Annotated in this window: 47 protein-coding genes (2 of these 47 running past the window's edge); 17 read left to right on the top strand and 30 right to left on the bottom strand. The window is 68.9% G+C overall.

Features of this window, described 5'->3' with window-relative positions:
* The 8 genes from OPU70_RS10135 to OPU70_RS10100 all read right to left on the bottom strand — a co-directional run.
* Positions 1 to 836, bottom strand: partial view of a type VII secretion protein EccC gene (locus OPU70_RS10135; protein ID WP_042542243.1) — the beginning only. Its footprint begins 3,139 nt before the window's first position; the window shows 836 of its 3,975 coding nt (coding positions 1–836); its start codon is at positions 834 to 836; its stop codon lies off the left edge, out of view.
* Positions 833 to 2,077 carry an FHA domain-containing protein gene (locus tag OPU70_RS10130; RefSeq protein WP_498557674.1) on the bottom strand — a complete coding sequence of 415 codons (1,245 nt, stop codon included), beginning with the start codon at positions 2,075 to 2,077 and terminating at the stop codon, positions 833 to 835. Before OPU70_RS10130 ends, OPU70_RS10135 begins: the two co-directional genes overlap by 4 nt.
* On the bottom strand, positions 2,074 to 3,438 hold the full coding sequence (locus OPU70_RS10125) for a hypothetical protein (protein ID WP_042542241.1): 1,365 nt from the start codon (positions 3,436 to 3,438) through the stop codon (positions 2,074 to 2,076). The genes OPU70_RS10130 and OPU70_RS10125 overlap by 4 nt, the downstream gene beginning before the upstream one ends.
* A 115-nt stretch (positions 3,439 to 3,553) precedes the next feature.
* On the bottom strand, positions 3,554 to 5,038 hold the full coding sequence (locus OPU70_RS10120) for a WXG100 family type VII secretion target (protein ID WP_498557673.1): 1,485 nt from the start codon (positions 5,036 to 5,038) through the stop codon (positions 3,554 to 3,556).
* Positions 5,031 to 6,401: a S8 family peptidase gene (locus tag OPU70_RS10115; RefSeq protein ID WP_498557672.1), complete on the bottom strand. Its 1,371-nt coding sequence runs from the start codon at positions 6,399 to 6,401 to the stop codon at positions 5,031 to 5,033. The genes OPU70_RS10120 and OPU70_RS10115 overlap by 8 nt, the downstream gene beginning before the upstream one ends.
* Positions 6,401 to 6,790, bottom strand: coding sequence for a hypothetical protein (locus OPU70_RS10110; protein WP_455904188.1), 390 nt, complete (start codon positions 6,788 to 6,790; stop codon positions 6,401 to 6,403). Before OPU70_RS10110 ends, OPU70_RS10115 begins: the two co-directional genes overlap by 1 nt.
* Before the next feature lie 126 nt (positions 6,791 to 6,916).
* Positions 6,917 to 7,198 (bottom strand): WXG100 family type VII secretion target, encoded by a 282-nt coding sequence (locus OPU70_RS10105; protein WP_079113895.1) that lies wholly within the window; start codon positions 7,196 to 7,198, stop codon positions 6,917 to 6,919.
* A gap of 41 nt (positions 7,199 to 7,239) precedes the next feature.
* Positions 7,240 to 7,554, bottom strand: coding sequence for a WXG100 family type VII secretion target (locus OPU70_RS10100; protein ID WP_042542236.1), 315 nt, complete (start codon positions 7,552 to 7,554; stop codon positions 7,240 to 7,242).
* Between the two features lie 288 nt (positions 7,555 to 7,842).
* Here OPU70_RS10100 and eccD point away from each other — a divergent pair, with 288 nt between their 5' ends.
* The 7 genes from eccD (at position 7,843) to OPU70_RS10065 (ending at position 14,277) form a co-directional block, all read left to right on the top strand.
* The gene (gene eccD / locus OPU70_RS10095; protein WP_475433659.1) at positions 7,843 to 9,174 is read left to right on the top strand and encodes a type VII secretion integral membrane protein EccD; all 1,332 of its coding nucleotides are present in this window, start codon (positions 7,843 to 7,845) and stop codon (positions 9,172 to 9,174) included.
* Between the two features lie 3 nt (positions 9,175 to 9,177).
* On the top strand, positions 9,178 to 10,530 hold the full coding sequence (eccB, locus tag OPU70_RS10090; RefSeq protein WP_042542234.1) for a type VII secretion protein EccB: 1,353 nt from the start codon (positions 9,178 to 9,180) through the stop codon (positions 10,528 to 10,530).
* Complete coding sequence (locus OPU70_RS10085; RefSeq protein ID WP_498557671.1) at positions 10,530 to 11,873, top strand: S8 family serine peptidase; 1,344 nt, start codon at positions 10,530 to 10,532, stop codon at positions 11,871 to 11,873. The genes eccB and OPU70_RS10085 overlap by 1 nt, the downstream gene beginning before the upstream one ends.
* Before the next feature lie 91 nt (positions 11,874 to 11,964).
* Positions 11,965 to 12,690 (top strand): hypothetical protein, encoded by a 726-nt coding sequence (locus OPU70_RS10080; protein ID WP_079112182.1) that lies wholly within the window; start codon positions 11,965 to 11,967, stop codon positions 12,688 to 12,690.
* A 4-nt stretch (positions 12,691 to 12,694) separates the two neighbouring features.
* Positions 12,695 to 13,018: a hypothetical protein gene (locus OPU70_RS10075; protein ID WP_042542232.1), complete on the top strand. Its 324-nt coding sequence runs from the start codon at positions 12,695 to 12,697 to the stop codon at positions 13,016 to 13,018.
* Between the two features lie 49 nt (positions 13,019 to 13,067).
* Complete coding sequence (locus tag OPU70_RS10070) at positions 13,068 to 13,781, top strand: hypothetical protein (protein WP_042542231.1); 714 nt, start codon at positions 13,068 to 13,070, stop codon at positions 13,779 to 13,781.
* Between the two features lie 28 nt (positions 13,782 to 13,809).
* Positions 13,810 to 14,277 carry a hypothetical protein gene (locus OPU70_RS10065; protein ID WP_042542230.1) on the top strand — a complete coding sequence of 156 codons (468 nt, stop codon included), beginning with the start codon at positions 13,810 to 13,812 and terminating at the stop codon, positions 14,275 to 14,277.
* Positions 14,278 to 14,303: 26 nt separating this feature from the next.
* On the opposite strand, the gene OPU70_RS10060 is transcribed toward OPU70_RS10065, so the two are convergent.
* The 11 genes from OPU70_RS10060 to OPU70_RS10010 form a co-directional block, all read right to left on the bottom strand.
* Positions 14,304 to 15,101 (bottom strand): hypothetical protein, encoded by a 798-nt coding sequence (locus OPU70_RS10060; RefSeq protein WP_498557670.1) that lies wholly within the window; start codon positions 15,099 to 15,101, stop codon positions 14,304 to 14,306.
* Positions 15,098 to 15,928, bottom strand: coding sequence for a PP2C family protein-serine/threonine phosphatase (locus OPU70_RS10055; protein WP_042542228.1), 831 nt, complete (start codon positions 15,926 to 15,928; stop codon positions 15,098 to 15,100). The genes OPU70_RS10060 and OPU70_RS10055 overlap by 4 nt, the downstream gene beginning before the upstream one ends.
* Complete coding sequence (locus OPU70_RS10050; RefSeq protein WP_498557669.1) at positions 15,925 to 17,823, bottom strand: DUF5684 domain-containing protein; 1,899 nt, start codon at positions 17,821 to 17,823, stop codon at positions 15,925 to 15,927. Before OPU70_RS10050 ends, OPU70_RS10055 begins: the two co-directional genes overlap by 4 nt.
* Positions 17,820 to 20,372 carry a transglutaminase domain-containing protein gene (locus tag OPU70_RS10045; protein ID WP_498557668.1) on the bottom strand — a complete coding sequence of 851 codons (2,553 nt, stop codon included), beginning with the start codon at positions 20,370 to 20,372 and terminating at the stop codon, positions 17,820 to 17,822. Before OPU70_RS10045 ends, OPU70_RS10050 begins: the two co-directional genes overlap by 4 nt.
* Positions 20,369 to 21,739 carry a DUF58 domain-containing protein gene (locus OPU70_RS10040; RefSeq protein ID WP_498557667.1) on the bottom strand — a complete coding sequence of 457 codons (1,371 nt, stop codon included), beginning with the start codon at positions 21,737 to 21,739 and terminating at the stop codon, positions 20,369 to 20,371. Before OPU70_RS10040 ends, OPU70_RS10045 begins: the two co-directional genes overlap by 4 nt.
* A complete protein-coding gene (locus tag OPU70_RS10035; protein ID WP_042542259.1) occupies positions 21,736 to 22,701 on the bottom strand; it encodes an AAA family ATPase in 966 nt (321 codons plus the stop codon). The genes OPU70_RS10040 and OPU70_RS10035 overlap by 4 nt, the downstream gene beginning before the upstream one ends.
* A gap of 99 nt (positions 22,702 to 22,800) precedes the next feature.
* Positions 22,801 to 28,791 carry an Ig-like domain-containing protein gene (locus OPU70_RS10030; RefSeq protein WP_498557666.1) on the bottom strand — a complete coding sequence of 1,997 codons (5,991 nt, stop codon included), beginning with the start codon at positions 28,789 to 28,791 and terminating at the stop codon, positions 22,801 to 22,803.
* Positions 28,791 to 29,921, bottom strand: a complete 1,131-nt coding sequence (locus OPU70_RS10025; protein ID WP_228385641.1) for a serine/threonine-protein kinase — start codon at positions 29,919 to 29,921, stop codon at positions 28,791 to 28,793. Before OPU70_RS10025 ends, OPU70_RS10030 begins: the two co-directional genes overlap by 1 nt.
* A 133-nt stretch (positions 29,922 to 30,054) precedes the next feature.
* Complete coding sequence (locus OPU70_RS10020; protein WP_498557665.1) at positions 30,055 to 30,621, bottom strand: DNA-3-methyladenine glycosylase I; 567 nt, start codon at positions 30,619 to 30,621, stop codon at positions 30,055 to 30,057.
* A 64-nt stretch (positions 30,622 to 30,685) separates the two neighbouring features.
* The gene (locus OPU70_RS10015) at positions 30,686 to 31,375 is read right to left on the bottom strand and encodes a GntR family transcriptional regulator (RefSeq protein WP_052493029.1); all 690 of its coding nucleotides are present in this window, start codon (positions 31,373 to 31,375) and stop codon (positions 30,686 to 30,688) included.
* Positions 31,376 to 31,762: 387 nt separating this feature from the next.
* Positions 31,763 to 33,454: an HNH endonuclease signature motif containing protein gene (locus tag OPU70_RS10010; RefSeq protein WP_498557664.1), complete on the bottom strand. Its 1,692-nt coding sequence runs from the start codon at positions 33,452 to 33,454 to the stop codon at positions 31,763 to 31,765.
* Positions 33,455 to 33,554: 100 nt separating this feature from the next.
* Between OPU70_RS10010 and OPU70_RS10005 the strand changes: the two genes are divergently transcribed.
* Positions 33,555 to 34,193 carry a hypothetical protein gene (locus OPU70_RS10005; RefSeq protein ID WP_498557663.1) on the top strand — a complete coding sequence of 213 codons (639 nt, stop codon included), beginning with the start codon at positions 33,555 to 33,557 and terminating at the stop codon, positions 34,191 to 34,193.
* A gap of 24 nt (positions 34,194 to 34,217) precedes the next feature.
* On the opposite strand, the gene OPU70_RS10000 is transcribed toward OPU70_RS10005, so the two are convergent.
* Entirely contained in the window at positions 34,218 to 35,264 is a 1,047-nt protein-coding gene (locus OPU70_RS10000) for an NAD(P)-dependent alcohol dehydrogenase (RefSeq protein WP_042537918.1), read from the bottom strand.
* Positions 35,265 to 35,390: 126 nt separating this feature from the next.
* Here OPU70_RS10000 and OPU70_RS09995 point away from each other — a divergent pair, with 126 nt between their 5' ends.
* Positions 35,391 to 36,446 (top strand): hypothetical protein, encoded by a 1,056-nt coding sequence (locus tag OPU70_RS09995; protein WP_498557662.1) that lies wholly within the window; start codon positions 35,391 to 35,393, stop codon positions 36,444 to 36,446.
* Positions 36,447 to 36,539: 93 nt separating this feature from the next.
* Here OPU70_RS09995 and OPU70_RS09990 read toward each other — a convergent pair whose 3' ends face one another.
* The 7 genes from OPU70_RS09990 to OPU70_RS09960 all read right to left on the bottom strand — a co-directional run bounded on the left by OPU70_RS09990 (position 36,540) and on the right by OPU70_RS09960 (position 44,460).
* Entirely contained in the window at positions 36,540 to 38,609 is a 2,070-nt protein-coding gene (locus OPU70_RS09990) for an acyl-CoA dehydrogenase family protein (RefSeq protein WP_498557661.1), read from the bottom strand.
* A gap of 150 nt (positions 38,610 to 38,759) precedes the next feature.
* The gene (locus tag OPU70_RS09985) at positions 38,760 to 39,512 is read right to left on the bottom strand and encodes an HTTM domain-containing protein (RefSeq protein WP_498557660.1); all 753 of its coding nucleotides are present in this window, start codon (positions 39,510 to 39,512) and stop codon (positions 38,760 to 38,762) included.
* Between the two features lie 24 nt (positions 39,513 to 39,536).
* Positions 39,537 to 40,001: a hypothetical protein gene (locus OPU70_RS09980; protein ID WP_376708811.1), complete on the bottom strand. Its 465-nt coding sequence runs from the start codon at positions 39,999 to 40,001 to the stop codon at positions 39,537 to 39,539.
* A complete protein-coding gene (locus OPU70_RS09975) occupies positions 39,998 to 40,813 on the bottom strand; it encodes a DUF5819 family protein (RefSeq protein WP_042537925.1) in 816 nt (271 codons plus the stop codon). Before OPU70_RS09975 ends, OPU70_RS09980 begins: the two co-directional genes overlap by 4 nt.
* A 74-nt stretch (positions 40,814 to 40,887) precedes the next feature.
* The gene (locus OPU70_RS09970; RefSeq protein ID WP_042537928.1) at positions 40,888 to 41,256 is read right to left on the bottom strand and encodes a hypothetical protein; all 369 of its coding nucleotides are present in this window, start codon (positions 41,254 to 41,256) and stop codon (positions 40,888 to 40,890) included.
* Between the two features lie 142 nt (positions 41,257 to 41,398).
* Entirely contained in the window at positions 41,399 to 43,159 is a 1,761-nt protein-coding gene (locus OPU70_RS09965; RefSeq protein ID WP_498557659.1) for a glycoside hydrolase family 3 protein, read from the bottom strand.
* A 2-nt stretch (positions 43,160 to 43,161) separates the two neighbouring features.
* Complete coding sequence (locus OPU70_RS09960; protein ID WP_042537930.1) at positions 43,162 to 44,460, bottom strand: MFS transporter; 1,299 nt, start codon at positions 44,458 to 44,460, stop codon at positions 43,162 to 43,164.
* Positions 44,461 to 44,594: 134 nt separating this feature from the next.
* Between OPU70_RS09960 and OPU70_RS09955 the strand changes: the two genes are divergently transcribed.
* Positions 44,595 to 45,878 (top strand): TetR/AcrR family transcriptional regulator, encoded by a 1,284-nt coding sequence (locus tag OPU70_RS09955; RefSeq protein WP_498557658.1) that lies wholly within the window; start codon positions 44,595 to 44,597, stop codon positions 45,876 to 45,878.
* 35 nt (positions 45,879 to 45,913) lie between these two features.
* On the opposite strand, the gene recQ is transcribed toward OPU70_RS09955, so the two are convergent.
* The gene (recQ, locus tag OPU70_RS09950) at positions 45,914 to 47,989 is read right to left on the bottom strand and encodes a DNA helicase RecQ (protein ID WP_498557657.1); all 2,076 of its coding nucleotides are present in this window, start codon (positions 47,987 to 47,989) and stop codon (positions 45,914 to 45,916) included.
* Between the two features lie 91 nt (positions 47,990 to 48,080).
* Here recQ and OPU70_RS09945 point away from each other — a divergent pair, with 91 nt between their 5' ends.
* Positions 48,081 to 48,398: a GNAT family N-acetyltransferase gene (locus OPU70_RS09945; protein WP_498557656.1), complete on the top strand. Its 318-nt coding sequence runs from the start codon at positions 48,081 to 48,083 to the stop codon at positions 48,396 to 48,398.
* An 84-nt stretch (positions 48,399 to 48,482) separates the two neighbouring features.
* Here OPU70_RS09945 and OPU70_RS09940 read toward each other — a convergent pair whose 3' ends face one another.
* Positions 48,483 to 48,860 carry a hypothetical protein gene (locus OPU70_RS09940; protein WP_042537935.1) on the bottom strand — a complete coding sequence of 126 codons (378 nt, stop codon included), beginning with the start codon at positions 48,858 to 48,860 and terminating at the stop codon, positions 48,483 to 48,485.
* A 64-nt stretch (positions 48,861 to 48,924) separates the two neighbouring features.
* Here OPU70_RS09940 and OPU70_RS09935 point away from each other — a divergent pair, with 64 nt between their 5' ends.
* Complete coding sequence (locus OPU70_RS09935; protein ID WP_498557655.1) at positions 48,925 to 49,887, top strand: pirin family protein; 963 nt, start codon at positions 48,925 to 48,927, stop codon at positions 49,885 to 49,887.
* A 59-nt stretch (positions 49,888 to 49,946) separates the two neighbouring features.
* On the opposite strand, the gene OPU70_RS09930 is transcribed toward OPU70_RS09935, so the two are convergent.
* A complete protein-coding gene (locus OPU70_RS09930; protein ID WP_498557654.1) occupies positions 49,947 to 52,979 on the bottom strand; it encodes a S8 family peptidase in 3,033 nt (1,010 codons plus the stop codon).
* 166 nt (positions 52,980 to 53,145) lie between these two features.
* On the opposite strand from OPU70_RS09930, the gene OPU70_RS09925 reads away from it, so the two are divergent.
* The 5 genes from OPU70_RS09925 to OPU70_RS09905 form a co-directional block, all read left to right on the top strand.
* Entirely contained in the window at positions 53,146 to 53,688 is a 543-nt protein-coding gene (locus tag OPU70_RS09925; RefSeq protein WP_042537937.1) for an ECF transporter S component, read from the top strand.
* Between the two features lie 91 nt (positions 53,689 to 53,779).
* The gene (locus OPU70_RS09920) at positions 53,780 to 55,567 is read left to right on the top strand and encodes an ABC transporter ATP-binding protein (RefSeq protein WP_498557653.1); all 1,788 of its coding nucleotides are present in this window, start codon (positions 53,780 to 53,782) and stop codon (positions 55,565 to 55,567) included.
* Complete coding sequence (locus OPU70_RS09915; protein WP_475433628.1) at positions 55,564 to 56,382, top strand: energy-coupling factor transporter transmembrane component T; 819 nt, start codon at positions 55,564 to 55,566, stop codon at positions 56,380 to 56,382. The genes OPU70_RS09920 and OPU70_RS09915 overlap by 4 nt, the downstream gene beginning before the upstream one ends.
* 11 nt (positions 56,383 to 56,393) lie before the next feature.
* The gene (locus OPU70_RS09910; RefSeq protein ID WP_498557652.1) at positions 56,394 to 57,269 is read left to right on the top strand and encodes a siderophore-interacting protein; all 876 of its coding nucleotides are present in this window, start codon (positions 56,394 to 56,396) and stop codon (positions 57,267 to 57,269) included.
* A gap of 110 nt (positions 57,270 to 57,379) precedes the next feature.
* Positions 57,380 to 57,671, top strand: the 5' portion of a protein-coding gene (locus OPU70_RS09905; RefSeq protein ID WP_056375490.1) for an ECF transporter S component. It continues 284 nt past the right edge of the window; only the first 292 of its 576 coding nucleotides appear in the window; the start codon lies at positions 57,380 to 57,382; the stop codon falls past the right edge of the window.

The raw sequence follows: 57,671 nt of genomic DNA, 5'->3' as shown, positions 1-57,671 counted from the left end.
AGCTGAGAGCCGATCATGCGTGCGGCGCCGAGACCGTCCCTGACCGTGCGCGAATGCGTGTGCGGCATCCACTTGGCCCATTCCCACTGGGGCAGCACGGCCGCGTCAGCGGCGATCACGATCTGCACCGTGTCTGGGTCGTGCATGGTCGCGAGGTGCAGCAGCATGGCGCGCGCGAGGCCGCGGGATTCGGTCTCGTCTCCCGTGATCTCGACACGGGCGTAGTCGCGCAGCGTGATGCCGAGCGAGAGGTTCTTCTGGATCTCGTGCGTCAGCATGAAGCGATGCGCGGCCGATGCGGCGACCGGGTCGAGCTGCGCGAGCGGGGGCAGCTCGGGCGCCTCGAGCGAGATGCACAGCGGCTGGTCGCTCGTGCCGACGCGCACGGAGAGGAAATCGGGGTCGTTCACGCCGCGCTCCCACACCCTCGTGCGCTCTTCGGCGATGTAGGGCAGGGCCGAAGGCGCAGGAAGGTGCCAGTTCGCCGCGCGGCGCTGCTGCCGCGCCGCGACCCGCACTGTCTGGCGCAGCTCGGTCAAGTACGCGAGGTACTCCCGACGCTCGCCGAGAGTCGCAGCCTGACGCTGCGATCGCTGACGCCAGCCGTTCACCGCGACGAACCCGAGCGACGACAGCAGGAACATGCCGCCGGTGAGCAGACCCGTCACCGACTGGTTCGACATCGTGACCATGACGATCGCACCCACACTGCCCAGCATCGGCAGCAGGGATCCGAGGATCCCCATGCCGCCGTCATTGGGCTGAAGCTCAGGGGGCGCCTGAACGGGGAGCTTTCCGGAGGGGACGCGGGGCGGCGCGAGACGGGGTCCTGTCATGCTCTCTCTCCGGCGCTGCTGTCCGTGGCCAGCAGGAGGCTGATGGTGAAGCTGCGGTTGCCGATCCTGACGCGATCCGCGTCGTCGAGCAGGACGCGCTCACCGGCGACGAGCTCGGTCGTCTGCCCGTCGTCGGATCGGATGTCGGAGCCGTTGGTGGATCCGAAATCGGTGACCCAGGTGCGGCCGCGCGAGTGCTCGAGGCGCAGGTGCGTCTTCGACACCGAAGAGTCGGGGTCGGTCACGATCACGAGTCGGTCGTCGTGCACACTCGCCACAGGTGCGCGTCCGAGGTTCGCCGCGAGCGGCAGCCCGAGCTGCACGCGCTGCCCGGTGTCGAAGATCAGGAGCAGCGCTCCGGACTCGGATGCCTGGGCGGCGGGATCCGACTGCTGTGCTGCGGCCGGTGCGACGGTGAAGAGCGGCCTGTCGTCGCTCTGTGCCACGGGTGCGGGCGTCTCGGTGCGGTGCGAGGCCGCGCGAGAGTCGGTCGGCTCGGAGTCCTCGTCGATGACGGACGGGTGTGCGCCCAGAGGCACGACCTGCGGAGGGGCCAGAGGGGCGGCGGCCTCGGCGACGGAGACCTTCTGCTGTGCGTCCGCGGCGGCACGAGGCGGGACCGAGACCACGACGGTGCCGGCGACGCGATCGGCCCAGGACTGACGGCGACCACCGCGATCCCACGCGCTCGACGCGACGACGACCCAGCTGCCGACCGCCACCAGGAAACCGGCGCCGGTGATGATCGCGCGCACGAACTGGCGCCCGACGCCCGGCGAGTAGGGCCGGTCGCCGCGGGCGGCGCGCAGACGCAGCACGGCGTTGCCGAGGGTGAGTCCGGTGCGCGCTTCGAGCACGCAGAGGAAGATCGCGAGCTCGGCGGCCGTGAGCCCTGCGAGCAGCATGCTGCGGGTGGTGATGAGCACGATCGCCGCGCTGAGGATCACTGCCGCGGCATCGAGTGTGAAGGCAGCGATCCGCGCTCCGGTCCCCGCCGGCGCGCCGACGAAAGCCGGGCCGAGCCCGTCAGAGGGGCGTCTCGTCCTGGCGCGTGTCGAGACGATCGGCGTCGGTGCGGGAGGCGTGGATCCCGACCGCAGCGGTGCGCCGTCGACTCCGGGCGGAGCCGCGATCAACGCCGGCGGCAGCGCGGGGATCTCACCAGGCTGGCCGGGTCCCGGATGCACGGGTGGGATGGTGCCACCGCCCGGCCAGGGCTGTGGTTCGCCGTTCCCGATCATCCCGCCATCATTCCACGAAGGAGGGACAGCGCATTCGCGTAGAGGAGCGCCGCGGGGAGGGCGAGCGCGACGGCGAGCCATTCGAAGGCGTCTCCGAAGCGCGACCAGACGAGCGAGCTCGCGCCGCGCGAGATGGGGATGATGACCGCGACCGCGGTGAGACCGACAGCGAACAGCACAAGGGCACCGAGCACCTGGAAGCCGTCGCCCATCGCGGCGGATGCCTGCAGACCGGCGACCAGGAACACGACGGCGGCGGCCGCACGGGGAAGCCAGCGGAGGATGCGCGAGGTCGTGTGCCGGGGTGTCAGCAGCAGCGCGAGGCCGACGCAGACGAGAAGTGCGATGCCTCCGGAGATCACGAAGGGGTCGTCCGGCCACGGACGCAGGAACGCGAGGGGGGTCATCAGCGCGGCGACGATGCTGAGCACGGCGGTTCCGGCGATGAGTCGTGCCGAGGAATCGTCGACGACGGCGATGATGCGCTCGGGTCGCAGGAGACCGACGGACTCGGGGATGGCTCCGCGGACCGTCCAGCGACTGGTCATGAAGTGCTTGTAGTCGATGAAGTACCCCTCAGGGAGGTTCACCAGGCTGCTCGGCAGAGCGCGCAGTCCGAGCGGCACGAGTCCGAGCGAGATGGCGGCGGCCTCGGCCGGTCCCCAGCGCAGCAGCAACGCGAGCCCCCAGACCGCGGCGACGCCGACGAGGAGCACGGTCGCGGTTCCGGCGGCCGCCCGCATCGGACGCGCTCGGGCAGAGACGGCGATGACCGCCGTGGTGATTCCGGCGGCGAGAAGACCTGCGGCGGCGGAGAGGTGCGCGCTCGCGTCGAGTTCCGCCGGGATCAGGAGAGCGCCCGCGGCGAACGAGAGGAGGACCGGGGCGAGGACCCCGAGGATGCCGCGCACCCCTGCCGCCGAATCCCGGCGCGACCATGCGACCGCTCCGCTGACGGCACCGACCACGAGGAAGAGACCGATCAGGAGTCTGAGCAGCGGATCTCCGGCCCCCTGTGCGAAGACGGCGACGAGCAGCAGCCCGCTGACCGCGAGCATCCACCATCGAGCACCGTGGTCTGCGCGTGACGCCCGTTCGTTCGTCACCGCAGGTCGGGCCTGCGGCGCCAGCGCCGTGCGGTCGATGAGCGCATAGAGACCGCCATCGACGAGGTCTTCGCACTCGGTGTCCCCGGGGATCTCGAACCCGCCGGGACCGATCGTCACGAATCGATCAGCCGTGGACAGTCCGCTGAGGATGAGTGCGTCGTCGAGGGTCTCGTCGAACGGAAGCGAGAGATCGAATCGACGATCCTCGCTCTGAAGAACGATCCGACGCCGCTCTACCGTTTCGACTGACATACCTGAACCCTATCGACCGTGTGCGGCTCTCGCCGCGGCCCATCCGACCACTGATCACCCTGATGCCGAGGGCGTGCACGGCATCCGCCGCCCACGCTCTCCGCCGCCCCGTGGATCAGTCTGTGTGCTCGTCACGGGAGCCGGCCTGCGCGCTCTTCGCACGCGGACCACGCTCCTCTTCATCTTCGAGCTTGGGGGCGATCGGGCCTCCGAGTCCGGAGCGCTTCGCCTTGTCCTCCTCATCGGCTCCGCCGGCGCCCATCATGCCCATGCCGGGGCGACCACCGGCCGCACCGGACGAACCGGCACCGGCCGAGCCCGACGCAGAACCGGGGCCGCCCACGCCACCCACGCCACCCACACCACCGACGCCACCGACGCCACCGCGAGCAGTGCCGCCCGCGGCCGTTCCGCCGGCAGCGCCGGACGCGGAGTTGCCGAGGAGCCCGCCGCCCGACTTGAGCCCTGCGCCGGATGCCGAGCCGCCGATTCCTCCCATGCTGCCGACACTGGCGATCTTCGAGCTGGCGGCGATCGCCGCAGCTCCCGCACCGCCTCCGACGACGCCACCCAGGCCGCCACCGCCACCGCCACCGGGCAGGAACGCCCCAGGAAGCGAACCGCCCGGAGACGCACCAGAACCAGGGCCGCCGGCCCCGCCGGGGTAACCGCCACCACCCGTGCCGATGGGCGCCCCGGGGAGCACCCCGCCGCCGGGGTGATCGACCGAAGGGTCGCCGTCTCCGCTGCCCGAGCCGTCGGGGTCGACGCCTTCCACCCCACCGGGATAGGTCGGCTCCCAGCCGCCGGGATACGTCGGCTCGCCACCGCCGGGGTACGTCGGCTCCCAGCCGCCGGGATACGTCGGCTCCCAGCCGCCGGGGTTGAGGCCGCCGCTTCCGCCCCCGCCGCCGGGGTGGGTCGGGAACGTCGGCGTCGAGGGCTGCTGCCCGCCGCCGCCGGCCCCGGGACCCGAAGGCGACAACCCTCCTCCGGGATAGGTGATCTGCGGACCATCGATGCCCGTCCCTGGGTCGACCGGCTTCTCAGGCGGGGTGGGTACTGCGACGCGCGGATCGAAATCCGCCAACGTCGAGGATGCTTTTGTGAGCGACTTCGCCGACGGCGAGAGGTCCCGCTCGATCTGCTCGACGATCTTCTTCGCTTCCTCCTCACGCTGGTTGCCGAGGAACCCGCCGATCACATCGAGGGCCTTGTCGGCGGCGAGCGGGCCGAGCACCGGATGCACGACGACCGATCCCACCTTGGCCGCGTTCGCCCAGAACGGATCGACGGTGGCTGACGGGAGCTCCGCGGCCGCGGCGTTGCGGCGGTAGGTGTTCGCGTGTTCGATCGTTTCGGTGAGATGCCCCACGTACGTCTCGATCATCCGGAAGTTCTGCTGCAGCCGAGCCAGCGCGCTCCGCGCAGCCTCTGCCGAGCTTCCCTCCCACGCCGCCGACTCGAGCACAGTGCCCAATGCGCGGTCCAGCGTCGTGAGTGCCGTCCGCAACGACGCCGCCTTCGGAATCCGCCAGTCCTCGAGCCCCCGGATCCGTTCGAGCTCGGTCTCGTAGGGCCCTGCCCCTTGACTACTCACGATGGTCTCCCCCTTGTTGTGTCGTCTGTCGCCGAGACGATCTCGTCAGGACCACGGCGAGCACCACGCCGCCGATGACGAGAATCGCGATCACGACTCCCCCGCCGACCAGGAACGGCATCGCGTCGACGCCCTCCGACGACGCCCCGCCGGCCGGATCGCTCGTCGGCTGCGAGGTGGCTTCCGCCTCGAGCAACCGGGCTTCCTCGTCCACGGTGGCCTGATTGGGAAGAGCGTCCTCGTTCTCCGCGTCGAAGAGCGGATTCACATCCGGATACTTGGTCGGGTCGACCGCGAGCATCCCCGTGAGCGAGATCGCTCCGTACCCACCGCTGTTGTCCCACTTCGGCTCGTGTTCGCCCTTTGTGCCCGTGTTGTGGATCAGGCTCTGGATGAGCTGATTCGAGGTGGCATCCGGATATTTCTGCTTCACCACAGCCAGGAAGCCCGCGGCGATCGGGGCAGCGAACGACGTGCCTGACCGCAACTGCTGTGCGTCCCAGGAATCAGTGGTCCCCTGCGCGATGACGTCGAGTCCGGGCGATGCGATGATCACGTCGTCGCTCAGATTGGGCGACGGCTCTGCGAGCGCCGGGTCGTACGTCGAGTACTGGATCTGCCCGTCAGGACCGAACGCCTGAACCGCGATCACCCCGTTGTAGCTCGACGGCCAGTCGCCCACTCCGCCGACGTTCGGGAGAGAGCCGAGCACGACCACACCGGCCGCGTGCGCCTTGGCCACCGCATACGACGCGTCGACGAGACCGCCCAGCGAGACGGAGATGATGTCGGCGCCGTCGTCAACGGCGTCCGAGATCGCCTGGGCCAGGCCCGACGCGAGGTTCCTCTCTTCCCGGGTGTCGCCGTCGCCGATCAACTCGCCGTTCTCCTGAAGGCATGTGGAATCGACGTCGTTGCCCTGGGGCGCCGTCGACGTGACCATCGAGTTGTAATAGAGCACCTTCGCTCCGGGCGCCACGCCCTTGATCGGCGTCCCACCGACGGCTTCACCCGTGCCCAGGATCATCGATGCGACATTCGTGCCATGGTTCGCAGCGATGTAATCGGACGACACCGCGTCGTACCTCTCACCGGAGGCATCGAAGCAGTACGACTCCTCGCGCACCTCGAGGTCAGCCCCTCGGAGGCCCGGCGCGTCAGGATTCACCTGCGTGTCGACCACAGCGATCGTGACTCCGGACCCGTCGAAACCCGCATCGATCGCCGCCTGCACCTTGCCTCGAGTGAAATACCAGAGCCCGCCTTCCGACGCGTCTGTGGCGGCGGCAGCCGGGACCGCGACCACGATGCTCAGCGCGACCACGCCGATCACTGCAGCGATCGACCGCCGCACTCGGGTCATCAGTAGTCCATCTCCTCAGGCTCCTCGGCGGCGGCATCCGTCTGCCCGCCGACCGGCGTCTGCTGCCCGGCCGGCGTCTGCTGGCCGGCGGAGTCGAGCAGGGTCAGGATCAGTTTCGCCTCATCCGCGAGCGCGGCATCCTGCTCTGCGATCTCCGTGACCGCCTGTCGGATCGCCTGGTTGGCGTCGTTGAGAGCGGCGATGGAGTTCTCCGTGACGGCACCCATGCCCTGGGCGACCTGAGTGACGGCCACCCGGAACTCGGCGGTGGCCTTCGATGACCCGCCCTCAGACACGGCCACCTCGGATGCGGCAGGGAACTGCTGCATGTCGCGCTCGATGCGCTTCAGCTCGGCGAAGATCTGCTCGAAGTCGAATGCGATGGCCATCGACAACCCCTCCCTGTTGACTACGGCGATTCCCGTGACATCTGCTGCGCCCTCCGACTCGATCGCCGAACAGCACAGCAGACGGCGCGGGCCCGGCGCATCTCTGCGTCGGGCCCGCGCCGGAGATCAGGCTCCGAAGCGCCCGGCGGCCGACTTGTCGGTCTGGACGTACTGGCCCGAGATCTCCTCGGTCTTGCCCGCGATCTGCGTGAGAAGCTGCTGCATCTCACTCAGCGAACGGTTCCACTTGGCCTGAGCCTGGTCGTAGGCCTGCTGCGCGGAACCATCCCACGCCGCACGCAGCTTGCCGACCTCGGACTCGAGACGGTCGAGCTCTGAACGGATACCCTGCGACCCGCTGCGGATCTGCGCTGCCAGAGCGTTGACCTGCTCCGGGCGAACTGACATCGACTGCATCATGTTCTCCTTGAAATCTCTGTGGTCGTCGCTCAGGAACCCATCATCGAGCCGAGGCCCGAGATGGTCTGCTGGTGAGCTTCTTCGGTTGCGGCCTGGTCGCGCTCGGTGCCTGCGAGGGCATCCTCGAGCGTCACGAGGACCTCGTTCAGCTGACGAGCCTGCTCGTCCCAGCGGGACATCAGCGTCGTGAACGATGCGGCAGCCGCACCCGTCCAGAAGCCGCGCAGCTGCTCGATCTCGCTGCGGACCTTCTTGGTCTGCTGGTCGATCCCGGACTTGGTCTCCCGCACCGCCTGGGCTCCGCGGCGCAGAGCCCCTTCTTCTGCGGAGATGACATCAGCCATAACTCACTCCCTCCGGTCCTCACGGACACACGTGCGGGGGAGCGCATCCCTGTGTTGGGACGACTTCGAAACAACCCCCCACGATTCGTTTCAGGAGCCAGGCTAGATCACATCGGCGGGATGCGCCATAACACCAGCTGTATCCGCACAGCATTCGTGCGTTCGATGGAGAAATCGTCCCGCCTCGCGACTACGCGTTGCCGCACGCCTCAACTAGGGTGAAAGGCGGAATGCGCAGCCACGGGTCTCCTCCCGCTCGGTTGCACACCATGGAGGGGGCATCGTTCCATGACTCAGAGCGCAACGGCAGGCACCGTGCTGCGGCTTTCCGTCGTCAGCGACGACCGCCGGCTTGACGTCGGCGTGCCATCGCAGATCCCGCTCGTCGAGATCATCCCCGGCTTCGCTCGGAGTCTCGGCGTGCTCGACCCGACGCTCACCCATGGCGGCTACTCGCTGCAGCGAGCCGACGGCACACCCCTCGACCCCGCACGCGGAGCCGCAGCGCAGGGCGTGCACGACGGGGAGCTGCTGACGCTCGTGCGGGGCGGCCTGATGCAGGAGCCGCGTGTGTACGACGACGTCGTCGAAGCGGTGATCGACGCCACGGCCGAGCAGCACGGCTCCTGGACGCCGGCAGACAGTTCGCGCACTGCCCTCTTCGTCAGCCTCACCTTCCTCGCCCTCTGCGCGCTCCTGCTCGTCGCGACCCCGCCCACCTCCCTTCTGCCCGCGATCATCGCGGCGTCGGGGGCGATCGTGCTCAGCGTCGCGGCCGCCGTGCTCATGCGCCTCCGTCAGCCCGAAGCCGGGCACGCGCTCGGACTCACCGCCGCGGCCTACGGCGGACTCGCGGGCTACCTCGCCGTTCCGGTGCAGAGCATCTGGGGCTGGCCGCTCGCCGCGATGGGACTGGGCCTCGTCATCGTCGGCGGCCTCGGCCTCGCCGTGACCCAGGAGAAGCCCGAGATCCATCTCGTGCCCATCGCACTCGGCGCCTCGATCGGCATCACCGCGACCACGGCCGCGATCTTCGGCGACGCGCTCGCGCCGTACGCGATCATGCTCGCGACCACCGCGCTGCTCGCGAACGGCATCCCGTGGCTCGCGCTCAGCTCCACGCGCATCCGGGTCATCTCGCCGCAGAGCGATGCCGACATGTTCGCGGCGCCGGAGCCGATCGACGCGGACGAGGTCAAGCGTCGCGCAGCGGCAGGGACGCGCACCCTGATCGCACTCCGTGCAGCGCTGGGCCTCGCGGCCCTGACGGCGACGCCGTTGGTCGCCGCGAGCGGCGTCTTCGGCGCCCTGCTGTGCGTGCTCGCGTTCGTCGGGATGATGTTCCAGTCTCGGCAGATCTACGCCCGCCTCGGCGTGCTCGTGCTGATGGCGATCGGCGCGATCGGCCTCGCCGTCACCGGTGTCACGGTGGCACTGGCCCTGCCCGACGTCCGCACCTGGATGCTCCTCATCCTCGTCGTCGCCACCGTGATCCTGGTCGGGCTCACGCTGCTGACGCCGAAGGCGCGTCTGCGGCTCACGAGGCTCGGCGACACGGTCGAGGTCATCGCCCTCGCGCTGCTGCTGCCGCTCGGCGTCACGACGGCCGGGCTCGTCTGACCCATGGCGACCAAGAAGGATCTGATCGAGGCCCAGGGCTTCAGCAGGCGACGACTGCTCTCGGCGTTCACCGGTGGAGCACCCGGGGGCAAGGAGCTCGACCCCGCGAAGCCGCTGCGCGCGGTCGTCGCCGGAGTCGCGCTCACGATCGGCGTCATCCTCGTCGGGGTGTTCTGGGGGATCATGCAGCCTGGACTCCCGGGCGACTGGCAGAACAACCGTCTGATCGTCGCCACCGACACCGGGGCCCGCTACGTCTCGGTCGAGGGAACGCTGTACCCGGTCATCAACACGGCGAGCGCGCGCCTGCTGATCCCTGCCGGCGAGTTCAAGGTCGTGCGCACGGATCAGGCCGCACTCGACGGCATCCCGGTCGGCCCCTCGATCGGTATCCTCGGCGCACCGGACGACCTGCCGGCCCCGAGCGCCCTGATCAACTCGTCGTGGACGGCCTGCATCGACGACACCGCTGGTGCGTCTGTCTCGCTGTCGAGCACGCCGATCGCCGAGATCTCCACCGGGACCGGCGCCGTCGTCCAGCGCGGCGACGAGCTGTTCGTGATCGCCGACGGTCTCCGATACGCCGTTCCGTCGGACGACGCCAACGCCGTGCTCCGCGCCGTCGGACTCGGCACCGCCGACATCCTCGAGGTCGACGGGCGTTGGCTCAATCTCTTCGAGTCGGGCGAGGATCTCGAGCCGATTAGTCTCAACGCGATGGGAGCATCGGTTCCCGGCACCGATCTGACGGCGGGGACGATCGTGCACACGCAGGGCAGCCCCGCGGAGGAGCGCTATGTGGCGCTCGCGACCGGCGAGATCGCTCGCCTCAGCCCGCTCGCCTACCAGCTCTACCTTCTCGGCAGCGGGCAGGAGGCCGGCGCCGAGCAGGAGGTGTCTCCCGCGGAGATCGCAGACGTGGAGACACGTCCGTTCATCGGCGGTGAGGACTGGCCGACTCTCCCGCTGACGACGCTCGCTGCGGGCGAGACACCGTGCGCGATGGTCACCGATGATGCTCGCACCGTGCTCGGAGCGACCACGACCGAGCTGCCGGAAGAGCGCTCCGGCGTCGACGTCTCGGTCGGCGGCGGCGCCCTCGTCGAAGTGAGCGGAGCGTCTGACGACGCGGCGGGCCTGGCCGTGCTCATCGACGAATCAGGCACCGCGTTCGCGATCCCCGGTGCCGCCGCGGAACAGAGCGCGGAGGACGCGGCGAGCGGCCCCATCGCTCAGCTCGGCTACTCCCCCGACGACGTCGGGCGTGTGTCCGACGCGTGGATCGAGTTCTTCGCCGCCGGCCCTGCGCTGACCTCCGAAGCCGCCAGAGAGTCGCCCGGCTCAGGGACGAAGTGATGCGTCGACGCAGAACCGCCCTTCCCGCCCTCCTGGTGGGCGCGATCGCGCTCGGCGCCGTCTTGACGAGTGCGCCGGCATCGGCTGCCATGCTCGGCTCGACCGTGCCCGCAGCGACTGCCGGAGAGGCCTGCACCCCGGGCACCGTGGTGTTCACACCCGAGGCCCCACCGGCCCTCGCTCTGCTCGGCGCCGAAGACGCCAACCGCGTCGCCACAGGCAGAGGAGTCGTCGTCGCCGTCGTCGACTCTGGCATCGATGCGGGAAATCCGCATCTCGCCGGAGTCGTGATCGGCGGTGTGGATCTCGTCGGCGACGGCGAGCGCGCCGATGGTCTGAGTGACACCACCGGGCACGGCACCGCGATCGCCGGCCAGATCGCGGCACAGCCGGTCGACGGTTCCGGGCTCGTCGGGCTCGCGCCGGACGCCCGTCTGCTCTCGGTGCGGGTCTTCCGCAGCAACCAGCAGCAGGACAAGGACAAGGGCTTCGGACCGACGTCGCAGCGCATCGCGGACGGCATCCACTGGGCGGCCGACAACGGCGCCGACATCATCAACGTCTCGATCTCGCAGGAGACCGACTCCCCCGACCTCCGTGCGGCGGTGGAGCACGCGTCAGCCGTCGGAGCCCTGGTCGTGGCGAGCGGCGGCAACAGGGCATCGGACCCCGATGCGAAAGACGGCGCTCGCTACCCCGCAGGGTACGAGCAGGTGCTCGGGGTCAGCGCCGCCGATGCCAGCGGCCGCGCGAACGATGCATCGATCCACGGCCCGCAGATCGGCGTGACGGCTCCCGGAATGAATGTGCTGAGCGCGGCGCTGGGCGGTGGAGACTGCATCTTCGCCGCCGACGCCCCCGCATCGAGTTTCGCGACCGGATACGCCAGCGCGGCCGCGGCTCTGGTGGCCGAAGCGCACCCCGAGGATCCACCGGCCGGATGGGCGTACCGACTCACCGCCACGGCCCTGCGAGACGACGCCGACAACCGTGACGACGTCAACGGATGGGGATTCATCCAGCCGTTCGCGGCCATCGAGCTGCTCCCGGACGAGACGACCCGAGGGCCGGTGAGCCCCTACTTCGACACCAGCGAGAGCGCGGCGCGCCCGCCTGCCGCCGCCGTGAATCCCGACCACGGCGCATCGCCGTTCCTGCTCACACGGGAGGCCGCACTCTTCACGACCATCGGCGGAGCGACCCTGCTCGGTGTGCTCGGCATCCTCATCGTGCTGCGCCGCCGCAGAGAGCAGCCTGCCGTGGATCCGGTGGAGATCGAACGTGAGGGCGGGCTGCTCAACGTGCCCGGGCCGGGCTCCGCCGATACGGGCAGATCTCTCTGAACCGAGCGACGCGCTCGAGGCCCTAGGGCGGGGGCAGTCGGATCATGTACGGTGGGACCGTCGGACGACGCTCACCCGGGGGGGAAACTGCATGGCTCACGACAACGACGCGATCTACGAGCTGCACGATCAGCTCATGAAGAAGACAGTCCAGATGCGCGAGGCGCTCGAGCAGACCGGCTCCGAGACCGCCGAGGATCCGACCGGACAGGTCTCCGTCCGGTTCGACGATCCGTCGATCGAGATCACGATCGGCACCTTCTGGCGCGCATCCATCCGCCCAGAAGAGTTGTCCGGCGTCATTCTCGAGACCGTGAACACGGTGCTCCTCGCTCGTCTTCACGCGTGGGGAGCCAGCTTCAGCGACGACGCTCCCGAGGTCGCGGCGCCGCCCGCGCCCTCGCCCGCCATCGCCGCGAACGAGATCAACGAGCTCGTGGAGTCTGCGGATGGCGACGTCTTCCACCGCAACGTCAATCGATTCATCGAGACATTCTCGACGCAGTTGAACTCGACCCTGTCTCAGCTCAGCGAGCGCGCCGCTCAGGTGCACGGCGGCGAAGACAGCCGCGGCAACGCTCAGGTCGATCTCGACAGCAGGGGCACGATCGTGGGGCTCCGACTCGACGAGACCTGGCTGCGCACCGCCGACGGCCGAGACGTCACCGACGCGATCCGCTCCGCTCTCTCGAAGGCCCAGACCTCCGTCGCCGCGGCGACGCCGGCACTCCCCTTCGAGGGCACTCCGCTCGCGCAGTACGCCGAGGGAATGGCCGATCCGGTCGAGATGATCAGAATGCTGACAAGGGGAGGCTGAGACGATGCTCTCACCGGAAGAGATCAGGGTCGCATCCGAAGCTCTCAGCAGCGATGCGACGGTGTGGGATGGCGTCTCGGCGACGCTCTCGACAGCAGCATCCGCCACGGGATCGATGCGTTCCTCGGATGCGGCGTTCTGCTGGAAGGGTGACGAGCTCTACGCTCAGTACACCGAGATCGTCGACGCGGTATCGACATATCTTGCGGACGGATCGTCCGCGGCGGCTGACGGCGCTCAGGTCCTCCGCGAAGTACGCGACCTGTTCATCGCTCGCGAAGACGAGACGGTCAGCACGATCAACGGCGCATGGGACGTGCAGCTGTGAACCAAGTCCGAATGAACCTGCGGGTCGACCGCAACGTCTGGAGGCGTCAATGTCCATCCCTGTGAGTGGTTCGGGAACCCCCGATTGGGGTCAGCTGGTCGAAGACATCGAGCAGCGAATCGAAGAGGCACGGAACAACGTCAACAACCTTCTCTCGAACGTCTGGGATTGGCTGCAATGGGCGGCCGACCGCCTGTTGGACGCCTGGAACTGGCTCACCGAGCGTCTCGGCGAGTTCTGGGATGTCATCTCCGCCCCGTACGAGCGCCCCGGCTACCGTGAGCAGATCCGCGCCCTTGCCGGCACCTGGCGCTCGGACCTCGCCACGCCGCTCTCGAACGCGAAGGATCAGATCGATCCTTCCGCTCTGCAGACCGACGAGGAGTGGGGCGGAAAGGGCGCTGAGCGCTACGAGCAGACCACCGCCGCACAGCGGACGACTCTCTCGGACTTCGAATCCGCCATCGTGAACCCGGTGGCGGGCGGACTCGAGAAGCTGGCAGGCGGCCTCGACACCTTCACGACGCTGATGTGGACCACGCTGGGAACGCTGGTCGCCGGACTCATCTCCGGCATCGCCGCTCTCGCGACGCTGATCGCGGCACCCGCCGGGATCCTTGCGATGGTCGGCGCGCTCGCCGCGGCGCTGATCCAGATCGCCAGCGCCAACGTGCAGCTCGACAACGCCATCGACTCGGCCAAGAGCCAGATCGCGGGCGTCGCCGCGAAGGCGACCGGATGGCCCGACTTCGCAGCCAGCTGAGGCGAGCTGTTCCGCAGAGGAGAATCGCATGACGTCTTCCACGAGTTCTCCGCCTGACCGAGTTCGTCGTTCCGCGCGTCTGCGCGGTATCGTCGCGGCGATCCTGGTGGTCGTCAGTCTCATCGGCGTGCTGCTGACCCTCGACCTCTGGAAGGAGACAGCGGCGCCGGGGATGGTCTCACTCCCCAGCAACCTGCTGCTCAGCGCCGCGTTCCTCGTCGCCGCGGTTCGGGCCTTCGTTCTCGCTGCGAGAGGCGGGCACACAGAGATGAGCGCGGCGACGGACCGCCTGATCGCGCTGGTCGGGCTGGTGGTGGTCTTCGCGATGGTCTTCTCCGCCATCACCGCCGTGGGCTCCGACGGATGGGCCGTGCTTCTCGTCTATGCCGTGGTGCTCTCCGCTGCTCTCGAGACCCTCCTGATCCTCAATTGGAAGGCGCGCTCCCTCCAGGGCCCTCTGGCGGCCCAGCGGCCGGTGGGAGAGCCTCGGCGCTGAGCGATGCGCCCATCCGGGTGAGGGTGTCAGGCGAAGACGACGAAGCCCAGTGCCACCAGTCCGGCGACCGAGACGACACAGGCCGCTGCGAACGCGAAGAGGGTGGTCACGCTCCAGCGCAGTCCCTGCTTCGTGACCGAAGGCAGCTCCGGGTCCACCGCGCGGGTGGGCGCGGCGGCGCCGATCACCACGGGCGGCGCGGAAGGGCCCAGTGGCGCGGGACGCGGTCGGTAGATCGCCGGCTCCGGAGCGTCGGTCGGCGCCTCGAACGAGACGGCTGCGGCACTGGGATCGGTGACGGGCTCGGTGACGGGATCGGTGACGGGATCGGTGAGGGGGGCGGGATCGCCGACGGCGTCGCCCTGTTCGGGCCGTTCCGATCGCTTCCTGCGCACACGGCGCGGAGTCCGGGAGACGAGCACGATCGGCTCGTCGGGGAGCTCCTGATCCCGTTCCCCGTCGCGAGCACCGTCCGGCACATCCGACCTCGAATCGGACCTCGACGGGCTCCGGTCGACGACGACGGTCGCCTCCTCGAGAGGATCGACTGGTTCCCCGAGAGGATCCACTGGTTCCCCGAGGGCACCGGCTGGTTCGTCGACCGCGATCGGATGGCGGTCGACGACGACGGTCGCCTCATCGACATCGCCCGGCGCCTCAGAATCGTCGGCCGCGGTGGAATCGTGGGTCTCCGCTGCGCCGTCCGCGACAGCCGCCTCCGATTCGCTCGGCGCTGCTGGCGAACCGACGACCACCCCGCCCCGGCGCCGATCGCGACGGGTGAGCATGACGGTCTCGTCGACCTCGGACTCGTCGTCGGTCATCTGGCGCGGACCGGGATCGTCGTGCCCTCGAGGCTCGAGTCGGTGAGAGAGGCGGATGCGGCCTCGCGACCGGCCGTGCTGTCGTCCGGACGCGTGTTCGCTCCTCCCGAGACCACGTCGATCACGACGACCGACACGTTGTCTCGGCCACCCGCTTTGAGCGCCCGGCTCACGAGAGCCGCAGCGGCCGACTCGGGTCTCCCGTTCATGGTCAGGGTGGCTCGGATCGCTTCGTCGCTCACCTCGCCGCTGAGGCCGTCTGAGCAGAGCAGCAGCCGCTCACCGTCGACCACCGGCAGCAGCCAGCTGTCGGCCGTGCTGTCCGGCGCCCCGATCGCCCTGGTGATGACGTTGCGCTGCGAGAACGACGAGAGATCCTCTGCGCGGAGCTCACCGGCATCCACCAACTCCTGCCCCAGCGAATGATCGATCGTCAGCTGGGTCAGCTCGTTGGCGTGGTGCCGGTAGACGCGAGAGTCGCCGACGTTGAAGACGAGCCAGTGCGGTGCGCCTTCGTGGTCGACGAGCGCGACACCCGTCACCGTGGTGCCCGCCCCGCGCTTGTGCTCGGCGGAGATGTCGTCGACGACGGCCGAGGCTCGGCTCAGCGCGTCGCCGATGTCGGCGACCTCGATCACCGACCCGCGAAGAGGCTCGAACGCATCGACCACCGCGGCGCTCGCTCGGTCGCCGGCCTCATGCCCGCCCATGCCGTCTGCGACGAGGAAGACCGGGGATGCCACGAGCAAGGAGTCCTCGTTCGCGGCGCGTTTGAGCCCCGTGTCGGTCAAGGACGCGACGTTCAGTACGACCGACGAGACCGTCACGAGTCGCGCTCCGCCATCACGTGCATTCCCACTTCGCCGAGGATGAACCGGCCGTTGCCGGTCACGCTCTCGCCCGGATCGAGCAGCGTCTCGGTGCCGTTCTCCTCGACCACGACGACGCCGTTCGTGGCGTGCAGATCGGTGAGGCGCCACTCGTCGTCGTGCACGACGAGGCGAGCGTGCGTCTTCGACAGCGTGCGGGTGGTGTCGGAGATCGCGAGCCGCTGCTCGCCCGGCTCGCCGATCGGGTTGCGTCCGATCACGACGCTCGCCCCCGACAACGAGAACTTGCGTCCGTCGTCGAGCACCAGCGAGCGACGCACACCGCGCCTGCGGGCGACGACGACCGTCGCGTCGAGGTCGTCGACGACGACGTCGTCCGTCGGGCGCGGGGTGACGACCGTCTTGTCGACATCCGCCGCGAGCCCACCCGACGGCATCCCCTGAGACTGTGGGGCAGGCACGGCAGGCGCATCAGGCGCATCAGCGGCGGGCGCGGGCGGTGCCTCTGCGACCGGGACGTCTGCGGCGGCAGGGACATCTGCGGCGGATGACGGGACCGGACGGATCGTCGGCATCTGCGGTTGTTCGGCCGAGTGCCCGCCGTCGCGGAACGACGGCGGCGCGGGTCGGACCGCGCGCTGCGGTTCTCCGACGGGCGGCGAAGAAGGCGCGTGCTCTCCCGACGTCTCGAACGGGGCCGCAGGCGCGGATGCGGGTGCCGGAGACGCGGGCGCGGATGCGGGCGCCGGAGACGCAGGCGACTGCACCGCGATGTCACCAGGGGCGGGTGCAGGAGACGCAGAGGTCTGCGGCGTGCCCGCGGCCACGGGGTCGCCGCCCATTGCCGCCATGATCCCGGTCGTCGGGTGCGGATCGGCAGGAGTCGCAGGCGCAGGAGCCGGGGGCTGCGGTGCAGGTGCTGCCACAGGCGCAGGAGGCTGCGGTGCCGGAGGCTGCTGCCCATAGGCAGGAGCGGGTGGCTGCTGCCCATAGGCAGGAGCGGGTGGCTGGGGCGGCGCGAACGACGCAGCGGGCGCACCGGCGGTCGGGGGCTGCCCGGCGACGGGAACGGGCGGTGCTCCGGGAACGGGAGGCGCTCCAGGAGCGGGCGCAGCCCCGGGAACAGGCGCAGCCCCGGGAACGGGCGCAGCCCCGGGAACAGGCGCAGCCCCGGGAACGGGCGCAGCCCCGGGAACAGGCGCAGCCCCGGGAACCGGCGGGGGCCCGACCGGCGACTGCGGTCTCTGCGGCGGTGCTCCCCACGCAGAGGCAGCGACGGCGTCGGCATCCGAGGGAGCGCCGGGCGCGACGGCGCCGGCGTGCGCGTCAGACGGCGCGTTCGCACGGGTCGGCGCGGCGTAGTCGGGGAACACGAGCGCGGGGGCATCCGGCTGACTCGGAGTGTGCGGAGCCAGTGACGGGATCGTGTACCCCGACGCATCCCTGGCAGGCGCGGCAGGGGGCTGCGCGGTGCGGCGAGGACCAGGTTGCAGCGCGGCCAGTCGTTCGCCCTCGGGGTGCGGCGGGGTGCCCCAGGCGAGGATGGTCGCCCAGACCGGAGTCAGCAGGATGGCAAGCACCGTCATGCCGGCGCCCCTGCCGAACCTCCGATTGATGCGGTGGGTCGCGACGACCTTGAGGTAGATGCCGTACAGCTGCACGATCGGGATGAAGTAGAAGACCACCGACCACGCAGGAACTCCGCCTCGCGCCAGGATCTCGGCCTCGTTGAGGACGGGCACCCAGCCCTTCCACCCCTCTCCGTCGATGCGCGGGAACAGACGCGACAGCGCCAAGGCGTACCAGACGTAGACGGCGAGGCCGACGAGCACGCCGACACCTCCCACGATGGCGAGCATCGTCACGTAGCCGCTATCCACGGGCGCGATCATGAGTTCCCCTTCTTCCGGTCGCCGAACGACCCGGTCAATCCGAGCGTAGCGAGAGCGGGCCTGGCTCCGGCGTAACCTCCACCGCTCGCAGCCCGCATGCGTCCGATGAACGACGTCGGCCGCACACGTCTGACGATGCGGTGCCACCACTTGCCGGATGCTGCAAGCTCAGCCCGCTCGGCATCCACGATCGCCCAGGCGGCGCTCGCATCGTCGTTCGTCGGAGGATGCTCGGCGAAGACCGCGCGATCGACGAGCACCGCCAGGCGGTCAGCGGCCTCGCGGTCGGTCGACAGCGCGCGCTGGGTTCGGGTGCCCTCGGCGTTCATCGCCACGTCGTGATCGGCGTACACGTCGACCAGCTCCTCCCAGGCTCCGGCCAGCCGCACCTCGGGGTCTTCCGCCGTGCGGCGGGTTCGGGCGCGCTGTCTCTTGGCGAACAACAGCACCAGGAACGGCAGAGCGAGCAGCGCGAGAGCGAGCAGGCTGAGTCCCACGGCCCTGAGGATCGGCAGCAGGAAGGCGAGCACCTCCGACTGCGGCGCCTCGAGCGGGGGTGCGTCGTTGTTCGAATCGCTCTGCGCCTGAGGCGGGTCGAGCGCCTCGGACCGCGGCTGCTCGGGCACGGTCGGGTGCTCCGGCAGCTGCTCGCCCTCGGTGATGGAGCTCGGCAGCATCGCGTACTGCGGCGTGGTGTCGACCGGCATCCACTCTCCACCGGACCCCCTGACCTCGACCCAGGCGCTCATGTTCGCGCCCGTGCAGGTGTCGGTGCAGGCCGGAATGCCCGGAACCTCTTCTGCCGCCGCAAGCCGCGCGCCGATCACGACTCGGGACTCGAGACCCCAGTGCTCGGCGAGCAGTGCAGCCGCCACCGAGAACTGCTCGTCGTCTCCGACGGCGGACACCAGCAGCTCGGGTGCGGCGTCAGACCCCGCCCTTCGCTCCTGCTCGACCATGTCGGTGAACAGCTCCTCGATGCGGGCGGCGGAGTGCCCCGCATAGCTCGGCGCGAACGCGTATCCCTCGGACTCCTCGAGCGAGGCGATCCACCCCGTCGCGGCGTCGTCGTCGATGAGCGCATGGCTGAGGTAGCCGCGCGAACGCAGACGATCGATGATCTCGAGGTATCCGGCTCCCGTGCGAGGCTGCTCCTGCATCTCGGCCCACTCGGTGAGCGCGGGATACAGGTCTGTGTCGAGGTGAGAGGCGGAGCCCTGAAACGCGGCGACCTCGCCGGGGGCACCGGGGGCGTCCACGAGCACGGTGTAGCGGTCACCGGGGACGAGCCCTTCTCCGCCGCCTGGCGCCTCTGCCACGGTGATCGCGGTGTCGCCGCCGGAGTTCACATGGAAGCCGTCGGCGAGCGCATCCGCCCGCGCGCCGGTGAAGTCGGGCGCCTCGGCGAGACCCGCGGGCGACGGCACCCAGATGCCGCGGTACGCGTCGCCGATCGTGATCTCGAGCGACATGCGACCGGCGCCCGGCATCGCCGTGCGGGGCAATCTGCTGAACCGGTCCTCGGGGGCGATGTGGAAGTCCTCGCCGTCGTACGAGTCGAGGGTGACGAGCCGGAGGCGCTCGATCGCGCCGGGGTCGCCCTCCATCTTCACGACAGTGTCGTCGAGAGTGCTGCCGGCGAACCACGAGCGGTAGGCGCTGAGCGGGCTCGCCTGCTGCTGCACGACGACCATGGGCTCGACCTCGTCGCGCAGAACCGAGCGATCGCTCCACCCGGCCGCTGCGGGTGCGACCGCGAACCCGGCGACCAGGGCGACCACGGCGAGCCCCGCCGACAGCAGATGACGCCGGATGGTCAGCCACACAGGCGTCGCCCGACGCGAGATGTTCGCCGCGGCGACGGTGCGCAGCGCCTGCGCACGCTGCAGCCGCGAGCGACCGACCAGCCAGACGAGAGAGATCACGAAGAGCGCGACGCCGATCAGCCATTCCCGCGGCGCCGGAAGCGCCACGCCCAGCACAGAGACGGGAGCCGTCGTGCCGCTCACCCCGAAGGCGATGCCGAAGACGCTCATCGCGGTCACGACGGGAACCGCGATCGTGGCGCGACGACCGCCCTCGAGCACGAGCAGGGTCGCGATGAACATGCCGAACAGCATCACGACGAGGAACGGGATCAGCACCGCCTGATACTCGCCGAGGGGCGGGTTCAGCGTCAGCATCTGCTTCCACCCGAGTGCGATCCCGAGCACGGCATCCCGGAGTCCGCCGAGGAAAGCAGGGATCGACGAGAGTGCCGACGGGATCGCGAGCGGAACCGAGACGACCAGATAGGTGCCGGCCGCCGCGAGAGATCCGATCAGCATGCCCCACCGGAGCACCCGCGTCAGCACGGCGACGGCCATGCCGAGCAGTCCGCCGATCAGGCCGACCGCCAGAGCGCGCGGGGCTTCGTAGACCGGCCACGCGGCCGCCGTCGCGAGGCCGACGCCGACCAGCACGTATCCGAGAGCCCAGACCGTCAGGGCCGAGAGCGCGAACGAGCGTCGCGACCCTGCGACGCCGCGCCGGGGGCCTGCCGCGCTCATCGCAGCGCTCCCCGAGCCAGCATCTGCGGAAGATCGCCCAGCGCGCCCAGGGTCATCACCGCGAGCTCGCGTGCCGTGCGCATCGTGGGCTGCTCGCCCAGTTCGCTGCGCACCGCGACAGCCTCGACCGCCGCCGGCAGCTTGACCGCGGCATGACGCAGTCGCTCGAGCGGCATGCGCGAACCCGTCATCAGGAACCCGATCGACAGGTCGGGGTAGGACTGCGCGGTGAGCGCGGCGACCGCCTCGAGGCGCATCACGCGGTCGGCAGGGTCGATGGTCGACGTCGCGTCGAGCAGCGCCTTGGGCGTGACAGTGGGAAGTGTGCGGATCGACAGCACCTCGGCACGGCTGTGCTCGGGGATCTCGTTGCTCACCGAGAAGAGCACGTCGCGGCCGTCACGCACACCCTGCAGCGCGAGGGATGCGGCAGCGCTGACCGTGTTCTCGAACTCGTCGTCGCTCTCGTACGACTCGGTGTCGAGGTCGAGGATGATCGCGATGCGGGCATGACGCGACTCCTCGTACTGGCGCACCATGAGCTTCCCGGTCTTCGCGGTCGACTTCCAGTGCACGTGCCGCTGCGAGTCACCCACCACGTATTCGCGCACCGCGTGGAACGAGAGGTCGGCATCGACCAGCGTCGAGCTCGGCGTGCCCTCGAGATCGCGGATCAGACCCGCGCTCGTGCTGGGCAGAGGAACCGTGTCAGGGTGCACATGGATGCGCTGGACGTCGGGCCACCGCAGCTCGCGTCGGAGGATGCCGATCGGGTCACCCCGGGTGATGGTCATGGGTCCGACGTCGATGACACCGCGGCGGTGCGCGGCGATCGTGAGCTGCTCGCGGTGGTGGGCGGCGGGGCGCAGCAGTGGAACGTGTGCTTCGACGAGCCCCTCCCCCACGGGGACGTCGACGACACCCGGCAGCGAGAGACGCTCGCTGTTGTTGCGCACATCGAGCGTCGCGCCGATCTCCGCCCCCGCGACCACGCGATCGCGGTCGAGCGTCAGCTCGATGCGGTAGTCGTGGGTCCCCAGGATGAAGGGGATGCACGCGATCAGCAGCACCAGCGCGATCGCCGCCACCGCCCATGCCTCGACCCATCCGAAGAGCAGTCCGGCGGCGATGCACAGCACGAGCGCCACGACGACCAGCATCCCGGCCGACGTGACCGTCTCGCGCATCCACGCGACAGCCGTGCGGGCCGCGCGAAGTGTCGTGCGAGCGGCACGACGGACACCGAAGACGGCGCCGCGGACGGGCCCTCGTCGTGTGCGGTCGTATCGCGTGACCGTCGACGTACGCGTCGACGTGCTGGTGCCCGCCGTGGTGCGCGTCAGACGGGACTCGGTGCTGAAGCTCACGCAGTGCCGTTCTCGCGCGGCGGCTCGACGTCGAGCAGGATCTGCCCCACCACGGCGACCGCGGTGACGCCGTCGAATTCGGCCTCCGGTTCGAGCACGAGGCGGTGGGCGAGTGCCACGACCGCGAGCTCTCGGACGTCGTCGGGGGTGGCGAACGTGCGGCCGTTCTTCGCCGCCCACGTCATCACGAGGCGCGAGAGCGCGATCGCACCTCGCACACTGGCGCCGAGACGCACCTCGGAGGCGCGACGCGTCGCATCGACGATGCGCATGATGTAGTCGGACACCAGCGGATTCACGTACACGCCGCGCGTCATCTCGGCCATCGTGAGGATGGTGTCGGTGCCGACGATGCCGTCGAGCACATGCTTCGGCTGTGCGGCGCCCTGGAGGATGCGCATGGTCGCGGCCTCGTCGGGGTAGCCGATCGACGTCTTGATCATGAAGCGGTCGAGCTGCGCCTCAGGCAGGCGGTAGGTGCCGCCCTGCTCGATCGGGTTCTGCGTCGCCATGACGAGGAAGGGCGAAGGAACAGGACGCGTGACACCGTCGACCGTGACCGTGCCCTCTTCCATGACCTCCAGCAGCGCCGACTGCGTCTTCGGGCTCGCCCGGTTGATCTCGTCCGCGAGCACGATGTTCGCGAAGACGGGGCCGGCGTGGAACTCGAACGCCCCTTCCTTCTGGTCGTAGACGGTGATGCCTGTCACATCGCCCGGAAGCAGGTCGGGGGTGAACTGGATGCGCGTGCTCGTGCCCGTGACGGTCTGGGCGATGGCTCGGGCGAGGGCCGTCTTGCCGGTGCCGGGGAAGTCCTCGAGCAGCACATGCCCGCCGCTGACGGCCGCGGCGAGCGCCAGCTCGATGACATGCCGCTTGCCGAGGATGGCCTGTTCGACGTTGGCGGCGAGGATCGAGAACGTCTCCGCGAACCAGGAGGCCTGTTCGGGAGCGATGGTCACGGGAGCAACGGAGGGAGCAGGCATAGGGCAACCGTATTCGTCTCGGGCACCTGCGCGGTGCAGGGCGGTGGGGTGTAGGGAGTCGTCATCTGAGCGCGCTCATCCCTCGGGGTCGGTCGGTTCGGCAGGGCCTGACGGGACGGGGGCAGGCGGGTCGACCGGATCCGGCTGCGTGCACAGCGGCGCGCGGTGCGTGATCGACTTGAGCGGAGCATAGGCCCCCGTCCAGGTGATCCTCGCGTCGATCACGGAGGTCCCGTCGACGATGTTCGGGGTGAGGATGGTCGAGTACGAACCGCGCGCAGCGCGGCTGACGACGAACAGGTCACCAGGGTTCGCCGGTACGCACTCCTGGAACTGCACGACCACCACCGTCGGCACGGTCCTCGCGGTGATCTCGATCGGATCGGAGCAGTAGGTGGTCAGCACCGAGTGGCAGGAGCGCGCGACGACCGGCAGCGGCGAAGCATCGGGGCTCAGCTCGAAGTTCTCGTACCACGATCCGTACAGGTTGTACCGCGCGATGAAGCCGTCTCGCGCACCGATCTCGGGCGGCGACTCCAGGCCATAGGAATAGCGGTTGCCCTCGACCGAGGGCTGGGTCGCGACCGTGTAGTTGGTCTTGCCCTTCGGACCCTCGACGAACGTGAAGGTGAAGACCTGCGCGGTGTTCGACTCGGACACGCCGAACCCGTTCGAGGCACAGGCCTTGACGTTATAAGTGGAGTACTCGGCGAGTCCGGTAAGCGCGGGAGAGGACGACTGCGCCTCCGCGCCCGAGACCCGCAGCCGCCCGTTGCCGTCGGCGCTGCAGCTCGCATCGCCTGAGCGCCACGCGAGATAGACGACGTCGACTCCGAGGGCGCTGCCGTTGGGCTGCGCAGCGACTCCGGAGACGTCGATCGACGTGTTCGAGGTCGCTGTCGCGTTCGTGCCCGCGGGGTCGAAGTAGACGGTTCCCGCGGCCGTGACCGACGTGCGGAAGGCGCCGCCCTCATTGCCGCCGTCGCCCGTCGGCGGCTGGAACTGGCTGATCGGCACGATCGTGATGTTCTGCGGGCCGGGAGACAGCGCGATCTCGGCCGAGGTCGTCGCGCCGGTGCGGTTGATGACCTGGCCGGTCTCCTCGACGCGGAAAGACAGCGAGTCGTCCGATGCGGCGATCGCGAGTTCGACGATGCCGCGTCCGCGTTCGGTGTTTCCTGGGCGGTAGACGGGCGTGGCCGTCGCGTTCGACACCTCGGGGGCGGCATACGCCCAGCTGGTGTGCGGTGACGTGGCCGCTGAGGTTCCGACCGCGTTGACGGCCGCTGCGGTGAAGACATGCGGCGCTCCGTTGACGAGCCCGCTCACCGTGCAGCGGTAGACGCCTCCCGCCGGGCTGCATGACGCGTTCGCCGGGGAGCCGTCCTGCAGGATCGTCACACCGGTGACGCCGGGGTGCGCGCGCCCCGCTTCGCCGAGCGGCACGTCGAGCACCACGGTCGAGCGTGTGAATCCGACGGTCGTCACGCTGGCGGGCGCTTGCGGGAAGCCCTGCAGGTCGAGGGTGAGGGTTCCGGTGCCGGTGCGTCCCTGCGCATCCGACACGATGAACGGGATGATGCACTGGCCCCCGGGCGCCTGCCCTCCGCCGGGCCAGGTCGCAGTGATCGACGTGCTTCCCGAGGTCGAGATCGATGCGACATCGCACCGCGAGCCCCCGCCGAGCGACATCAGTCGGAGGCCGGATCCGGGCTTGCCCGCGAACGGGTCGTACTCCCCCGCGACGTCGACGACATCGATCGTGCAGCTCGGGTTCGTGACGATGCACTGCGTCGTGAAGGTCGCGCCCCGCGGCGCATCGGGCGGCGCCGCGCCGACGACCAGGCGGACGGATGCCGACGGCTCACCGTACTGCGGCACCGTGACGCTCACGTTCTCGGTGTTGCCCGGTCTGGCGTCCGCTCGCGCTTCGATGGTCAGTTGAGAACCGGTGCGCGTGACGATGAAGGCCGATCCCGAATACACGATCCGGTACTCGAGCGATCCGGCGTCCCCCTCGCGGCCGCCCTCCCAGGCGGCCATGTTCGAGTACATGTCGACCGTCTCGGTGGTTCCGGGAGCGATCGTGTGCGAGATCGACGACAGCAGCAGCTGAGGCTCCGCAGGGCGGATGCTGATCGGCACGTCGATGAACGACCAGCGCTCCTGCCCCTGCAGCCGCACCTGAACGAGGCAGGTGTCGGACCAGGGCGCTTCCCGGCCGGCTCGGTAGGTCACGTCGCCAGAGCCCTCGGCTGAGCACGACGCCGCCGCGCGCTGGGCGCTGAACTGGCCGGAGCCCACCTCGACGGCATCCGAGGCGATCAGGTCGACATAGTCGGCCGCATCGAACGAGACAGACGCGTCCTCGTCGACCACGACGGGGGTGGTGCCGGGCTTCAGCTGCACCTGCATGTCGTCGAAGGCGGGAATGCGCAGGAACCCGTAGGCGACCACGTCTCTGCCTCCCGACCCCTTGCCCTTGAGCTGGAACGGCACCAGCGCGCCGTCTTCCGGCGCCGCGCCCACGATGCGGTCGCCCTGCACCGTGAATCCGGGCTGGTCACCCCACAGACTCAGCGTGAGCGAGGAGGCATCGCCCGACGGCCAGCTCACACGGTCGGTCACGACGTCGATGCCCCGCTCCGGTAGGTCTTCCCGGTCGCGCGCGGTGAGCACGGTGTCGGCGACGCTCGGCTGATCGGCGACCGCGCCGTCGGTCACGGTGACCACGATGAGTCCCTGCGACGTGCTCGACGTGCGCGAGGACTTGACGGTGTAGAAGTAGGAGTTCGTGCCTGCCGTGTCTCCCGCCCGGAGAACGACGCGGCCGTCTTCGAGCGACGTGTCCGAGTCGATCAGCGCGTTCAGCCGGTCGTACAGCGGGTTGCCCTTGACCGGAGGCGCGTTGGGCACGAGTTCGGTGATCTCGAGCTCGCTCTGCGCCGGGTCGAGGTCGTTGAGACGCGGGTCCAGCACGATCGGAGTGGTCGATCCGGCCTCGACCCGCACGTAGTCGCTGAAGGTCACGGGAGCCGCGTCGTCGATGTCGGCGTCGAGCACGCCGACGCGGACCACGCCTGTCCCCTGCTCGCCCTGAGGGTCGCGCACCGTGTAGCGGAACGTCACCTGACCGCCGTCGACGCCGGCCGCCGGTGCCCGGTAGACGATCGCGTCTCCGTCGGCCGAGATCGTCGCCGTGCCATAGCCCTTCTGGGGCTGGTCGATGCCCGCGAGGACCACGCGGTCGCCGTCGCTGTCCATGCCGGTCGCAGGCACCGGCAGCGACACCGTCTGACCGCTGAGGACCCGACCCGTCAGTGTCGAGGGTGTCGGCGCGCGGTTCGTGCCCGGAGGAACGACCGTGACCGTCACGACGCCGTTGTCGGAGAGAGCAGGATTGCGCTCGAGCGACACCGAGTACGTGAGGCGGTAGGTGCCCGGCGTCGTGGGTGCGAGGTATCGCAGCGCGTTGCGATCGGCGAAGACGAGCTCTCCGGACTCACCTGAGCCGGTCACCTCGGGGAGCACGACCAGGGGTTCACCGCGCGGGGCCACGTCGTTCGCCGCGACGTTGATGCGCGTGAGTGAACCGGCACGGACGGTGATCGCATCGGGGAACACGATCGGCCGGGTGACGGTCGACGGCGGAGTGAGGAAGACCGTGACCGTTCCCTGCACCGCGGCTCCGGTTCCGTCGGCGACCGTCACGGTGGCCTTGCCGATCACCCCGGGCTCGCCGTCCTCCGTGGTGCCGTTGACGCGGATGCTCTCGTTGCCGACCACACGCACGCCGAGCTGCGGCGTCGAGCTCACGGCATCTGCCAGCATGAGCACTCGCCCACTGGTGTTCTGCACGGCACGGAGCACATCGACGGTCGTGTCCTCGCCTTCGCGCACGAACGCGGTCAGAGGTGCCATCGCGAGGCCTGCGGATCCGTCGACGGCCGTGATGCGGATGACCGCCGACTGCTCCGCCTGGGTCGAGACGTCCTGGGCGGTGTAGGTCACGACGTACTGACCGGGTTCGGCCACCGTCATCTCGACGGTGCCCGACGCCGCGTTGGGGTTGACCTCGAGGCCCTGAGCGGTCGCGGCGGTCTGCACGGCGTCGACCAGACGATACGAGCCGGATCCTCCGGACAGGTGGTCGGAGATGCGGACCGACTGCAGCTCTCCGACTCGGGCGGTCAGCGCCACGGGCGAGGCGACCAGGGCCGGGCTGCCGGTGACCTGGACATCGAGAATCTTCTCGGCCGTCGCACCGTGCACATCCTCGACGACGACGGTGACCGAGATCACCGCATCGGCGGCGTTGGGGTCGGTGTGGCGGATGGCCACCCGTCCGTCTGACATGGGCACGACCATGACGGGCGACGACGAGTCGGTCTCGTAGGCATCGCTGAGCACGAACGGGTCGCCCTCGGGGTCGACCCAGCCCGACAGCGCCGAGACGACGGTGCTGCCACCGGGAAGGAGCTGCGGTGTCGGCCATTCCTGCTGGCACGCGTCGACCCCGCACCACACGGGCGCGGAGTTGGCGTCCTCGTCGACGACGGTCAGCGTCACTGTCGCCGGCGACGACACGGCGGCGCCGTCGGTGACCGCATAGGTAAAGTTGGCCTGCCCCGAACCCGCCGTGACATTGACGACGAGCGACTGCCCGTTGGCGACGAGAGTCAGGTCGCCGAACGCGGGATCGCCGAGTCCGCCCGACACCGAGTCGGGGTCGATCGACAGCACGTCCTTCTTGTTCGGATCGTGGTCGTTGAGCAGCACCGGCAGGATCACCTGTTCACCCGCGCGCACGCCGAACGCGTCGTCGACGGCGACGGGCGGCATCTGCTCGGCCACGTCCTCGACGATGATCGTGCCCTCCTGCTGCTCGGTATCGTCTTCGATCGCCCACTGCTCGAGCGGGATGAGGACGCCGTCGGGGGCCGTCCAGATGAGACCGGTGCCGATCTCGCTCAGCACCGCGCGATCACCGTTCTCCTGGAACACCGGTTCGATCGTCGACGAGTCGAGGGCCTCGTCCGGAACACGCAGCGGCACGGTCTCGCCATCCGCCCACAGGGTTCCGGCAGCGGTGTCGAGCCAGGCCGCGTAGGTCTCGCCTGCCACGACGACCGGAGTGGCCGGGACGCCCGACGCCTCCGCGACGCGCTCGGGCTCACCCGAGGCGAGGTCGACCGACACGAGGCCGTCGGAGTCGGCGATCACCACGGCCTCGCCGGAGTCGGCGCCCTCCTGCAGGCGCGCATCTTCGGCGACATCGAGCTCGATCGGCTCGTCGCGCCCCTGGAGCCACAGCTCGCCGGTGCCCGTCTGGAGCATGGCCCAGCGGTCTCCCACGACCGTGAGGGTCAGGCCCTCGGCGGCATCCGGAGCTGCGGAGACGGACTCGGGATCGCCGAGGAAGCTGTGCTCGTCGATGTCGAACCGCCGGATCGCGCCCTCGTCCGAGGAATAGAGCACCAGCAGTCCTTCGGGCGACAGTCCGATCGCATCCGCCGTGTATGTCGGGGGATCTTCGCCCTCTTCGACCTCGACGCCCGCGAACGGGTCGACGAGAGCGGTGGCCGCGCCGGCGTCAAGCGTGGTCACCGACACCTGACCGGTGTCGGTGCGATAGGCCACGTGGGCCCCGGCGGAGAGGATCTCCCGCGTGCCCGCCGGCGTCGGCTCGGAAGCGATCGGCGTGCCCTCCTCCGACGAGTCGGAGAGCAGATCGGCGGGGCTTGCAGGGTCTACGTCCCAGCGCTGCCGGTTGCCCTGCGCATAGACCACGGCCGCGGAGCCGTTCTGCCAGACCGCCTCCGGGTCGTCGACGTTGCGCACCGTGTCGATCTCGGCGAGCTCGGTGTTGACGCGTGCGTACTGACCGCTGTCGCGCATGACCCAGACCGACGACTCGAGCCGGGGCACCTCCTGCGACTGGTAGCCCTGCGCGGTGATGGCGAGGGTGAGCACCACCGCCAGAGCGGCGATGCCGGAGATCGCCGTGATCAGGCGTCCCCGTGATCGGGGGTTCGCCTCCGCACGCGCGCGATCGCCGATCGCCATCACAGAACCCCGGTGAGGTGGAGGGCGCCGAGGCCGACTGCGGCGAGCACCGCGGCTCCGATCAGCGCGCCGATGACACCGGCGACGAGTGGGGAGCGGGTCTTCGCACGCGCTGCGGGCAGGTCGTCGCGGTCGCGCGGCATCGCCTGCTGCCGTGCGGCACGCTCGGCACGTCGCGAGTCGGGTGCGACCGTCGTGATCACCGGGCCACGGGCCGTGGCGTCCGAGAAGCTGACGGGAGCCGCGGCGGCCCACTCGGCGGATGCCGCCTCGAACGCCGTCGGGTGCAGTCCGAGCTCGTACTGCGCCCAGCGGAGTCGTTCGGCGAAGTCGGCCATGCTCGCGAACCTCTTGGCGGGATCACGGTGCATCGCGGTCGCGAAGATCTCGTCGATGATCGGAGGGATGCCGTCGACGGGCACCGCCGTGTAACGCGCCTTGATGATCCGATCGGTGAGCTGATCGCGTGAATTGGAGCCGCGGTCCGCTCTCTCGAACGGGCTCCTTCCGGCGAGCAGCGTGTACAGGGTGGCACCGAGGCTCCAGATCTCGCTCGGCACCGACCCGGAGACGCGCTCCTGCAGCACTTCGGGCGAGCTCCACGGCACCGACATCGCGATCGTCTCTCCGTCGCCCTCGTCGATCACGGCTGCGGCGATGCCGAAGTCGGCGAGCACGGGAGCCCCGAGGGAGTTGATCAGCACGTTCGACGGCTTGATGTCGCGATGCAGGAGCCCCGCCCTGTGCACCGTCTCGAGCGCACCCGCGATACGCACCCCGGTGTCGAGCACGTCGGCGAGCGCCAGTGGCGCCTTCTTGTAGCGAGCGCTCATGGTGTCGGGGCAGTACTCCATGGCGAAGTACGGACGGCCGTCGGCAGAGATCGACGCCTGATAGATCGTCACGATCGAGGGGTGTGCGCTGAGCCTCGCGGAGATGTCGGCCTCGACGTTGAAGGTGCGCAGCACCTCGCGGTTCACCGCATCCGCCAGCAGCACCTTCACAGCGGCGACGCGACGCGGCATGTCCTGTTCATACAGGAAGACGTCGGCGAACCCACCGGAGCCCAGCGGGCGCACATAGCTGTACCCCGCCAGCGTCGGCGGTGTCGATGCCATGCGCGTGGCCACCCATGCTCCTCACGGTCGGATGGGAGACCGCGCTCTGCATTCGCCCTGCGCGCTGCGCTGGACGATCCCCCCGATCAACGAGTATATCGAGGGCATGGATGATCTCGAAGGCGGTCTGGGCCGATGCTGCTGGTCAGGCGCGCCAGCATCCCACCACATGGTCGTCGACCATGCCGGCCGACTGCATCAGGGCGTACATGGTGGTCGGCCCGACGAACCTGAAGCCTCGACGGCGCAGCTCTTTGCTCATCGCCGTCGACTCCGGCGTCACCGCCGGAACATCTGCGAAGGACGCGGGGCGGATGCCGGGCGCCGGCGCGAACGACCACATCAGCTCATCGAGCTCGCCCTCTGCCATCGAGCGGACGATACGCGCGTTGCCGATCGTGGCCTCGATCTTCGCCCGGTTGCGGATGATCCCCGCATCCGCCATGAGGCGCTCCACGTCGGACTCATGGAACTCGGCGACCAGCTCTGGGACGAATCCGGCGAAGACCTCGCGGAAACGGGGGCGCTTGCGGAGGATGGTGATCCACGAGAGCCCCGCCTGGAAACCCTCGAGCGCCATCTTCTCGAACAGCGCCCGATCCCCATGCAGGGGCGTGCCCCACTCTTCGTCGTGATACCGGCGGTATTCCGGGTCGTCGCCAACCCAGCCGCATCGCTCGCGTCGGTCAGGGCCGGCGATCAGTGACGTCATGCGTCCACGCTAGCCGTCGCCACGGACACCCGGGACGGATCGCTGCACCGACGCTCGCATGCCCTCAGAAGAAGATGTCCGGGGTCTGGGGTTGCGGCTGGGCGGCGGTTCGCGCGGTTCCGGATCCGAGCGCGTCGATGAAGGATGCCGAGAACGCGTCGAGTGCTTCAAGGGCCGCGACGGGCTCCTGTCGCTCGATGGCGTCGAGGGCGCCCGAGAGGAGGTCGCGGCGCGAAGTGCGATCCGCGTCGAGGTCCACGCCGTGACGACTCGCGGTCTGCGAGTCCACGAACAGCCGGAGGGGGTCGATGTGATCGCGGACGATCCTCGTGCCGAGGCGGCCGAGTTCCCGCGAGATGAGGTGTTCGGCTAGTTCGAGGTATCCGAGCAGTTCACAGGCGCCTTCGGCGAACCGAGGAGCCTGTTCGCGCATCGGCACGGGCGGGCCGCTGCACGTCTTCTCGACGATCAGGCGACCGACGACGTGAGCGCGCTCGACCATGTCGACGGACGACCATTCTGCGACGCGGGTCCCTGCGCTCGGCGACACCTGCACGAATCGCATGTCGACCAGTCTCTGCAGAGCCTCGCGCACCGGGGTGCGCGACACAGCCCAGGCATGGGCGAGCAGGTCGAGACGCAGCCGCTGCCCGGGAGGAAGACGGCCGCTCACGATCTCGGCGAGCAGTCGCTCGTAGGCGAGACCGCTGAGAAGCTGCGGCCTCAGCTGTTCCTCGAGGGAGCCCGTGGGCATGGTCTTGCCTTTCTCATGGTGCCGACCACCTCTGGAGGGGGATCGTGACGGATGCGCTGTGACAGTCACCAGCCAACCCGCCGGGCTCGGCTCTAGGACGCCGTGTGACGTCAGATACGAATGTGGAGAGCCGACAACCAGTGGTCGCTGTGCGGCGATCAGTGCTCGGTGTTCGGTGCTCGGTGTTCGGTGTTCGGTGCTCGGTGCGCGGTATTGGGTGCCACGCAGTGGTGACAGCCACGTGATGATGAGTGTCACGCGAGGGAGGGTGTCACGCGAGGGAGGGTGTCACGCGAGGGAGGGTGTCACGTGACGGCGCGCGTCAACCGATGGGTTCCGGGCTCGTGTTCTACCGCTTCTACTCGAAGTTCATCGAGCGAAACGCGCTCAGATGCGAAGTGAGGTGCGGCGCACTCGAGCGGGTGACGGCAGGCTGAGTCGTGGGGTGCGCCACTGCTGGGCGGGATCCCACCATGCCGGTCCGCGCACTTGCGGGAGGCCGTCGTTCATGCGGATCTCCCACCCCGAGGTGCCGAGGGAGCGGTGGTGCCACCAGCACAACGGCACACCGTTATCGGTGTGCGTGGGGCCGCCCCTGGCGTGTTCGGTGACGTGGTGGATCTCGCACCATGAGGCGGGGACGTGGCATCCGGGGATCAGGCACTCCTTGTCGCGGGCGATGATCGCCCGCCGTTGATGCACGGTGAAGATCCGATCCGTGGTCGTGATCCCGATGATCCGCCCCTCGTCCATGAGCACGCGCTGAATCGCTCCGCTGCACGCGACCTGCGCCGCGACGGAGACGGGAACATGAGCACCGGATCCGGGGATCGTCGCCCACCCACCATTGCCGCGCGCCCCGGCCGCAGCACCGGCACCTCCGAAGGTAGCGCCTCTGAAGGCGGCACCTCCGAAGGCAGCACCGGTGGCAGCGCCTCCGAACACAGCACCGGTGGCCTGAGTGGCGTGGGTGGCGAGGTCGTTGGCGTCGACGGTGACGACGACGACCGGTGATGCACCGCCGAGGGTGGGCATGTCCTTGTGCCGCGCCGCGATCCCGAGCGCTGCGGTCAGGGCGTCGTGGCGTTTCTGCGCCGCGGTGCGGTCATCGAGCACAGACCGCGGGTCGGAGTTGAACGGATCGGTCTCCTCCGGATCGCGCCCCCTCTCGGCGTCAGCGTCGACGCCAGAACCGGCACCAGGACCAGGACCAGGACCAGGAGAAGAGTCGGCGTCGGGAGAATCGGTGTCGGCATCGGTGCCCCCGGTCGGGGCGAAGAACACCCCCGGCATCGGCGGCCCGTCGCCCTTGGGGTTGAGGATCGCGTCCAGGATGAGCTGCAACTGGGCCGCGGCGTCCGGGGTCAGGTAGCCACGGATCGCATGCATGCCATCTTTCACCCGGCCGATCGTGATCCCCCGACGACGCCGCGCATCCTCGTCTTTCGGTTCCTCACCATCCGGATCGAACATCGACGCGAGATCCTCCGCCAGAGCCTTCAGATCCTGCGCCGTCGGCGACGGACCCGCCGTGTCGTCATCCGCATCCGGGACCTCATCGACATCCGCATCCGTATCCGTATCCGCCTCGAGGCCGTGACCGCGGGCGCACCCCGCCAACGCGACATCCGCCGCCAACCGCTGATCGACCGTGAGCCGATCCCAGACCTTCTCGATCGGCGCCGTTGCCGCCAGAAACCCCGCGACCCCGACTACCCCGTCCAACAGCGCCAGTCGCATCTCCGCCCACCGCGCCGGCATCCTCTCCCCCGCCAGACTCATCGGCCGCCGCACCAGATCGACCACCCTGTCGACCCGGGTCGCACCCCGCACATCCACACCCACCGTCCGCTGCAACAGCTCATTCAGCCCCCGGCAGCCCGCCGAATGCGGAAAGTCGCCCGGATCCCCCGTCGCGATCGTCTCCACGATCACCGCCTCGGCACGCCGGAACACCGCCCCCGCCCCCTGCAACACCGCGACCCGGTCCGCATCCGACAACCCCGCCAGCGCATCATCGGACAGCACCGCATCGAGGTCGGCGACGACCCGATCCAGAAGCTCCGCAGTGCTGTTCATACCCCCCAGTCAACCGGGGACCACCGACATTCGAGACCCGCAACGGCCCGCTTTTACCCCAGATCAACGCCATATTCCAATCTCTCAATACAGCGCACCGATGCCGCGCACACCACAGCCACGGGAGCGTCGGGAGAGCGAGAAAGAACGGCGAGGGAGAGACACATGGAAATGGACACGGAGACACGACTCGAAGGGAGAGCACCCGGAGGAAGAGAGCACTCCGACGACGAGGAGAGCGCCGGGCAGGAAGAGAACACCCGGCGAGGACGGACTCCCGGAGGGGGAGAGCGCCCTGACGGCGGGGAGCGGAGAGCAGAGGAGCAGAGACGACAGAAGGAAAAGAGAAGACGGAGGAGAGAGAAGAGAAGACGGAGAAGAGAGAAGACGGAGAAGAAGAGGAAGAAGAAGAAGAAGAAGAACAGAGAAGGACAACAGAGAAGGACAACAGAGAACGAGAACAGAGAACGAGAACAGAGACGAGAACAGAGAACGAGAACAGAGAACGAGAACAGAGAACGAGAACAGAGAACGAGAACAGAGAACGAGAACAGAGACGAGAACAGAGACGAGAACAGAGAACGAGAACAGAGAACGAGAACGAGAACGCGGTATAAGAGAACCCGGGAACAACACCCTCGGAGAACGCACCCGCGGGATGGAGACCCGCAGAGAAGAAAACCCCGGGGAGAACGCCCCGGAAAAACACCCGGAGACAGCGAGAAGCCCCGGGGTGTGACACCCCGGGGCTTCTCTCCGACCGTCAGTCCGCGAAGGTCGCGGCGTCGATCACGAAGCGGTAGCGCACATCAGAGGCGAGCACGCGCTCGTAAGCCTCGTTGATCTGCGCGGCCGAGATGACCTCGATCTCGGAGGCGATGCCGTGCTCGGCGCAGAAGTCGAGCATCTCCTGGGTCTCAGCGATGCCGCCGATGTTCGATCCGGCGAGCGAGCGCCGTCCGCCGATCAATGACGAGACGTTGACCGAGAGCGGTTCTGCGGGGGCTCCGACGCAGACCATCGACCCACCCACATCCAGCAGACCGAGGTAGGCACGGAGGTCGACGACGGCACTGACGGTGTTGAGGATGACGTCGAACGATCCGCGCAGCGAGCGGAACGTGTCGGGATCGCTCGTCGCGTAGTAGTGGTCTGCCCCGAGGCGAAGCCCGTCGTCCTTCTTGCTGAGGGTCTGCGAGAGCACGGTCACCTCGGCGCCGAGCGCGTGGGCGATCTGCACGCCCATGTGGCCGAGTCCGCCGAGCCCGACGACCGCCACCCGCGTGCCAGGGCCGACGTTCCAGTGCCGCAGCGGGGAGTACGTGGTGATCCCCGCGCAGAGAAGGGGTGCGGCGACGTCGAGCTCGAGGGCGTCGGGGATGCGCACGGCGAACGACTCGGTCACGACGACCTGCTCGGAGTATCCGCCCTGCGTGATGGTCCCGTCGCGATCGACGCTGCCGTAGGTGAAGACAGCGCCGTTGGAGCAGAACTGCTCGTCACCGCGCTGGCAGTTGCGGCACTCTCCGCACGAGTTCACGAGACATCCGACCCCGACGCGGTCTCCCACGGAGTGCTTCGTGACGTCGGCCCCGATGGCGGCGACGGTGCCGGCGATCTCGTGGCCCGGTGCGAGCGGGTAGCTCTGCGGACCCCAGTCACCGCGCACGGTGTGGATGTCGGAGTGGCAGATTCCGGCGAATGCGATGTCGATCAGGATGTCGTTCGGGCCGAGTTCGCGGCGCTCGATGACGGTCTTCTCGAGCGGTGCGGCTTCGCTGGGTGCGGCGTAGGCGTTGACACGGGTCATCTCGGACTCCTCGGGTCGGGTCGGGTGGGCCAGATCGACACTACTCGCGGCGCCCTGTGCGCCACCCCTGTGCGCCACCCCTGTGTGATCGATACGTTGGGGCTACGACTCCGGAGGGGAAGTCCCATGCACCGCTCGACCTTGACCGCCCGACTGATCACCAGCGTGATCGCTCTCGTGCTCACTCCCATCGCCCTGATCCTGCTGTCTGTCGGCGGACAGACCATGATCCTCACGTTCTTCGCGTACGCCAGCGACGGCGACCTCGCGTCGCTGACCGGACCTGTGCTGCTGCAGATCCTCGGTCTCGCGCTGCTCATCCTCGTCGTGCTCACCGGCGTGTGGAGTTCAGCCGGCCTGATCGCCATCGGCATCCTCAGCATCGTGCCGCTGATCGTCGCCGTCTTTCCCGTGACCCTGTCATGCCTCTACGGCATCGCACCCAGGGAGTGGGTCGACGGCTTCGTATACGGCCTCCCTCTCGTGGTGCTCGCCGCGCTCGGGGCGATGGGCCTGGTGCTCGCCCTCGTCCGCCGGGATCCTCGACCGAAGGGTGCCGCGCTCGGCGTGGTCGGCCTGATCGTCGCCCCACTGCTGCTCGCTGCGGGCGCCTGGTCGATCACCTGGGGAATCGCCGAGGGTACGCTGTTCGCCCTGCAGCGGTTCGAGTTCGACGTGCGCCCCGGGCCAGGCTTCGCAGTCGTCGCCGGGGCTCTGCTCGTCATCGCCGGTATCACCGTGACCCGCTGGTCGCGATTCGCACTCGTCGTTCCCGCCCTCGTGCTCCTCGTCGGCAGCATCCTGCTCGTCGTGGCCCGCGATGCCGTGATGCCTGCGCTCTTCGAGCTGCCGCGAGGCATGAACACCGTCGCACCGAGCCTTCTTCTCTACGGCGGAGGAGCCGCGGCCGGACTCATCTATCTGACCTTCACAGCGGTGCTGCTGCGCGTCGTCGCTCATGCGCGATCGGCCGGAGCGCCCGGAGCGCCCGGAGCGACCGGAGCGCCCGGAGCGCCCGGAGCGCCCGGAGCGACGACACCCGACACCACGGTGCACGCGCAATACCCACACGCGCAATATCCACAGACGCAGTACCCACCAGCGCCGATGCAGCATCCGTACCCGCCGGTCCCCGGTCAGCAGCCGCCCGCTGCGCCGTACCCGCCGCAGCCCGGCCCGTGACTCACCGAGCCGCCGCGCGACGGCGGCTCCGACAGAAAGGAACCGGCCGGAATCCCACGATTCCGGCCGGTTCCGAGCTCTGCGAAAGCCGCGTCAGCGCTTGGCGTTCTTCTTCAGCGTCTTCTCCAGCACAGGTGCATCGCCGGATGCTGCGAGCGCCGCGTAGTACTCGCGGGCCTCGTCCTGACGCTCTCGCTCTGCACCGGACGCGATGGGCGCTCGGACGTGCTCGGGCTCGTATGCGAACGCATCGACCAGGTCGAGGGCGTACGGGCGAAGCCGGGCGCACAGACGGTCGATGTACCGCGAGACCGCAGCGGCGCGCTGCGTCGAGAGACGTCCGTTGATGAGGTGCCACGCGAGGTGCTTCTCGATGAGCTGCAGGCCGAAGAGGTCGCGCAGCCAGGTGAGGACCTTCTTCGTGTCAGCGTCATCGACTCGGTGGACGGCATCGGTGAACGCCTCCCACTGCAGCAGCTCGCCGTGTGCGCGGGCCGCCTCGATCAGCTCGGCCTGGTTCTCGTTGAACAGCTTCGCGCCGAGCACCTTGTCCTTGCCCGCAGGGCGCAGACGACCGGCGATGTCGGCGACCATCTGCTGCACGCGCTCGGCGAGCAGCAGGTGCTGCTGCTCTTCGCGCAGGCCGTTCTCGACGGAACGCGAGACCTGCCCGAGGTCGACGACCGACTGGCCGAACTGACGCAGGCCGGCACCGTGGAAGAGCTTGCCCGCGGTCATCCCGACGGCGAACTTGGCCAGAGCCGCAGCATCCTTGCCGGTGAACTGCTTGGCGTAGTCGGTCAGCAGCCGCTTGCCGACGAGCTGAAGCAGCACGTTGTTGTCGCCTTCGAACGTGACGTAGATGTCGAGGTCGGCCCGAAGACCCACGAGGCGGTTCTCGAACATGAAGCCGGCGCCGCCGCAGGCCTCGCGCGCCTCCTGCAGTGTGTCGAGCGCGTGCCAGGTCGACAGCGGCTTGAGTGCAGCGGCCAGGGTCTCGAGATCCTCGCGGTCGTCGGGGGTATCGGTGCGACCCGAGAACACCCCGTCGAACTTCTGCAGGAACTCGTCGTGCGCGAAGATCTGCGCATACGTCGTCGCAAGCCGCGGGAAGAGGCGTCGCTGGTGCTTGCCGTAGTCGAGGAGCACGACCTCCTGCCCGTCTGCCCCGTCGAACTGACGGCGCTGCGTGGCATATGTGATCGCGATCTTGAGCCCCAGAGCGGATGCCCAGCAGGCCGCGCCGTCGAGCGAGACCCGACCCTGCACGAGCGTGCCGAGCATCGTGAAGAAGCGACGGCCGGGGCTGTCGATCGCGCTCGAGTACGTGCCGTCGACCGCGACGTCGCCGTACTTGTTGAGCAGGTTGGTGCGGGGGACGCGCACGTGGTCGAAGCTCAGACGGCCGTTGTCGATGCCGTTCAGTCCGCCTTTGAGCCCGTCGTCCTCTCGTCCGATGCCCGGCAGGTCGACGCCGTCATCGCCGCGCAGCGGCACGTAGAAGCAGTGCACCCCGTGGTTGACGCCGTTCGTGATCAGCTGGGCGAACACCGTCGCCGCGACGCCGTGCAGTGCGGCGTTGCCGAGGTACTCCTTCGTCGCGCCGCGGAACGGCGTGTTGATGACGAACTCCTCCGTCGCGGGGTCGTACGTCGCGGTCGTGCCGACTGCGGCGACGTCTGACCCGTGCCCGATCTCGGTCATCGCGAAGGCGCCGGGGATCGAGAGATCCATGACTCCCGGCAGCCATTTCTCGTGGTGCTCGGTCGTGCCCAGCTGCAGGATCGCTGAGCCGAACAGCCCCCATTGCACACCCGATTTGATCTGCAGGCTCGGATCGGCGACGACGAGCTCCTCGAAGCCGGCGATGTTCCCGCCGTTGTTCTCTTCGCCGCCCAGCGACTTCGGGAACGCGCGGTGCACGGCCTTGTTGTCGACGAGCAGGTGCAGCTGGCTGAGCACGCGCTCGCGGTGCTCGTCCTTGCCCAGTTCGTCCTTGCGCCAGAACGCCGAGTCCTTGATCATCTCGCGCGCCTCGCGGCGGGTGTCGGCCCACGTGCCCATCAGCAGGTCGGTGACCCGAGCGACGTCGATCCGCAGGTTCGCGTCTGCGTTGTCGGTGTGGGGGCGAGTCGTCTTCGGACGGACGGCGGCGTCGACCATGAGCGTTCCTCTCAGAGGGAAGTAGTGATACGCCCATGGTAGGTGTGCCACAACCAGGAGCGAACTGCTGTGTACGCATCCTCCAACTGCCTGCGGGCACATCGCCCCGACGGATTGTCGTCAGACCACAGTCCGCGCGAGACCGCGACCTCAGGCCTCCACGCCTGACGGCCGGGGCGGGGCCGTCTGCGCCTGCTCCCACCGCCGTCTCGTGCCGGAGCTCAGACGCGCCCAGGTCCGATCACGGATGAAGATCGAGTCGATCGCGATCATCGTGAGCGAGAACCAGGGCAATCCCATCAGCACGCCGATGCCGATGTGGAACGAGAGGATGCCGACGAGGCCGATGAGACGCGTCGGCCGCGTGAGCAGCATCAGTGGGAACGCCACCTGCAGAATGATCGATCCCCAGGTCGCGGCGACGACCATCGGCCCCCACGTCGTGACGAGGTCACTCAGAACCGGCCACGTGCCGAACCGGGCGGTCTGCAGCGGGTTGTACACCGCGTAGCCCTCTTCCCAGGGCGCACCGCCGGCTTTGTACAGCGCGCCGGAGGCGTAGACGAAGCACACCTGGGCGGTGAGCGCCACGAGGGCCAGATTGTGGAAGACGGTGCCCAGAAGAGCCGGCTGGCTCCCCGGAGCGAACCACTCGCCCTTCTTCGCACGACGTCTGGCGTCGAGCGACCACCGAGCCGCGGGGTCTGCGAAGAACAACAGCAGCAGGGCGATGCGGAACATGTTGTCGCCCTGGTCGCCCACCATGTCGTTGGCTTCGATGAACCCCACCCAGAGGCAGAAGAACACCGGCAGGACGATCCGGAAGCGCCAGCCCAGCACGAACAGCACGGCCAGCACGCCGAGCAGCAGATAGAGAGCGGTATAGAGGACGTCATTTCCCATCGCCGCATGGAACGCGCTGAAGATTCAGATCTTCGGGAACTCGCTGACGGGTTCGGCGAGCTCGCCGTTCCACGCCGACCCCGAGCCGAACGTATAGAGACGTGTGCCGAAGTTCGATGCGAGCAGGCCGATCGCCGTGATGCCGAAGAGGATGCGGGTGACCGCCAGGCCGTAGAGGGCCTTCTTGCCGTTGAAGAGCCAGTCCCCCACGAACGCAGAGATCCGGTCGATCGCCGAGAGGACCATCGACCACAGCCCGCCGATCATCGACGAGACGAAGCTCAGCAGACGCGTCACGAAGGAACGGGGCGGCTGCAGCTGCGGCTGTGGTGTCGCAGAGGGAGAAGGAGCAGGCGAGACCGACGGAGCAGGCGCCGGAGGGGCGGATGCCGGCGCCGGCGCTGTCACCGTCGAGCGGGAGGTCTGAGACCCGGCATCCTTCTTCTTCTTCGCGTCTCGCTTGGGCGCGGTCCTGATCGGCGCGCTCACGGCTGGATCCTCTCGAACTGGGCGCGGAAGGTGTCGGCGAAGTTCTCGCGACTCTGCCCTTCCTCTTCTATAGGCAGCCGCCACCCGGTGGTCGAGAACGTGGGATCGGGGCGCTGCGCGCTCGGATCGTTGCGGTCGGCATAGGGGACGACGTTCTGGCGGCTCACGCGGTACTGGACCTGGACGACTGCATCGGCACCCCAGATCGCATAGGCCACCTGAGTGGCATAGGCGGTCGACAGGTGCTCCTCGGCCATGTACGCCTCGGTCGACGGCTTCTCGCCCTCGAGCTCATCGAAGGAGCGCACCATCCACTCCTCCCAGCCCTCCTCGGTGAAGTCGAGTCCCACGACGGCCTTCTGATCGTCGTCCAGCTTGTTGAACGCGTTCATCTGACCGCTCGCGACCTCACTCGACTGGATGCCGGCGCGAGGCGGGAACAGGTTGTAGCGGATCATCGAGAGCTCGACGTCGGTGGCGCTCACCCATCCGGTCTCGATCTCCTGGCCGTCCTTCTCTATGACGGCCCGGACGTTGAAGTGGTAGTCGCCGTTGATCGGCTCGGGAGCGAAGACGCTCCACGACTGACCGAACATGGGCAGCATGTAGCCGGCGAGTACCTCCTGAGTGGGGATCTCTCGCAGTGCCGAATACGGTGCGATCCAGAGGAACGACGCACCCACATGCCACAGGGTCAGCAGACAGGCGGCGAATGCGATGAGCTTCACCCACCAGGTCGGGCGCGGTCGCGGGGCGGCCACGGCAGTCGCCGCATCCTGCACTTCCGGTGAGGTCTCAGTCATCGTGCTCATCCACATCCTTGTCACCGCTGCAGGTCGGGGCCGCCGCAGCGACGGCCCCGACCTCTCAGCGTTCCTGCACTGCGTTACTCCGTCTGGGCGAGCGGCCGTCGGGAACGCGCGACCCTCGTCATCCCGAGCCCGAGCATCAGCAGCAGTGCCGCCAGCGCGATCCACCCACCCTGGATCTCGCCACCGGTGGTGGCGAGGCCGGACGCCACGACCTGGAACGAGGCCGAGACGCTGCCGGAGGTCGCTCCGGTCAGGGTCACTGCATGGGTTCCGAGGTCGGTGCCAGACGGGATGGTCCAGGTGAAGGTGACCGTGCCCTGCGCATCGGCGACCTTGGTCCCCAGTGCGATCGGCTCGGAGGTCATCACTCCGGTGACGGACTCGCCGGGCTTGAACCCGGTGCCGACCGCCGTCTGCTTCTCGCCGCGCTCGAGTGAACGCAACCGATCGGCAGGTTGATCGCGCCCCTCACGTTTCGACGGACGAAAGGTCATCCCGGCAGCACGCAGCCGCGAGCCCTCGGAACGACGAAGACCGCCCCGCAGGTCGATGCCTGCGGGGCGGTCTCAGAGGGGCGGTCGAGTGCTAGAGCGTGAGCCCGTGACCGAATCGGAAGAGCGGATCTGCGGTGTCGAAGGGCACGTCCGGACGCGAGGCGACGACCGCCGCCATCGACCTCGGCAGGTCGAACGGCAGCCTGCCCTGCGCGCCGGCGACGCCACTCAGCACGTCGAGCAGCGCGGCCGCGGAGACGCCCCAGTTGACGGTGACGGCAGCCGCGGCATCCGTGATCGGCTGGAGGATCGGCGGACGATCGGCGAGCACGTCGACCACGGTCGGCACGGCACCCGCGATCGCACGCACGTGATCGAGCACCTCGTCGGGGAACTCGAGCGAGCCCGCGTGGAAGAAGTTCTCGAAGGTGGTGTCGCGCTGCTCGAACGGGGCCTGCAGGCGGATGACCGCGAGATCGGCCTCGCCCGGCGTCGCGACGACCTCGCCGTAGGCCGCCGCGACTTGTGCGTCGATCCCTTCGACGTAGAGCTTGAGCCCGGTGGCGAACGGCAGTGCGCCCTCGTTCGTCAGCACGGTGACGGACGCTCGTTGGGCCGCCTCTCCGGCGGCACGGAACTCGGCGCTGCCGACGATCTCATCGGCCGCATCCTCGTCGACGAACGGGTCCTCGAAGAGCCCGAGCTCGAACTTCTCCCGCAGGATCCGTCGTGCCGAGACATCGAGTCTCTCCTCCGAGACAGAGCCGTCGGCGAGGAGTTCGAGCAGCAGCTCCGGGCAGTCCTCGCCGCCGAACTGATCGACGCCGGCATCCAGCACCTTGAGCATGCGCTCGCGCGGCGTCAGGTCTTCGACGCCCCACGCGCGAGCAGGGAACGGCTGCCCGAAGATCTCGGCGTCGTTGATCAGTCCCCAATCGGTGCAGACGAGCCCGTCGAACCCGAAGCGCTCGCGCAGCAGGCCCGTGATGACCGATCTGTTGAAGCCGAAGCCGACCTCTTCGTATTCGGTTCCCACGGGCATGCCGTAGTACGGCATCATCTGTCGGGTGCCCGCGGCGAGGGCGTCTTCGAAGGGCTTGAGGTGCAGCTCGAACTCGTCGCCCGGGTAGACCTGCTCACGGCCGTAGGGGAAATGCGGATCCTCCCCGTCGAGTTGCGGCCCTCCTCCCGGGAAGTGCTTCGTCATCGTCGACACGGATCCGGGGCCGAAGGAACCGCCTTGGAATCCACGGATATATGCCGCTCCGAGAATGCCTGTCAGTTCAGGGTCCTCCCCGAAGGTCGCGGTCTGCCGTGCCCACCGTGGTTCGGTGGCGAGATCGACCTGCGGATGGAGCGCCACACGCAGACCGACGGCCGTATATTCCTGTCGAGCGATATCAGCGAAACGCTCCACCAGCTCAGGGTCTCGAGTGGCTGCGAGACCGAGTGTCTCCGGCCACTGCGAGAACGGCCCTGCGAGGATCGATGCCCCGGGGTTCTCGCTGAACGAATGCCGCGGGTCGGTCGACAGAGTGACCGGGATGCCGAGTCTCGTCGAGGCGGCGAGCCGCTGCAGCTCGTTCTGCCACGCCGCGATCTCGCGCCCGGTGGGCGCGGCACCCAGCAGATTGAAGTGCGTCATGTTCTTGACCTCGACGAACTCGCGCGCGCTCGGGGTGCCGAAGATCGGGTTCGCCTCGTCGAGGTCGCCGATCGCGATCATCGTGTGGAAGAACAGCCCGGCCTTCTCCACGATGGTCATCTCATCGAGGAGCAGCTGCACGCGCTCATCGATCGCCAGACTCGTGTCGAGCCATGGTCGCGCGGTGATGACATCGGTGTTCGTCATGGTCACTTGACTCCCTTGATGCGGTAGACGAGAACGGCGCCGGCGAGCGCGACGAGCGCCCCGAACAGGTACCAGGTGGTGTATCCGCCGAGCGGGGTCGCCGCCCCGAGTGCGATGATGCTCGGCGCGATGGCGGGAGCGATCGACTGCGGAAGAGCGTTCGCGATGTTCAGCACGCCGAGGTCCTTGGCGACATCGTCGGGATTCGGCAGCACCTCGGTGGCGAGGGCGAGGTCGACCGACAGGAACGAGCCGGCACCCAGGCCGATGATGGCCTGCGCGACGATCACGACCGGGATCGAGGGTGCCAGGGCCAGGATCACGAGGCCGACGACCATGATCACTCCGGCGATCGCGACGAACGGTCGCCGCTTGCCGATCCTGTCGGACAGGAACCCTCCGAGCGGGGCGGAGATGGCCATCGCCGCCATCGACGCGAGGTTCGCGATGAGGATCGTGCCGACCGCCCCCTGCTCGTCGAGCTCGAACTTGTTGACGAGGTACAGGGGAAGGAAGGTGGCGATGCCCGCGTAGCCGAACATGACGAAGAACTTGGTCAGCCAGGTCCAGCCGAAGTCCGGGTGCTTGCGGGGGTTGAAAACGAACGAGCCGAAGAACGTGCCAACAGTGAAGCGTGTGGCCGGCTTCTCGGTGAGTCGACGATCCTTCAGCGTGAGCACGAACACGACGACCAGGATCAGCGCGATCGCACCGGGGACGAAGAACCGCTCGAAGTCACCGGGGAGGAAGTTCACGATGAAGCTGCCGGCGAGGATGCCGATGGGTGTCGTGATGCCGATGATGCCCGAGACCTTGCCGCGGCTCGAGACCGGCACCTGGTCGGGCAGCGTGGCATTGGCTGCAGCGAGCACCGCGTTCATCGACGCCTGCACGAGGCACCAGGCCAGCAGCACGACGAGCACCGAGGTCGCGGCGCCGATGATCGCGAAGCCGCCGAGACCGACGATCGCTCCGCCGAGGATCCAGGGGCGGCGCATGCCCCACTTCGAGGTCGTGCGGTCGGAGAGACGCCCCACCAGCGGGTTCGCGATGAGCGCGAATGCAGCGCCGACTCCCATCACGAGGCCGAGGCTCGCCTCGGTGTTCGTGGGGTCGAGGCGCTGGATCTTGAACGCCATCGACACCATCACGGGGGTGAGAAGCGCCAGGTAGACGCCGAAGTTCACGGCGGCGAGTCCGGGCGTATATCCGCGGGGCGTCTTCAGCGGCGTGGTGCCGGGGACTTTGAAGCCGGTGGTACCGACGGCAGCCGCAGTCGCGGCCGATGACAGCTCTGTCACGGGGGATCCTTTCGGGCAAGGTTCGTCGGTCATCTGCGACCGGACGTGAGGAAGACGATACACGAATCTCGACCGTTTGGTAAGTGAATATCTACCGACTGGTAATGAGAGAGAATGAGGGGGAAGGGGGAGCGATGACGACAGCGACGACGACAGGCTCGCGTCAGGCGCGCGCCGCGGCCACGCGCCAGCGGATCGTGGACGCCGCCCGCGAGTTGTTCATCTCGAACGGGTACCGCTCGACGTCCCTGCGCGACATCGCCGCCGCGGCATCCGTGAGCCACCCCGGCCTCCTCGGCCACTTCGCCTCGAAGGACGACCTGCTCGCCGAAGTCGTCGCCGGATTCGAGGAGGAGAACGAGAGGGCGTTCGATCTGGTCGGGGCGGCATCGGACTCGGGCGAGCTGATCTTCGCCGACGTTGCACGGCGCAACGCGCGCACCCCGGGTTACCTGGAGCTCTTCGCCGCACTCACGGGCGAGGCGTCGGCCCCCGAGCATCCGGCCCACGAGCGGATGCGACAGCGATACGCCCGTCTGCGTGAGCTGAGCTCGGAGGTGCTCGAGGACGCGGCGCTGCACGGTACCATCGACGCCGGCAGAGATGTGTCAGACGAGACCACCCGTCACATGGCCGGCTGGGACGGGCTGCAGCTGATCTCGCAGTACCTTCCCGACCGCGTCGATGTCGTGCAGATGCTCGAGGAGCGCGAATCGCTGTGGGCGCTGCCCGTCGGTTGGCGCGACCCTGCCCAGCCCGCACCCGCAGACGTGGCCGCGGGTCCGATGCCCGCCATGTCGGCGGCGCTCGTCGAGGGCGCTGGCGACAGCGAGCCCGGTTACGCAGTGGGTCGACGCCGTCGGGCGCAGATCCTCGCGGACGCGATGCATCTGTTCTCGCGGGGAGGATACGGCGACACGAGTCTCAGCGACATCGCCAAGGCTGTCGGGGTGTCGAAGTCGACGCTCCTGCACCACTACCCCTCGAAGGAGCTGCTGCTGAGCGCCGTGCTCACCGAGCGCGACCGCGCCATTCAGGAGCGCAGCGAGGACGAGCATCCCGAACGCGCCGGGGCCGCACTGCGCGATCTCCCCACCGGCGCGCGCGTCAGCGCACTCGACGAGCCGGGCCTGATCGAGGTGTATGCGGTGCTGTCGTGCGAGGCCGTTCCCGCGACGCACCCCGCCCACGACTACTTCACCGAGCGCTTCGAGGAGGTCATCGGCTACTTCGCCGAGCTCTTCCGACTCGCGCAGGTCGACGGGGACCTGTCGGAGCATCGCGACCCCGAGCACGAGGCCGTCTGGCTCGTCGCGATGTGGGACGGGCTGCAGTATCAATGGCTGTACGACAGGGACGCGGTCGACATCACCGCCCACCTGCGCGCCCATCTCGACGACGTTCTTCCGCTGCGCTGACGCGTGCGACGTCCTGCCGGAGGCCTCAGACGGCGTCAGGCCGCGGCGATCACCGCAAGCACGCCCTCGCCGTAGGCGTCGCGCTTCTTGGCGCCGATGCCGGTGATGCCGTCGAGGTCGGCGAGCGAGGCCGGCCGGTGCTCGGCCAGAGCGCGCAGCGTGGCATCGCCGAAGACGATGTAGGCGGGAACCCCCTGCTCCCGTGCGGTCTCGGCACGCCACGCGCGCAACGCCTCGAACAGCGGACGGTCGCCGGCGTCGAGTGCATCCGCCGCACTCGCCTTGCGGGCCCGCGGTGAGGACGCCGGTCGCCCGATCGTGTCCTTGCGCAGCGGCACAGGGGTCTCGCCCTTCAACACGCCGACCGACTGCTCGCCGGGGGCGAGCGTGCCGTAATCGCCCTGCGCCACGATGATGCCGCGCGCGAGCAGCTGACGGATGACGCTGCGCCAGTCCTGATCCGAGAGGTCGGCGCCGATGCCGTAGGTCGCGAGCTTCTCGTGGCCCTGCTGGCGGATGCGCTCGGTCGAGGCCCCGCGCAGGATGTCGATCAGGTGACCGGCGCCGAACGACTGGTTGCGCTCGCGCTTGAGGCGCACGATCGTCGAGAGCAGCTTCTGCGCGGGGACGAGCCCGTCGAAGGTCTCCGGCGTCTCGAGGCAGGTGTCGCAGTTGCCGCAGGGCTGGGACTCCTGTCCGAAGTAGCCGAGCAGATTCTGTCGACGGCACTCGACCGTCTCGCACAGCGCCAGCATCGCGTCGAGGTGCTGTCCCATCCGCATCTTGAAGGTGCGGTCGCCCGGGCTCTGATCGATCATGCGCCGCTGCTGCACCACGTCGCCGAGCCCGTAGGCCATCCACGCGATCGACGGTTCGCCGTCGCGGCCCGCACGCCCGGTCTCCTGGTAGTACCCCTCGACGGACTTCGGCAGGTCGATGTGGGCGACGAAGCGCACGTCGGGCTTGTCGATGCCCATGCCGAAGGCGATCGTCGCGACCATCACCACACCGTCTTCGCGCAGGAACCGCGACTGGTTCTTCGCCCGCACCTCGGCGGGAAGGCCCGCGTGGTACGGCAGGGCGTCGAAGCCCTGCGCCGCGAGATACGTCGCCGTCTGCTCGACCGACTTGCGGCTCAGCGCATAGACGATGCCCACCGAGCCCTCCGGCTGCGCGCGGATGAAAGAGACCAGCTGCTTGCGCGGATCGACCTTGGGCACGATGCGGTATTGGATGTTCGGCCGATCGAAGCTGGCGACGTAGTGCTTCGCCGTGTCGAGCCTCAGTCGCTCGGTGAGCTCTTTGTGCGTCGCACGGGTGGCGGTCGCCGTGAGCGCCATGCGCGGAACGCCGGGGAACCGCTCGCCGAGGTCGCCGAGTGCGAGGTAGTCAGGGCGGAAGTCGTGGCCCCACTGCGACACGCAGTGCGCCTCGTCGATCGCGATCACGCTGAGTGTGCCTCGTTGCAGCAGCGCCGTGGTCTGCGGCGAGGACAGCCGCTCGGGGGCGACGTAGATGAGGTCGAGCTCACCGGCGACGTACGCCCGTTCGACCTCGCGCCGCTCGTCGATCCCCTGCGTGGAGTTGAGATACGCGGCGTTGACGCCGTTGGCCCGAAGGGCGTCGACCTGGTCGTGCATGAGGGCGATGAGCGGGCTGATCACAAGACCCGTGCCCTCGCGCACGAGAGCGGGAACCTGATAGGTGACGCTCTTTCCGCCACCGGTCGGCATGAGCACGACCGCGTCGCCGCCGCCGATGACCTGATCGACGATCGCGGCCTGGTCGCCGCGGAACTCGTCGTAGCCGAACACCGTGTGCAGCGCCTCGGCCGCCGACGGATAGCGGCTGGGGGTGGCACGCCGCACCGCGGGAGCGGATGCCGCAGAGGACGTTGCGGCGGATGCCGTCGCGCGGGACGCCGACCGCCCGACCTTCGTCGTCACGGGCGTCACGGGACCGGGACCCCAGTCGAGCGGAGGCTCGAACCCGGCGCCCTGCGGCTCCCAGTCCATGGGCTCCGGCGGCTCGGAGGGCTCCCATCCTGCGCCGTCCCAGGGCTCGTCTGCGTACGGCAGATCCTCGTACGGGTCACGGGGAGTCTGCGGCATCCCTCCAGCGTAACGACCCCCGCCGACCTCGGCCCGCCCCTCCACAACTCCACGGGCGTAGGTTGGACGCAGACGCCTGAAGGAGATCCCGATGACCGACATCACCGTCACCCGCGACGACGCAGAATCCCGCTACGAGATCTGCTCGGACGGCACGCTCGCCGGCTACGCCGAGTTCGATCTGCGCCCCGGCGCGATCCGCTTCATCCACACCGAGATCGACCCCGCGTTCCAGGGGCAGGGTCTCGCCGGCATCCTCGCCGAGAGGGCGCTGACGGATGCCGCCGCCTCCGGCGATGCGATCGTGCCGCTGTGCCCGTACATCGCGAAGTACCTGACGACGCACGAGATCGCCGGCGCCGAGATCCGCTGGCCGAAGCGCCCCGGCACCGCACCGGTCGAGGCCTGACCGGATTCGGACCTGGGCGAATGGCCTGGCGGGAATGGCCTGATGGGGATGGCCTGATGGGGATGACCTGACTCCAGGGCTCGACTACTGCAGACAGGTGCCCATGTAGTACTCGAACAGGGCTTCTCCTGATGCTTTGGCGTTGTCGTCGTACGCCTCGATGACCGCCGTGGGGTCGTCATCGATCGATTCCGCACCCACCGTGAGGTAGTCGGTCCAGGCCGTCAGGTCATCGGCGAGCTCCGGGGTCGGCTCGAGCTCCTCGACGAGGCTGAGCCGCGTCTGAACGTCCGCTTCCGTGTTCATCCCCGGGACCAGCGCGACGAACGCGACCGCCGCCGCCTCATGCTCGTCATGGAGTGGACCGCAGAACCCGGCATCGCCCCCTGAGGCGCAACCCGACAGCACCACCGCCGAGGCACCGAGGGCGAGCAGGATAATGGGAGAACGTCGAGACATCATGGGGCGAGCCTAGGAGTCCACCGGAGTGCCGGTGCGCAGACGCCCCTGAGCGAAGGAGAATCGGATGACCGATATCGCGACCCCATCCGGTGACGTCCACGGCGAAGCACGGATCGGCGAACGTCGCATCGTCCTCGAACCGCGCGAGGTGCCTCTCGGCGGGGTGCGCGGCATGAATGTGCTGCGTGTTCTGCCGCACCGCAACCTGCCGACGATCGGGGCCTGGTGCTTCCTCGACCGGTTCGGACCGGCCGACACCCGCATGAGGGTCGAGCCGCACCCCCACATCGGATTGCAGACGGTCACCTGGCCGCTGGTCGGAGAGATCCGTCACCGCGACTCGCTCGGCAGCGACGCCGACCTGCGACGCGGGCAGCTCAACCTGATGACCGCCGGCAACGGCATCTCGCACTCCGAGTACTCGATCGGCGATGACCCCATCCCCCTCGACGCCCTGCAGTTCTGGGTGGTCCTGCCCGACGGCGCACGCCAGGGAGCGGGCGGCTTCGAGCGCCACACCGATCTCCCTCAGGTCCCGCTTCGGGCCGACGAGGGCTCGTCGGCCACGGCCACCGTGGTTCTCGGTGAGTTCGCCGGCGTCACCTCACCGGCCACCGTGCACACACCCATCGTCGGCGCCGAGATCGTGGTGCCGGCCGGCACCCGCGTCCGGCTACCGCTGCGCCCCGAATGGGAGCACGCCCTCATGCTCGTCGAGGGAGATGCAGACGTGGCGACGCACGGGATGACCCAGAACGAGATGCTCTACCTGGGCGACTCGCGCGATGCCGTCGAGGTGACGAGCGTGCAGGATGCCCTGCTCTTCCTCATCGGAGGCGAGCCGTTCGCCGACGAGATCGTCATGTGGTGGAACTTCGCCGGACGTGATCACGACGAGATCGTCGAGGCGCGCACCGAGTGGGAGGCGGCATCCGCTCGCTTCGGCGTCGTCGAGGGGCACGACGTGCGCATCCCCGCACCTCCCCTGCCCGACGTGCGGCTCATGCCCCGCGGTCGGAAGATCTGACTCCACAGCGCATGACGACGCCCCGCGCTCCGAAGAGCACGGGGCGTCGCCTGTGACTGCTACTGCGCGTCGACCGTCACGATCGTGCGCACGGCGGACTCACCGTATTGCACGAGTCCGAGATAGCGGGTGCCGGCGGTGAGGCCGGTCCAGCTGAGCTCGTAGCTCGTCGCCTGGCCGCGCACGGCCTCGATCGGGTTCGGGGTCGCCGTGAACGCCCCCTCACCCTCGGGCTGCACGTTGGCGTAGGTCATGTCCCACGTCATCGGCGCCGAGGTCGAGTAGACGTTCGCGACCACCAGGTAGGTGCCGGCCGTCGGTGCAGGAAGCGTCACCCGCTCGTCGGCCGACCCCGTCGCCGACTGCCAGCGCTCGTAGTAGCGCAGGTCGTCGGGGCTCACGACCCGATAGACCGTGAGGTCGAGGTCGCTGCCCGTGTCATCCGACGAGTCGAGGTCGAAGCGCGAGAGCGTCGTGCCCTCCGGCACGTCGACGATCCACGACACGTCCTTGTTCGCGTCTCCCGATGCCTCGTCACCCGAGTGGCCGACGACCCGGCCGTCCGGGTCTTCCAGCAGCGTGAACGGCGTGAGGCCCGACACCCCGAGCGCGAGAGCGCCGTCGACGCCGGGAGTGATGTCGACCGTGGTCGAACCGTCGACTCCCGTGCCCTCGACCTCGGCCGGAGCATCCGCCGTGACGGGGAACACCGCGATCGGCGACCGCACCGTGTTCTTCTTGCTCGTCCAGGTGAGCGATCCGGTCGCCCACTGCTCGACCGGTGCGCTCTGGTTGTCGAACGTGACCGTGTAGGTCGCGGTCTGCCCCGGCTTGTCGAACTTCAGCGTCGACGGCTCCACCGTCACGTTCACGCCGGGCAGATCGACGGATGCCGTGAACGTGCCCTTCTCCGTCGCTGTGACCGTGCGAGTGACCGTCTGCGCGCTGGCGAGCGATCCGATCGAGAACGACGCGACATTCAGGTCGCTGCCGTCGATCGGCTCGCCGGGGAAGTCGGCCAGGCCCTTGCCCTCGAGGAACGCCACCCAGTCGGGCACGTCGTTCAGATAGAGCAGACCCGGGTTGAAGTAGCGCTTCGGGTCGACCTGACCCGCGCCCTGCTGGAACGGGTCCTTGTTGGCAGAGCCGTCGGGGTTCACCGTGTCGTATGCGGTGGTCATCATCGCGGACTTGATCTCGGCGGGCTTGGCGTTCGGCCGCTCGCCGAGATAGAGCGCCGCGAGACCGGCGATGTGCGGAGAGGCCATCGACGTGCCGGACAGGATGCCGAACGTCGGCGCCTCTCCGGGAGCGTTCTGCGTGGCCGCGAGGATCGCGACACCGGGGGCAGCGATGTCGGGCTTCATGATGTCGCTGCCGTCTGCCAGCATCGGGCCGCGGCTCGAGAATCCGGCGATCTGCGGCACGGGCGTCACCACTCCGGTGGTGTTCTCACCCACGAGCGTGATCGGACGGTCGACGCCGCCCTGCACGTAGGCGAGCACTGCTGCGCGATGCACCGAGGCGAGGTGCACGGTCGGCACGGCATGGAAGTCGTTGTCGAGCGAGTCGGCGGCACCGGGCACGTTGACGAGCACGACACCCATGCCACCGGCATCCTTCACGACCTGCGACTTCTCGGCGCGAGCGTTGCCGCCTCGGTCGCAGACCACGATGTGACCGGTGACCTTCGCGACATCGAGCGTGCCGGGGAGGCACAGCGCGGCATCGGCGGCGGCCTGACCTGCGGCGGGCGCATCGCCCGCGTAGATCGACGGTCCGGTGATCGTCGTGCCGAAGGGCACGCTCACCGACGCACCGGCCTGGGCGAAGCCGTCGAACTGCACGGTGCCCTCCCACGTGGGGATCGTCGAGGCGGCGACGGTGGTGTACCACGGAGACGCGTGATCGGCCGTGACAGGGTCGGGGCCGTCGTTGCCGGCGCTGGTCGCCACGAAGACGCCCGCGGCGGCCGCGTTGAAGAACGCGATGTCCTCCGGCGCGAGCACGGTCGACGCCGCTCCACCGCCGATCGAGTAGTTGATCACGTCGACCCCGTCGGCGACGGCCTGGTCGATCGCGGCGATCAGGTCGCTGCCGGCACAGATGTCGTCGGTCGTGACCGCCTCGTCGGGTCCGACGTAGCAGGCCTTGTAGGCCGCGACCTTGGCACCGGGTGCGACGCCCGAGATCCTGCCGAAGTCGACGTCCTCGATCGAGGCCTTCACACCGAAGTTGCCGGCCGCCGTGCTCGCGGTGTGCGAACCGTGGCCGTCGCCGTCACGCGGTGAGAGGTAGTCGTACTGGAAGTCGAATCCTGCCGCCTCAGCGCCGGTGTAGAAGTACTGGGCGCCGATGAGCTTCGTCGAGTAGTCGCCCTTGTCCCATTCCTGGGCCTCGACCATCGTTCCCTGGAACTGACCGCCGTCGGACTTGTCGAAGTAGACGTAGGTGCCGTCGGTGTACGGCTGATTCCCCTTGTGGCGCTTGTCCTTCTTGGGCTGCTTCTTGAGGTTCTTGCCCTCGAACGACGGGTGCTCGGGGGCGATGCCGGTGTCGATGACACCCACGACCACGCCCTCGCCGGCCTTGTCGACACCGCCGGTCTGCTGCCAGACGCCGCCGCGGCCCTTCTTGTCGTCGCCGAGACCGAGGAAGTCCGTCGAGGTCTGCGCGTCGGGGTGACGGATGAAGTCGGGGTAGACGCCGTAGACGTCCTTCGACGCACGGAGCTTGTCGACCTGCTCTCCCGACAGCTCGGCGCTGAAGCCGTTGAGCACCACCTGGTAGGTGTTCTCCGGGGTGACCCCGACCTCTTGCGCTATCGTCTGCTGCTCGGACTCGAGATGCTCGACATAGCGCTGCGAATCCTGCGACTGCCTCTCGAGCTGCTCGCCCTCGGCCGGCTTCGTCGCCTTGAGGCCGTTGACGTCGCCGGTGTAGCTCGCGAGCGGATCGGACTTCAGCACGACGATGTAGTGACCGGGCGTGCCTTCGACCGGAGTGGGGTGGTTCACCTCCTCCGTGCTTGCGTAGCCTGCGGTTGCCGTCGATGCGATGAACAGCGTTGCCAGGGTTGTGGCCGCTGCCATCCGGAGGGGTGTTCGACCCATGCGCTTCTCCCGATGATCACGGTGCGACTGCGTTGCCGCACCGCCGTTCAAGCTACGCCGGGCTTCCGTCCACACACCAGAGTCGGGGATTATTCCTGGACGAACGGCCAGCCGTGTCGCCGATGGTCGACAGTAGGCTGGACGAGTGGCATCCTCCCCCGTCCTGACGACCCGCGTGCTGCTGGTCTGCGCCGCGATCGGCGTCGCCACGGGCCTCCTCGGAGGGATCGCCGGCTGGATCACGCTCCCTGTTCTCGCGGGCCCCGCATTCCTCTACGGCCTGGTCCTCGGTTCGCACGTCCTTCCGGGCATCATCGCCCAGGAGGTGCTGCGCCGCCCCCTGGTCGCACTCGTCACGCACGTCATCGCCGCGCTCATCTCGAGCGCCTTCAACCCGGCCTGGACGCTGCGCTTCATCGGCACCGCGCTGCTGTTCGGCGCGATCCAGGAGGGCATCGCCGCACTCACGCGGTACCGCTCGTGGGGGGCGTGGCGCTTCTTCATCTCGGCCGGGGTCATCGGGGTCATCGTGGCGGTCGTGGTGTTCTTCGCCGCTCACCTGGCCGTGCTGCCGCCATGGGCGCAGATCGCCTATCTCGTGATCTCGGTGCTCGGCCCCATCGCCTGGACGGCCGTGGGGTTGGCGATCGGAGGCGCCCTGAGCCGGGCAGGCGTGGCCCGGCGCTGAGCGTCGATCGCGCGCGATCCGGCGCGTGGCGATTCAGGTAAGGCTCAGCTAAGTTAGAACGGTACCGATCCGCCGAAACCGGGGTTATGCCGTGCGCTCATCCGCGCCCCTTCTCAGCGTGCGTGACCTCTCGATCACCCACGCCGGTGCGGTGCGCCCCTCGCCCCACGACGTCACGTTCGACATCGGCACCGGTGAGGTCGTGCTGCTCCTCGGCCCTTCCGGTTCGGGCAAGTCGACGCTCACGCTCGCACTCAACGGGCTCGTCCCGCATGCCGTGCCGGCGACCATGACGGGCGCGGTCGACGCCGGCGGCGTCAGCACGGCCGAAGCCGACACCGCGTCGTTGAGCACCCACGTCGCGATGGTCTTCCAAGACCCGGATGCGCAGATCGTCACCGGCACCGTCTACGACGAGGTCGCGTTCGGACCCGAGAATCTGCTGCTCCCCCTCGACGAGGTGCACACGAGGACAGCGGACGCTCTCGGTCGCGTCGGCCTGTGGGAGCGACGGGACGAGAACCCCGACCGGCTGTCGGGCGGCGGGCGTCAGCGCCTCGCGATCGCCTGCGCACTGGCCATGGGGTCGCCCCTGATCGTGCTCGACGAGCCGACCGCGAACCTCGACCCGCAGGGCATCGACGATGTCTATACCGCACTGACCGATGTGGTCGCCGCCGGCGATCGGGCCATCCTGCTCGTCGAGCACAACCTCGACGCGGCGATGGGCTTCGTCACCCGCACGATCGTGCTCGACCGTGCCGGACGCGTGGCGTTCGACGGCCCGGCGGCCGAGATCATCCGCACACACGCCCCCGAGCTCATGGCCATGGGGGTCTGGTTGCCGGGTGCGACTCTGGCTGCTCTGCGGATGCAGGATGCGGGGGCGCACTTCGACGAACTCCCCCTCACCCCCTCCGAGCTCGCCGCGGCGCTGACCGTGACGCGGGTGAACCACCTGCAGAGCCCGGGCGCGGCCTCGTCCGCCGCCTCCCGCCCGAACCGTCTGCAGGACCGAGGCACGGATGCAGGACCAGACGACGCTGTTTCGCCCGACGTTCGTGCCACGGTCCTGCAGACGGACGCAGGTCGCGGCTCGACGACCGAGACCGGCGACACCGCACCGATCATCAGCGCCCGCGGTCTCACCGTGCGCCGCCACCGCACCGAGATCCTGCACGGCATCGATCTCGACATCGAGCCGGGAACCCTCACCGCGATCATCGGCACCAACGGCGCAGGCAAGACCACCCTGCTGCAGGCGCTGGCCGGAGTCGTGCCGCCGCCGAAGCGCCAGGTGACGGTCGACGGCATCGACCCCGGCTCGGCGTCGCCGCGTGAGCTCGCGAGCCGCATCGGGTTCGTGTTCCAGAACCCCGAGCACCAGTTCATCGCCCACACGGTGTTCGACGAGCTGGCACACGGGCTTCGACTGCGGCACACCCCGGATGCCGAGACGCGCGAGCGCGTCGATGCCATGCTCGCCCGCTTCGGACTCGAAGCCAAGGCCGACGTGCACCCGTTCCTGCTGTCGGGCGGAGAGAAGCGACGCCTCTCGGTCGGCACGGCTCTCATCACCCGTCCGCAGGTGCTGGCGCTCGACGAGCCGACCTTCGGTCAGGATCGCGCGCGGGCCTCCGAGCTCCTCGCGCTGCTGCGCGATCTGCGCGCTGAGGGAACGACGATCGTCATCGTGACCCACGACCTCCAGCTCGTCGCCGAGCACACGTCGCACACCGTCATCCTCAAGGACGGTCGAGTGCACGCCGCCGATCGCACCGACGAGCTCTTCCGCGATGAGGCGGCGTTCGTCGAGGCGGGGCTCCGACTCCCGGCGCTGCAGCGCGTGCTGGCCGAAGCGGGGCAGGCGATCGCATGAGCGCGCACGTCTTCGACCCGTACGCCGCCGTCTCGGCATCCTCTCCGCGCCAGTTCCTCTATGCGCTCAACCCGCTGGCGAAGGTCGCCGGAGTCGCCCCGGCCATGGTGCTGCTGATCTTCGTGCGCGACCTCGCGACACCCGCCGCCTTCCTGGTGCTGTCCCTCGCGCTGATCGTCGCGGGTTCCCGCGTGACCTGGCGCACGGCCGCGCTGCTGTTCGTCGCGCTGCCGATCGGCATGCTCGCGATCGGCGTCGGGTTCTCGCTGTGGGTCGATGCGTCGCTCGTCGACGACACCCGTGCCGCGCTGCAGATCGGCGAGTGGACGCTGTACCGAGGCGCTCTTGAGATCGGTTTCGCCACCGCCCTCCGACTCGGTGCGATCGTCGCCCTGGCCCTCGTCGGCGGCCTGACCACCACCGGCCCCGACCTCGTGCGCGCCAGCGTGCAGCAGCTGCGCGTGCCCTACCGGATCGGCTACACGGCCCTCGCCGCCTTCCGCTTCGTGCCGCGCTTCGGCCACGAGCTCGCTGTGATCCGTGCCGCGCATCGGGTGCGCGGTCATCACGGCGGCAGCGGTCCGTTCGCGCGCATCGCCCGAGGCTGGGGCTACATCGTGCCGCTGCTCGCCGGAGCGATCCGCCACGCCGAGCGCGTCGCTCTCGCCATGGACTCCCGCGCCTTCGGCGCCCACCCGACACGCACCGAGCGTCATCTCGTGCCGTTCCGCACCCGCGACACCGTCTTCATCATCGCGTCGATCGCCGCATCCGCCGCGATCTTCGTGCTCTTCTTCCCCTGGCAGCTGCCCTGAAAGGCGCCCGCATGGCATACAGCAAACTGGTCAAGCCCGAATCGTCCGAGCTCATCCACCTCAGCGTGCTGCGCACCCAGCGCCTCTCCGAGCACTGGATGAGAGTCACCCTCGGGGGAGGCGAGATCAAGAAGTTCCACCCGATGGGATTCGACCAGTGGTTCCGACTGTTCCTGCCGATCGGCGGCGACGCGGGCCTCGACCGGGTGCCCGCGAAGGCGAACAAGATGTTCGGGTATCTCAAGTTCCTGCGCATCCCCGACGGCGAACGCCCCGTCATGCGCAACTACAGCGTGCGCGCACACCGCCCGGCGACGGCGGAGTCGGGCGCCGAGATCGACGTCGACTTCGTGCTGCACGGGTCTGCGGCCGACGGCACGGCCGGCCCCGCCTCGCGATGGGCGGAGACCTGTGCGCCCGGCGAGCACGTGCTGATCATCGACGAAGGATTGACGTTCAACCCGCAGCGCGGAACGGACCGCGTCGTGCTGGTCGGCGACGAGACGGCGCTGCCGGCGATCGCCTCGATCTGCGCGTCGCTGCCCGCGCACGCCACGGGCACGGCGATCATCGAGGTGCCGTCCGAGGAGGACGCGCTCGACTTCCCGCATCCGGCCGGTGTCGACCTGGTCTGGCTGGTGCGCCCGCACGAGTTCGACCCCGGGTCTTTCGCTCTGGCTCGACTGCGCGAGCTGACGCTCCCCGACGCGCCGTTCCACGCCTACGCGGCGGGCGAGCAGTCGCTCGCATCCGGTGCGCGCAAGCACCTCGTGGGCGAGCGCGGCGTAGACAAGAACGACGTCAGCTTCTGCGGGTACTGGAAGATCGGCGCTGCGTCGCCGACGTCGAAGGCAGCCCGCGAAGCGGCAGCGGAGCCCCTCGCATGAGCGGCGCGGATGGCATGACCGGAGCGGATGCCGCGGACTCGAACCCCTACGCGGATTCGGCCCCCGACGGTGGTGAGCGGTCAAAAACGCATCCGAAATCGCCTTCTGGGATGCAGAATCGACCACCCACCGGCGGCGGACGCTCGCGCTTCCGGTTCCCGACGGCGATCCTCCTGACATGTGCCGCGCTCGGTGTCGCCGGTGGAGCGCTGCTCGCGCCGGCGAACTGGATCTCGACGATCCTCTTCCCCGGTCTCCCGTTCGTCAGCGTCGGGCTCGCCGGACTCTGGCTGCTCCCCTCGGTCATCGCCCTGCGTCTGCTGCGCCGCCCTCTCGTCGGCCTGCTGGTGGGCCTGCTGGCCGGACTCGTCATCGTCCCGTTCTCGGGATACGGCTTCAGCA

The sequence above is a fragment of the Microbacterium sp. SWDP-B6 genome (assembly GCF_059803615.1).
Note: the sequence above shows the minus strand (reverse complement) of the source record. Positions and strands in the feature narration are given on the sequence as shown.

Coding starts and splice junctions, on each gene's coding strand:
- eccD (WP_475433659.1), top strand. CDS start 7,843: ATGACTCAGAGCGCAACGGCAGGCACCGTGCTGCGGCTTTCCGTCGTC.
- eccB (WP_042542234.1), top strand. CDS start 9,178: ATGGCGACCAAGAAGGATCTGATCGAGGCCCAGGGCTTCAGCAGGCGA.
- OPU70_RS09915 (WP_475433628.1), top strand. CDS start 55,564: ATGAGCGCGCACGTCTTCGACCCGTACGCCGCCGTCTCGGCATCCTCT.
- OPU70_RS10015 (WP_052493029.1), bottom strand. CDS start 31,375: ATGCCCACGGGCTCCCTCGAGGAACAGCTGAGGCCGCAGCTTCTCAGC.
- OPU70_RS10125 (WP_042542241.1), bottom strand. CDS start 3,438: ATGTCAGTCGAAACGGTAGAGCGGCGTCGGATCGTTCTTCAGAGCGAG.
- OPU70_RS10020 (WP_498557665.1), bottom strand. CDS start 30,621: ATGACGTCACTGATCGCCGGCCCTGACCGACGCGAGCGATGCGGCTGG.
- OPU70_RS10070 (WP_042542231.1), top strand. CDS start 13,068: ATGTCCATCCCTGTGAGTGGTTCGGGAACCCCCGATTGGGGTCAGCTG.
- OPU70_RS10130 (WP_498557674.1), bottom strand. CDS start 2,077: ATGATCGGGAACGGCGAACCACAGCCCTGGCCGGGCGGTGGCACCATC.
- OPU70_RS10045 (WP_498557668.1), bottom strand. CDS start 20,372: ATGAGCGCGGCAGGCCCCCGGCGCGGCGTCGCAGGGTCGCGACGCTCG.
- OPU70_RS10005 (WP_498557663.1), top strand. CDS start 33,555: ATGCCGCGCACACCACAGCCACGGGAGCGTCGGGAGAGCGAGAAAGAA.
- OPU70_RS09990 (WP_498557661.1), bottom strand. CDS start 38,609: ATGGTCGACGCCGCCGTCCGTCCGAAGACGACTCGCCCCCACACCGAC.
- OPU70_RS10050 (WP_498557669.1), bottom strand. CDS start 17,823: ATGATCGCGCCCGTGGATAGCGGCTACGTGACGATGCTCGCCATCGTG.
- OPU70_RS10075 (WP_042542232.1), top strand. CDS start 12,695: ATGCTCTCACCGGAAGAGATCAGGGTCGCATCCGAAGCTCTCAGCAGC.
- OPU70_RS10060 (WP_498557670.1), bottom strand. CDS start 15,101: ATGACCGACGACGAGTCCGAGGTCGACGAGACCGTCATGCTCACCCGT.
- OPU70_RS09955 (WP_498557658.1), top strand. CDS start 44,595: ATGACGACAGCGACGACGACAGGCTCGCGTCAGGCGCGCGCCGCGGCC.
- OPU70_RS09985 (WP_498557660.1), bottom strand. CDS start 39,512: ATGGGAAATGACGTCCTCTATACCGCTCTCTATCTGCTGCTCGGCGTG.
- OPU70_RS10000 (WP_042537918.1), bottom strand. CDS start 35,264: ATGACCCGTGTCAACGCCTACGCCGCACCCAGCGAAGCCGCACCGCTC.
- OPU70_RS10105 (WP_079113895.1), bottom strand. CDS start 7,198: ATGTCAGTTCGCCCGGAGCAGGTCAACGCTCTGGCAGCGCAGATCCGC.
- OPU70_RS09945 (WP_498557656.1), top strand. CDS start 48,081: ATGACCGACATCACCGTCACCCGCGACGACGCAGAATCCCGCTACGAG.
- OPU70_RS10085 (WP_498557671.1), top strand. CDS start 10,530: ATGCGTCGACGCAGAACCGCCCTTCCCGCCCTCCTGGTGGGCGCGATC.
- OPU70_RS09930 (WP_498557654.1), bottom strand. CDS start 52,979: ATGGCAGCGGCCACAACCCTGGCAACGCTGTTCATCGCATCGACGGCA.
- OPU70_RS10110 (WP_455904188.1), bottom strand. CDS start 6,790: ATGGCCATCGCATTCGACTTCGAGCAGATCTTCGCCGAGCTGAAGCGC.
- OPU70_RS10080 (WP_079112182.1), top strand. CDS start 11,965: ATGGCTCACGACAACGACGCGATCTACGAGCTGCACGATCAGCTCATG.
- OPU70_RS10115 (WP_498557672.1), bottom strand. CDS start 6,401: ATGACCCGAGTGCGGCGGTCGATCGCTGCAGTGATCGGCGTGGTCGCG.
- OPU70_RS10010 (WP_498557664.1), bottom strand. CDS start 33,454: ATGAACAGCACTGCGGAGCTTCTGGATCGGGTCGTCGCCGACCTCGAT.
- recQ (WP_498557657.1), bottom strand. CDS start 47,989: ATGCCGCAGACTCCCCGTGACCCGTACGAGGATCTGCCGTACGCAGAC.
- OPU70_RS09940 (WP_042537935.1), bottom strand. CDS start 48,860: ATGATGTCTCGACGTTCTCCCATTATCCTGCTCGCCCTCGGTGCCTCG.
- OPU70_RS09995 (WP_498557662.1), top strand. CDS start 35,391: ATGCACCGCTCGACCTTGACCGCCCGACTGATCACCAGCGTGATCGCT.
- OPU70_RS10065 (WP_042542230.1), top strand. CDS start 13,810: ATGACGTCTTCCACGAGTTCTCCGCCTGACCGAGTTCGTCGTTCCGCG.
- OPU70_RS09910 (WP_498557652.1), top strand. CDS start 56,394: ATGGCATACAGCAAACTGGTCAAGCCCGAATCGTCCGAGCTCATCCAC.
- OPU70_RS10030 (WP_498557666.1), bottom strand. CDS start 28,791: ATGGCGATCGGCGATCGCGCGCGTGCGGAGGCGAACCCCCGATCACGG.
- OPU70_RS10100 (WP_042542236.1), bottom strand. CDS start 7,554: ATGGCTGATGTCATCTCCGCAGAAGAAGGGGCTCTGCGCCGCGGAGCC.
- OPU70_RS09975 (WP_042537925.1), bottom strand. CDS start 40,813: ATGAGCACGATGACTGAGACCTCACCGGAAGTGCAGGATGCGGCGACT.
- OPU70_RS09965 (WP_498557659.1), bottom strand. CDS start 43,159: ATGACGAACACCGATGTCATCACCGCGCGACCATGGCTCGACACGAGT.
- OPU70_RS09935 (WP_498557655.1), top strand. CDS start 48,925: ATGACCGATATCGCGACCCCATCCGGTGACGTCCACGGCGAAGCACGG.